A 48,148-nucleotide genomic window follows, 5' to 3' on the forward strand; every position below is an offset into this window, starting at 1 on the left:
GACACCCAGCCCATGCCCAGTCCTTCGGCACGGGACGCCAGCCACAAATTCTGGATCGCGCAGGACAGCGAGGCCATGTCCATTTCCGGCAGCGTACGACGACCGAAAATGTGTTTTTCGCGATCGTCCATCAGCGCTGCGACCAGCACTTCGGCGCAATCATTGATGCCTTCGACCTTGAGCTTCATGAACTCATCGCTGCGCTCGCCGAGGGCCTCGGCGGTGCGGATGCGCTCTTCTTCGACGAGGTGCTGAATCTGCCCGCGCAAGGTGCGATCGCTGATGCGGATGAAGCGCCACGGCTGCATCAGGCCGACGCTGGGCGCCTGATGTGCCGCTTCAAGCAGACGGCGCAGCAGCTCCGGTTCGACCGTGCCGCCGGTGAAGTGGCGCATGTCGCGGCGTTCGGCGATGGCTTTATAGATCGCTGTGCGCTCGGCCTCGGAATAGGCGTTGTCGGTCATGGCCTCTTCGCGAGCAAGCTCGCTCCCACAGGGGTTAGGTGATCCAATGTGGGAGCGAGCTTGCTCGCGAAGGCGGCCTCGAGATCTGGCGCTAACAATGCAGCAATCGCCGTCGGATTCGACGGAAAGTAGAAATGCACGTAAGACGCGGTCATCCGCCCTTCCCGATAAACCGCCTCCGCCCCGCGCCCGCCATTGGGGCTGATGCCCCGGGCAATCGGGGTCAGTTCGGTGCTGGTCAGGGAGTGGTGATAGGTGTGCCCACGCAGCGAACCCTCCGGCAGATCCACCGCTTGCAGTGCCAGTGCCGCCAGACGTTTTTGCATCACCGCCTCACCGCGCAGCAGGCCGACCAGTTCGGCGCGGGTGCCGTCGACATCGGTCAACGCGTCGAGCAGATAGAGCATGCCGCCGCACTCGGCGAGCAACGGTTTGCCGGCGGTGTGGTGCGCACGAATCGCATCGAGCATTGCGGTGTTTTGCGATAACGCGACGTGGTGCAATTCCGGATAACCACCGGGCAGATACAGGCTATCGGCGTCGGGCAGTTGCGTATCGCGGATCGGCGAAAAGAAGCTCAACTCGGCGCCCATCGCCCGCAACAGATCGAGGCTGGCGCCGTAGGTGAAGGCAAAGGCTTCGTCGCGAGCGACGGCGATGCGCACGCCGTCGAGCAACGGCTCGGCAGGGATCACTTCGGGCGCGGCGAATGCCACGGCCGGTGGCAGCGCTACCTCGCAACTGCTGGCCAGTGCTTCGGCGGCGGCGTCGAGGCGCAGGTCGAGGTCATTCAGTTCACTGGCCTGCACCAGACCGAGATGGCGGCTCGGCAACTCGATCCCGGTTTCCCGGGATAGCGCGCCGTACCAGCGCAGACCTTCGGTGAGGCTGCCTTCAAGCAGTTGCGCATGACGCAAGGTGCCGACGCGGTTGGCCAGCACGCCGGCAAACGGCAGGTCCGGCTGGTACTTCGCCAAACCCAGTGCCAGGGCGCCAAAGGTCTGGGCCATGGCGGTGCCGTCGATCACACCGAGCACCGGCACGCCGAAATGCCGCGCCAGATCAGCGCTCGATGGTGTGCCGTCGAAAAGGCCCATCACGCCTTCGATCAGGATCAGATCGGCTTCGGCGGCGGCTTCCCACAACAGCCGGCGGCTTTCCTGCTCGCCGACCATCCACATGTCCAGTTGATACACCGGCGCACCGCTGGCGCGCTCGAGAATCATCGGGTCGAGGAAGTCCGGGCCGCACTTGAACACGCGCACCTTGCGCCCCTGATTGCGGTGCAAGCGCGCGAGCGCGGCGGTGACGGTGGTCTTGCCCTGACCGGAGGCCGGCGCGGCGATCAGTACCGCCGGGCAGTGACGTGGTTGATTCAAAGTTCGACGCCTTTCTGCGCTTTGATGCCGGCCTGGAAGGCGTGTTTGAGCATGCCCATTTCGGTGACGGTATCGCCCATCTCGATCATTTCCGGCTTGGCCGCGCGACCGGTGACGATCACGTGCTGCATCGGCGGACGCGCCTGCAAATCGCTGAGCACCTGATCCAGATCGAGGTAGCCGTGTTTGAGGGCGATGTTCAGCTCATCCAGCACCACCAGGCCGATCGACGGATCACGCAGCAGCTCGCGGGATACGGCCCACGCGGCTTCGGCGGCGGCGATGTCACGCTGGCGATCCTGGGTTTCCCAGGTGAAGCCCTCGCCCATCACGTGAAAACGCACTTGCTCAGGGAAACGGCGGAAGAACAGCTCCTCGCCAGTGCTGTTGCGGCCCTTGATGAACTGCACCACGCCGCACTGCATGCCGTGGCCCATGGCGCGAGCAAGCATGCCGAACGCCGAGCTGCTTTTGCCTTTGCCATTGCCGGTCAACACCAGCACCAGGCCGCACTCGTCAGGGGAATTGGCGATGCGTTCGTCGATCACGGCTTTTTTGCGCTGCATACGCGCCAGATGGCGTTCGTCGCGCTCGGGGGAATCGGTCATGAGGGGAGCTCTCCGTTGAGGCTGGATAACGGCGGGCAGGCACAAGAATAGACGGCAAAAAGCCTGGCATCGCCCACCGTGATGCCGCTGGATGGATCAGGCCGGTCTCCGGGCTCATGAGCGGCGAATCGCCTGACTGCGCGCCTTCCCGCGTCGTTCGACACAGTGGCTCAATGCGCAGCTTTCACTCATTTACCGTTGCGGGGGCAGCGCCGGGATCGTGATCGTTCTTCACCTGAAAACAACCCTCACCGGCTTCCCTGTTTCACTCTGTCGACACGCGTCACAGAGCACCTGAAACAAGCCGCGAAGGTTAGAGGGTTGGGGGTGGAGCGTCAATTAAAGAGGGGGCCGTCGGGCGAATAACTGCCGTCGATCAATTATCTGGCGCCATTCTTGTGCCACACTGATACAAATGATATCAAAGAGCCATGCTTTTCTCGAAAAAGCCTATCACAACAATAAAGGATGATGACGATGCAAGGCATGATCATCAGCAACCCGCGCCTGGAATTCCTGCGCCCGATGCTTGAACGCTGGTTTGACTGTATCGACCGCTACAACGCCATTCGCGGCGACAACGACACCCCTTACTGGCATGACGAGAACGCCAATCTCGGCTTGCTCTCCGCGGCGGCATGGATGGCCGAGTTGGTGACCCTTTGTGATACCCCGACCCGAAAGCAGAACGAGGACGGCGAGCGCAATGCCCGCGCCGATCTGTTCATTGCCGGGCCTGAAGACCGCGCCTACCTTCAGGCGACCCAGCGCTGGCCGCGGGTCAACAATCTCAACCTGACCCAGGCCCTGCTGGACATCACCAGCGATGCCAAACGCATCAGTTTTGCCAGCGACCTCAAGCTCGGCTGCCTGTTCGTCGCCCCGCAAAAGGCCCAGCACAGCGCCAGCCCCGAAGAACTGCAGGACATGGTCGACGACCTGCAAAAGGAACATTGCTGCGCAGTGGCCTGGTATTTCCCCTACGCCTACCGCAAGTTGCGCAGCGAAGCGGGCAACTATCATCCGGGCATCGCCGTGCTGTTCAAAGAGGCCCGCGGTTGAGCGGTTGAACCATCGCACGCCTGTGCTTCTCTATGATTAGGTCAATGCATTCATAGGGAAGATCAGTAATGCGCAAGTCCCAGCTCGCTCTCGTCATCGCCCTCGCCGGAGGGCTCGCCGCCTGTGGCGAATCCTCCAGCCTGCAAGTTTCCGACGGCACCGGCCCGTCACCGAAACTGCCTGAACCGAACAAAACCCTGATCCCGACGGTGAACATCGCCCCGGCGATCGGCTGGCCTGCGGGTGGTAAACCGACCGCCGCGGCCGGCACGCAAGTGGCCGCATTCGCCGAAGGCCTCGATCACCCGCGCTGGCTCTACGTGCTGCCCAACGGTGATGTGCTGGTGGCGGAAACCAACGCGCCACCCAAGCCTGACGACAGCAGCGGCATTCGTGGCTGGGTGATGAAGAAAGTCATGGGCAAGGCCGGCGCTGGCGTGCCGAGCCCGAATCGCATCACCCTGCTGCGCGATGCCGACCACGACGGCGTGGCCGAGACCCGCACGGTGTTCTTGCAAAACCTCAACTCGCCGTTCGGCATGACCCTGGTCGGTAATGACCTGTATGTCGCCGACACCGATCGCCTGCTGCGCTTCCACTACGAACCCGGCGCGACCGAGATCAAGACCCAGCCGATTAAAGTCACCGACCTGCCGGGCGGCACGCTGAACCACCACTGGACGAAAAACGTTATCGCCAGCAAGGACGGCAGCAAGCTGTACGTCACCGTCGGCTCGAACAGCAACGTCGGCGAGAATGGTCTGGATAAAGAAGAAGGTCGCGCGGCGATCTGGGAAGTCGATCGCGCCACTGGCAATCACCGGATCTTCGCCTCGGGCATCCGCAACCCCAACGGCCTGGCGTGGGAGCCCACCAGTGGCGCGTTGTGGACAGCGGTCAACGAGCGTGACGAGATCGGCAGCGACCTGGTGCCGGATTACATCACCTCGGTCAAGGACGGCGGCTTCTACGGCTGGCCATTCAGCTATTACGGACAGCACGTGGACGTGCGGGTGAAGCCGCAGAATCTGGATCTAGTGGCCAAGGCTATCGCCCCGGACTACGCCGTCGGCCCACACACCGCCTCGCTGGGTCTGACCTTCGCCGAAGGCAACAGCCTGCCGGCGCAGTTCAAGGAAGGCGCGTTCATCGGCCAGCACGGCTCATGGAACCGCAAACCGCACAGTGGCTATAAAGTGATTTTCGTCCCGTTCGCCGCCGGCAAGCCGAACGGAGCACCGGTGGATGTGCTGACCGGTTTCCTCGACAAGGACGAAAACGCCTTGGGTCGCCCGGTGGGCGTGGTGATCGACCAGCAAGGTGGTTTGCTGGTAGCGGATGATGTGGGGAACAAGGTTTGGCGGGTGTCGTCCGCCAAGTAACTTTTGCCTGACCTGAAACAACTGTAGGAGTGAGCCTGCTCGCGATGACGGTGTCACATTCAACATCAGTGTTGATTGATCAACCGCTATCGCGAGCAGGCTCACTCCTACATTGGACTGTGAGCTCTTTGAATTACGGGTTACGCGCCAGATGCTCCGGCTGCAGCACCCGCTTGGCGCTCAGATACGCCTTCTGCCAGTAAGCCTTTGACAGGCTGTCCAGCTTCACCGTGCCGCCAGTTGCCGGCGCGTGCACGAAGCGCCCTTCGCCGACGTAAATTCCCGCATGGCTGACCTGCGAGCCACCGTTGGTGGCGAAGAAGATCAGGTCGCCGGTTTGCAAACCCTCTTTGCCGACGTTCGGCGCCTGCATCACGATCATCTCGCGCGTCGAGCGCGGCAAGGAAATACCAGCAGCATCGCGGTAGACGAAGCCGATCAGGCCACTGCAATCGAAACCGGAGTCTGGTGTGTTGCCGCCCCAGCGATAAGGCGTGCCAACCAGACCCAACGCGCGAAACAGCACGTCTTCAGCAGCCGGCGAAAAAGCTTGGGAAGGTCCGAACACGACCGGGGCACGTACCACGGGCGCAGGCGGCGGCGTGCGACTGGCGCAGGCGCTGAGCAGCGCTGCGAAGAAGATCAAAGCAAGGCGGGCCGACATCGTCATAAGCAGAACATCCTGATCTGGCTGCGGCTTTCTCTGCCGAATGGACAGAAACAAAACCGCCTGCGGAGCACGCAGGCGGTTTGCCATCAATATAGATACAGGATTCTAGCGGCTATACGACAAACTTCAAGTAAGACTTTAACTTCACCTTGTAAAGTTTAGGTCTACTCTTTGCCGGAGCCGTTTTTTTGTCGCCACGGACGTGGCGACAACGGGGGAATTACTTGCGAGCGGTGACCACGGTCGGGGCCATCGCGAGGGCGCGCTTGGCTTCGATGAAGGTCTTGCTCCAGTAGCTGTCACCCAGGCTGTCGATGCGAACACCGCCGCTGCGACGACTGCTGGAGTGAATAAACTGGTTGTCACCCAAGTAGATCCCGGCGTGGCTTACACGACCGCGACGACCATTGGTGGCGAAGAACAGCAGATCGCCCGGCTCAAGGTTGCCGCGCGAGACCAGAGGCGCATCCACGTTGATCATTTCGCGGGTGGAGCGCGGCAGATTCATACCGGCTTCTTCGCGGAACAGATAACCGATGAAACCGCTGCAGTCGAAACCGGCTTCAGAGGTACCGCCGAAACGGTAACGGGTACCGATCAGGGACATGCCGCGTTCGAGGATGCTGTCAGCCAGAACCGGGAGCTCGTACGGCTTCTTGTTGAAGTCCGAGAGTTCCTTTTCGGTGTCCAGCTCTTCCTGGTAAATAACGGAAGACTGGGCAGTGGCAGAATTTTTAACCTGTTGAGGCTGCTCTTGAACTGGAGAATGAGCAGCGCAACCGAACAACAGGGTGACGAGTGCGAGAGGCACGAGGGGTGCGAAGCGATTTAGCATGGGCACGACCGTGGCTGAAGTTGTAAAGAAGCCGAGACTATGCCCGCTATCGGCCTCATTTGCAAATTCAATCGATCTTTTTGTGACTTCCCGGTTTCTCGTTTACATCTAAGCGCTTAAGCCCATTTGAGTCGATACGCGGTCTGCACAGGGTGCGGAAAAGCGGATTTTCTGGCGCCTGAAATATGTCAAAACGTGGTCAAAGCCACGTATTTCAAGGGCTGGCTACCAGCCGAGGGTTTCTTTCAGGAACGGAATCGTCAACTTGCGCTGCGCCTGCAACGAGGCCTGATCCAGCTGTTCGAGCAGGTCGAACAATGCACTCATGCTGCGGGTGCCGCGGGTCAGGATAAAGTGTCCGACTTCATCGGTCAGGTGCAGACCGCGACGCGAAGCGCGTAATTGCAGGGCACGCAATTTGTCTTCATCGGAGAGCGGACGCATCTGGAAGATCAGCGCCAGGGTCAGGCGCGATTTGAGGTCGGCCAGTTTGACCGGCAATTCGCGTGGCGAAGTAGAGGCGGCGATCAGCAGACGCCGACCACTGTCACGCAGACGATTGAACAGATGAAACATTGCCTCTTCCCAGTCGGCCTTGCCGGCAATCACCTGCAAGTCATCCAGGCAGACCAGTTCGTACTGTTCAAGGTTGTCGAGGATTTCGATACCACGATCCATCAGCTCGGCCAGCGGCAGATACACCGCCGGTTCGCCCATCTGCTCGAAACGCAGGCAAGCCGCCTGCAACAGATGCGTACGCCCTACCCCATGCTTGCCCCACAGGTAGATCAGGCTTTCGGTCCAGCCGGCGTCGGCTTCGCATAGGCGCTCGACATAGCCGAGTGCAGCGGCATTGGCGCCTGGGTAGTAGTTGATGAAGGTGGCGTCGTCACGCAGACGCACACCTAGGGGCAGCTGAATCGGTTTCATGCTGACTGAACAGTTCTCAAGGAACCGTTAGTGGCCTCTGTGTAAAGTTTGCGAAGTTTATACCCGTGAAGCTGAGCGCACAATGCGACAGACTCCAAGCAAAATCAAAGGTTTGCGTTAACACGCTGGTTTTATGACAGTTTCTCTGACGCGCTATCGAACGAACTCACCGCAAAACACGGGCCAACCCGGCGCAATGCCGGGCCGCCCGTGATCGGATTACAACTCGGGTTCATCTGCCCCGCTGTAGATATCCGAGTCCTTGTACAAATCGTGTACGTGACGCACCAGCACCATGATCACCGCCGCCACCGGCAATGCCAGTAGCACACCTGTAAAGCCGAACAGCTCGCCACCCGCCAGGATCGCGAAGATCACCGCCACCGGATGCAGACCGATCCGGTCGCCCACCAGCAAAGGCGTCAGCACCATGCCTTCCAGCGCTTGCCCGACCATGAACACAGCCACAATGCCGATCATCGGGTACAGATCGCCACCAAACTGGAACAACCCGGCAATCAGCGCCGCACCAATGCCGATGACAAACCCCATGTACGGCACGATAGCCGCCAGGCCTGCAATCAGGCCGATCAACAGCCCCAGCTCCAGACCGACGATCATCAGACCCGCCGCGTAAATCACCCCCAGCGCCAGCATCACCAGCAACTGCCCGCGCACAAACGCGCCGAGCACCTCGTGGCACTCCCCCGCGAGCGAGACGATGGTTGCTTCGCGATCACGCGGCAACAGGCTGCGGATCTTGGCCATCATCACGTCCCAGTCGCGCAGCAGATAAAAACTCACCACCGGGATCAGCACCAGATTCGCCAGCCAGCCGATCAGCGCAAGGCTGGAGGCCGTCGCCTGACTCAACACCACACCAACGATGTCGGTGGTCTGCCCCATGTGTTCGCTGATCGCCGCCTTGACCTTGTCGAACTTCCAGAAACCGTCCGACAACCCCAGCTTCGATTGCGCCCACGGCAGCGCGGTGTGCTGCAGCCAGTCGAGCATCTGCGGTGCCAGCTCGTACAAGCGCACCAACTGCTTGGCGAGCATCGGCACCAGCACCAGCAGCAACGTGGTGACGATCAGGGTGAACAAGGCAAACACCGCAATCACGCCCCAGGTACGCGACAGACCGAGTCGCTCAAGGCGATCCACCAGCGGATCGAACAGATAAGCCAGCAGCAACGCCACCAGAAACGGCGTGAGGATCGGATGCAGCAACCAGACAAACGCGCAAAGCAGGACTACCCCACCGAGCCAGAACCAACGCCGCGAATCGGCCATGTACCACTCCTACTGCTTCTATATAAGGAAAGACTTACCAGCGAAACCGCAACGAAGGCGCTACCGGTACAGGCGCCGGTGCCGCAACAGGCGCCGCACCTGCAACGGCTGGCTGCGGCGCTGCCACTGGCGTCGGTGCTTCGGCCGGCAACTCCTGCAACTTCGCCAGCGACAATTGCGAACGCAACTGATCGGCACTGCCGTTGACCCGATACACGATACGATCACCATCAACACTCTGCAGACGCACACCGAACGGTTCGAGTAACCGCAGCAGCGCGGCGTAGTGCTCAAGATTCATGCCCTGCACTTCGAGGGTCTGTTGACCGGAAGCGCCGGGCTTGGCAACAAATCGCGGGGCCAGACGCTCAGCCACTGCCAGCATCACCGCATCGGCCACGGTAGCCTGATCGGCGCCCTGCACGCTGCCGGCTTCTTTCTGATCGCCCAGCCACAGATGCCACTTGGCCTGCCACTGCCCGCCCTCTTCGTGCGCATGCACCGCCAGCAACGCATCCGCGCCGTAACGCTCCGAAGCGCCGCGCAATGGCGCGGGATCGGTGCCGTCCAGCACCGGCGCGGTGGCCACCAGTTGCTCACTGAGATCCGCCAGCGGCAAACGCAGCGGCAAGCCGCGATGCTGAGCCGCAGAACGCAGCGGTGCAGCCGCTGCCTGACCGTCGCCGACCAGGCTCGAACCTTCAGTCGAATCGTTCAGCCACCAGCTCAGAATCGACGGCCGACTCGCCCCCCACAATGACAGACCGGCCCGGCGCAGCGCCTGCTCGGTGGTGGCCGGATCGAAATCGACCTTGAGCACCTCCGGAGGCCCGGCATCGAAACCGAACTGACTGATGATCTGCTGCGGATCCTTGCGAATCGCCGCCAGCCCCGGACTCTGCGGAGCCTTGGGGTCACCGGTCAGGCGCAACACCAGCGTATCGAGCGCTGCCTGCGTGGCGCGATCACGCTCTTCCGGCGCCTGACTGCTGACCGGTTGGCGTACTTGATAGAGACCTTTGAGGTTTTCGGCATGACTCGCCAGGCTGACCAACGACAAACAACCCACAACCAACAATTTACAAAAACGCATGGAAAATTCCCGTCGACAGGAGCGGCTGGAACAGGCCGCGTGAACCGGTTAAGCAAGGCTGTGACAATCTGCCATCGCAAAACATTCACACGGCAGCGGTAAGTTTTTGCACAGTGATAACGATAGACGGTTAATCGGCACACCTTATACAGGCAGCCACCCGGCACAATTGCAAAAAATTTCAGTCGATTATGCCCCTGCCCGTCGGCGCGAGGATGGCCGCTGCCCCTCAAGCCTGATAAAATCGCGCGCCTTCGCAGACCGGCAACAGCCGGGCACCCCGAAATTCGCGTGAGGCCATCGCCCCCTCGATTTCGATGTTCCCGCTGAACTCGGTCGTTACCCCTGAATCCCCTCCCCTAAAGGCCTGGATCATGAGCAAGCAACCCTCCCTGAGCTACAAGGACGCCGGTGTAGACATCGACGCCGGTGAAGCATTGGTCGAACGCATCAAGAGCGTCGCCAAGCGCACTGCGCGCCCGGAAGTCATGGGCGGTCTGGGCGGATTCGGCGCCCTCTGCGAAATCCCGGCCGGCTACAAGCAGCCAGTGCTGGTTTCCGGCACCGACGGCGTCGGCACCAAGCTGCGCCTGGCGCTGAACCTGAACAAGCACGACAGCATCGGCCAGGACCTGGTCGCCATGTGCGTCAACGATCTGGTGGTGTGCGGCGCTGAACCGCTGTTCTTCCTCGACTACTACGCCACCGGCAAGCTGAACGTTGACGTGGCCGCCACCGTCGTCACCGGTATCGGTGCAGGCTGCGAACTGGCTGGCTGCTCCCTGGTCGGAGGCGAAACCGCTGAAATGCCTGGCATGTACGAAGGCGAAGACTACGATCTGGCCGGCTTCTGCGTCGGCGTGGTGGAAAAAGCCGAAATCATCGACGGTTCGAAAGTCGCCACCGGTGACGCGCTGATCGCTCTGCCATCGTCCGGCCCGCACTCCAACGGTTACTCGCTGATCCGCAAGATCATCGAAGTGTCTGGTGCCGACATTGAAACCGTTCAGCTCGACGGCAAGCCGCTGACCGACCTGCTGATGGCCCCGACCCGCATCTACGTGAAGCCGCTGCTCAAGCTGATCAAGGACACCGGCGCGGTCAAGGCCATGGCCCACATCACCGGTGGCGGTCTGCTGGACAACATCCCGCGCGTTCTGCCAAAAGGCGCTCAGGCCGTGGTTGACGTGGCCAGCTGGACTCGCCCGGCAGTCTTCGACTGGCTGCAAGAGAAAGGCAACGTCGACGAGACCGAAATGCACCGCGTACTGAACTGCGGCGTCGGCATGGTCATCTGCGTGGCTCAGGAGCACGTTGAAGTGGCCCTGAACACCCTGCGTGATGCCGGCGAGCAGCCTTGGGTCATCGGCAAGATCGCTGCCGCTGCAGAAGGCGCTGCCCAGGTTGATCTGCAGAACCTTAAGGCTCATTAATGTCCGCAACCTGTGATGTCGTGGTGCTGTTGTCCGGCACCGGCAGTAACTTGCAGGCTCTGATCGACAGCACGCGGACCGGTGACAGCCCGGTCCGCATCGCTGCGGTGATTTCCAACCGCGCCGTCGCCTACGGCCTGCAACGCGCCAGTGACGCGGGTATCGCCACCCGCTCGCTGGATCACAAGGCTTTCGAAGGTCGCGAGGCCTTCGATGCTGCCCTGATCGAACTGATCGACGAATTCAAACCGAAACTCGTGGTACTGGCCGGCTTCATGCGCATTCTCAGCGCTGACTTCGTGCGTCATTACCAGGGTCGTCTGCTCAATATCCACCCGTCGCTGCTGCCCAAATACAAAGGGTTACACACTCATCAGCGCGCGCTGGAGGCCGGCGACGCGGAACACGGCTGCTCCGTGCACTTCGTCACCGAGGAACTCGATGGTGGACCACTGGTCGTACAGGCAGTAATACCGGTAGAGTTGCACGACACGCCGCAGACACTTGCGCAGCGAGTGCATGTCCAGGAACACCTGATCTACCCGATGGCTGTACGCTGGTTTGCCGAAGGCCGACTGGCACTCGGTGAACAAGGTGCTTTACTGGATGGCCAGTTACTCGCGGCCAGCGGCCACTTGATTCGACACTAGGAGATTTTATGCGTCGCGCCCTGCTCTTCGCTTGCGCTCTGCTCGCCCTGCCATTCGCGCAGGCGGCGGACCTTCAACCGTTCTCCGCCAGCTACACCGCCGACTGGAAACAGTTGCCCATGAGCGGCACCGCCGAACGCAGCCTGACCAAGGAAGCCAACGGCGTCTGGAAACTCAGCTTCAAGGCGTCGATGATGATCGCCAGCCTGACCGAAGAAAGCACCCTGACCCTGGACAAGGACACCCTGCTGCCACAGTCCTACCACTTCGAACGTGGTGGTCTGGGCAAAGCGAAAAAGGCTGATCTGGACTTCGACTGGAACAGCAAGATGGTCACCGGCACCGACCGTGGCGACGCGGTGAAGATCCCGCTGAACCGTGGCATGGTCGACAAGTCGACCTACCAACTGGCGCTGCAGCACGACGTCGCCGCCGGCAAGAAGACCATGAGCTATCAGGTGGTCGACGACGGTGAAGTTGATACCTATGACTTCCGTGTGCTCGGTGCCGAGAAAGTCGATACCAAGGCCGGCAAGATCGACGCGATCAAGGTCGAGCGCGTGCGCGACCCGACACAAAGCAAGCGCATCACTGTGCTGTGGTTCGCCAAGGACTGGGATTACCTGCTGGTCCGCCTGCAACAGGTTGAAACCGACGGCAAGGAGTACAACATCATGCTCCAGGACGGCACGGTCAACGGCAAAACCGTTAAAGGCAGCTGATCCGCCGCTACAACGAAAAGCCCCGCAGATGCGGGGCTTTTTTGTGCCTGCGATTTCCGCGACGACACATATCCCCTGTGGGAGCGAGCCTGCTCGCGAAGGCGTCAGTTCAGCCGACTTGTATATGGCTGATACACCGCTTTCGCGAGCAGGCTCGCTCCCACAGGGTTCAGCTCGATCTTCAAGGGTCAGATCAGACCGAGAATTTGGCCACCATATTGTTCAAATCCACCGCCAGCCGCGACAACTCCTGGCTGGCCGCACTGGTCTGATTCGCCCCCGCCGAGGTCTGCGTCGCCAGGTCACGGATATTCATCAGATTACGATCCACCTCCCGCGCCACCGCTGCCTGCTCCTCCGAGGCACTGGCGATCACCAGATTGCGCTCGTTGATCAAGGTGAACGCCGAAGCGATTTCCTCCAGCGCCACGCCTGCCGCCTTGGCCAGTTCCAGCGTCGAATGCGCACGGATGTTGCTCTGCTGCATTGAACTCACCGCCGAATCGGTACCCTGCTGAATGCCACCGATCATCTGCTCGATTTCCTGGGTCGACTGCTGCGTGCGATGAGCCAGCGCCCGTACTTCATCGGCCACCACCGCAAAGCCACGACCGGCATCCCCGGCCCGCGCTGCCTCGATCGCAGCGTTCAGTGCCAGCAGATTGGTCTGTTCGGCGATCGAGCGGATCACGTCCAGCACCTTGCTGATGCCGTGAACCTTTTGCGCCAGCTCCTCCACCTGCGCTGCATTGGAGGTGACATCCTGCGCCAGCGATTCGATTGAAACCACGGTCTGCTTGACCTGCTCACGGCCATGCTGGGCAATGCGGTCAGACTCGCGGGACGCCTCCGAGGTTGCCACGGCGTTGCTCGCAACCTCCTCCACGGCAGCGGTCATCTGGTTGACCGCTGTGGCGGCTTGTTCGATCTCCAGACTTTGCTGATGCAGCCCGCGAGTCGCGTCTTCGGTAACGCAACTGAGTTCTTCGGAAGCGGACGCCAACTGGCTGGATGAGTCGGATATCTGGCGGATGGTGTCGCGCAGGTTGTGCTGCATGCTTTTGAGTGCCTGCAGCAGCCGCGCCGGCTCGTCCTTGCCGGAAATACGGATATCGCCGGTCAGATCACCACCGGCCACCACCTCCGCAACGCCCAATGATTGCGCCAGCGGCAGGACGATGCTGCGGGTCAACAACAATGCCAGACCGATGGTGATCAGCGCCGTAATCCCGATCATCACCCCCACCCACACCCGCGAATTGATGAACACCAGTCGAGCGGCTTCGGTGGCAAGGTTGGCGTTGTGCTTGTTCAGTTCGACCAGTTCCTTGAGGGTGACGGCCATGTCATCGGCTAACGGGCTCATCTCACCATTGAGGATGGCGGCAGCCTCCTCCACCCGGTTCTGCGCCGACAACTGCATGACCTGCGCCTGAAACTCCAGATACTTGTGCTCGGCGACCTTGAAGCGGTCGAACAACCTGCGCTCTTCGGGCAGCACAATCAGCACGTCATAGCGTTGCTGCGCTTCACTGAGCACACCCCGCAATTCGTTGAGCTTGGCGACATTCTGCGCCAGCGCCTGCGGGTCGCGATTGAGCAGCAGGCGCATGGTCAGCGCACGCAGGCGCAGCATGTCCTGACTCATCTCGCCGACCGCCATCACGCTCGGCAGCCAGTTGTTGTCGACCTCATCAGACTGGGCGCGCATGTTCGACATTTGCAGCAGGGCGAACGCCCCCAGGGCAAACACCATCAACGCCAACACACCAAACCCCAGGCCGGCACGCGGCGCAATATTGAGACTGCGGATACTCATTACTCTGGCTCCTTCCAAAAGCGCTGCATCAACCCTGCAGCTGGTTGCTTTAGAAGGTATCGGCCCGCAGACAATTTGCGTAAGACGAAAAGGTGATATCAAAAGGCCTTGATACTCCGAACACCTCTGCCTTAACGATTTAGCGGGCTTTTCCCGGACTTGGACGCTGTTCGCGGCAATATCCCCAAGAAATTGTCCCGAGCAACTTTACGCGCGACATCCTCGGGCAAGGCATCGAGAAACGGCGTGAAACTGCGCATTTCCTCACCAAGCTTGTTGAATCGGCCTACAACATCCGACCCCACCATAAAGCGTTCAGGGTATTTCTCCACCAATGCCAGCCATTCCGCGCGCGGCTTGCCCTGTTCGTCCAGCAAATATGGCGTGAGCATGCTCCACGACAGATCGATGAACAGATTCGGATAAGCCTCAAGCATCCGGCTCACCGTCGGCAGAAGGAATTTCAGCTGCGTCTGGTGGCGATGAATCTCCGCACTGGTGCCAGCGTGCGCCCAGATGAACCGCGTGTGCGGATGATTACGCAGGGGTTCTTCGATTTCCTTCAGGTACAGCGGATTTTTCTCACGCTTGGAGGTGATGTTGGAATGCAGCATCACTGGCAGATCGTTTTCGGCGGCCAAGTGATATATCCGCTTCATCGCCTCGTTATTGGCCCGTGGCGTGTCGCCGGCGGTCAACGCCGTCAAGTCGTCATGGCGGGTGAACACCTCGCCAATGCCCTGCCACAGCCCTGGATACAGATCGAGCATGCGCTGGATGTGTGCGGCGGAGTTCTTGTCGTTGGGGTTGAAGCCCGAGAGAAATGGATGAAAGTGCAGACGCTGCTCCGGCGTCAGTTTCTGCACGGCATCGGCGACGATCACGTCGGTGGCGCTGTACCAGTAGGCATCAGCGTCATCACCGGCGTAATAACGCGGACGCTTGGGTTCGTCCTCGTGCCATTTCTTCGCCACGGGAATCCCGGAAATCATCACATGGTCGATGGAATTGTCCTGCATGGCCGTGAGCAATTTCGCCATGCCGGCGGTTTCCTGGAAAAAATCCACGTAATGCAGGTGCGCATCGCTGTAGGTGTAATCGCGGGCGCTGGCGCTACCGGCAAATGCCAGCAGGCAGGCAAGACTCAAACGAAACAAGGACACAAGTAATCTCCGGCGGGTAGGCATAGCCTAGACCCTGAGCCGATCATAAGGGTTCATCTGCAGGAAAGTGGAACGCGCCTCCGTAGGAATGCTCTATAACTGCAAGGTCTTTTTTGATCGCACGACTTTTCCTACTGCCAGTGAGGTTGCCATGACTGTTACCGTCAATACCGTCTCCGCCGAAGGTTTTCGTCACACCGTAAAGATCGATGACCACGAATTGTTTGCCGACGTACCGAAATCGGCTGGTGGCGAGGGCTCGGCCCCAGAGCCGCACGATTACTTCGACGCCGCGCTTGGCGCCTGCAAGGCCCTGACCCTCAAGATGTACGCGAAGAAGAAAGACATCCCGCTGACCGGCGTGGGGGTCGAGGTCAAACGCGACAACAGTGAAGAGCAGAAAGGCAAATACGTGCTGCACGTCACCCTGACGCTCAAAGGTGTGCTGACCGACGCGCAACGCGAAGAACTGCTGCGCGTGGCCGATCGCTGCCCGATCCATAAACTGATGACCACCACCGACGTCAGCATCGAAACTCACGCGCCACAAGGCTTCGATAGCCAGTAACCCCCTCGTGCCAGCGGCGGGTTATGCTTCTGGCATCACCCGCTCAGCCTGGAATGCACCATGGATACGCCACTCCTGATCATCCGCCCGCGCGCCGAAGACGTCGAAGGCCAGCCGATCCTGCGTCCGCTGCCGTCAGCCAAATGCCGCAGCGTCGGGCCTTTCGTGTTTTTCGACCACATGCTCGAAACGGTTTATCCGACGGGCAAAGGCATGAACATCCGACAGCATCCGCACATTGGTCTGTCGACCCTGACCTACCTGTTCGAAGGACAGATCCAGCACAAAGACAGCCTCGGCTCCGATCAGGTGGTCAGCGCCGGCGATGTCAGCTGGATGACCGCCGGCAGTGCGATTGCTCACGTCGAGCGCACGCCCGAGTCGCTATGGGAACAAAGCTTCACCATGCACGGGCTGCAGATCTGGCTGGCTTCGCCCAAGGATCACGAGCAAGGTCCGGGGCATTACAGTCATCACCCGGCGGCAACCTTGCCGGTCAGCGATAACCTTGGTGTGCAGATCCGGATGATCGCCGGGTCAGGCTTTTGCCTGGAATCACCGGTGCCGGTGCTTTCTCCTACGCTGTACGCCGAAGTGAAAATGCAGACCGCGACCACATTGCTGATCCCGACCGAGCACGCGGAACGCGCGGTTTATGTGTTGAGTGGCGATGCGCAGTTGAATGGCGAACCCCTCGAACCCCATGCGCTGGCGGTATTGCCGGCCGGGGAAGAGCTGAGCCTGTTTGCCGAAAGCGATGTGCACGCCGTGGTGTTTGGCGGCGCGCCGCTGGACGGGCCACGGCGGATCAACTGGAATTTTGTCGCGAGCGATCCAGCGGCGATCGATGAGGCACGGCGCAAATGGGCGGCCGGGGATTGGCCGACGGTGCCGGGGGAAGTCGAGCGGATTGAATTGCCGGCAGGCCGGTAAAGCAAAAGATCGCAGCCTGCGGCAGCTCCTACATGCGATCGATGTAGGAGCTGCCGCAGCTGCGATCTTTTGATTTTGAAACGATCAGCCTTTGAAAACTTCTTCCAGCAAATCATGCATCGACTTGAACGCACGCTTGGCGGTCTTCGCGTCGTACATCATCTTGCCCGGCACGTTGGCATGCGGATCGGTGAACGAATGCACCGCACCGCCGTAGCTGAGCAACTGCCAATCGACATTCGCCGCGTTCATCTCGTCTTCAAACGCCGGCAATTGCTCTTTCGGCACCAACGGATCGGAAGCGCCGTGCAATACCAGGACTGAACCCTTGATGTTCTTGGCATCCGCCGGGTTCGGCGAGTCCAGTGTGCCGTGGAACGACACCGCTGCCTTCACCGGTGCACCGGTACGCGCCAGATCCAGTGCACAGCAACCACCGAAGCAGAACCCGAACACCGCCAGCTTCGAGGTATCGACCGCTGCCTCGCCCTGCTTCTGCAATTGTTCGAACGCTGCCTGCATGCGCTTGCGCAGCAGTGCGCGGTCGTTCTTCAGCGGCATCATCGCCGCGCCGGCCTCGTCAGCGTTCTGCGGACGTACTGCCTGGCCATACACGTCAGCAATCAACACCACGTAGCCCTTGGCCGCGACCGATTTGGCGATTTCTTCCGCCCCGGCGCTGACGCCCATCCAGTTCGGCGCCATCAGCAGGCCCGGGCGCGCGCCCTTGTGCTCGGTGTCGAACGCCAGACGACCTTCATAGGGCTGGCCATCCAGCTGATAGACCACGGAACGTACAGTAACTTGGCTCATTTCTGACTCCTGATTAGTTAAACACCAGAATGAAAAAACCCGCCGAAGCGGGTTTTTCTACAACGTGATCAAGCTGACAGTTCAACCAGCAGCTTGTTCAGACGGGTCACGTAAGCGGCCGGGTCTTTCAAGCTTTCGCCAGCCGCCAGGGCGGCCTGATCGAAGAGGATGTGCGACAGGTCGCCAAAACGCCCTTCGTTCTGCTCGCCGTCGAGTTTCTCGATCAGCGGGTGGCTCGGGTTGAATTCGAAGATCGGCTTCGATTCCGGCACTTTCTGCCCGCTGGCTTCGAGGATCTGGCGCATTTGCAGGCCCAGGTCCTGTTCACCGATGGCCAGAATGGCTGGCGAGTCGGTCAGACGGTGAGAGACGCGAACCTCGGCAACGGAATCACCCAGCGCGGTTTTGAGGCGCTCGACCAGACCTTCTTTGGACTTGGCGACTTCTTCTGCGGCTTTCTTGTCCTCTTCTGAGTCTAGATTGCCCAGATCGAGATCACCGCGAGCCACGTCGACAAAGGTCTTGCCGTCGAATTCGCTGAGGTAGCTCATCAGCCACTCGTCGATGCGATCGGTCAGCAGCAACACTTCGATGCCTTTCTTGCGGAAGACTTCCAGGTGCGGGCTGTTCTTGACCTGCGCGTAGGTTTCGCCGGTGAGGTAGTAGATCTTGTCCTGACCTTCCTTGGCGCGCGCCAGGTAGTCGGCCAGACCAACGACCTGCTCGCCGTCGTCACCCTGGGTCGATGCGAAACGCAGCAGACCGGCAATTTTTTCCTTGTTGGCGAAATCTTCTGCCGGGCCTTCTTTCATGACCTGACCGAAGTTTTTCCAGAAACCCTTGTATTGCTCAGGTTCGTTTTTCGCCAGTTTTTCCAGCATGTCCAGCACGCGCTTGGTCAGCGCCGACTTCATCGAGTCGATGATCGGGTCTTTCTGCAGGATTTCCCGCGACACGTTCAGCGACAGGTCGTTGGAATCGACCACGCCCTTGATGAAGCGCAGGTACAGCGGCAGGAACGACTCGGCCTGATCCATCACGAACACGCGCTGCACGTAGAGCTTCAGGCCTTTCGGCGCTTCACGCTGATACAGATCGAACGGCGCACGGGCCGGCACGTACAGCAACGAGCTGTATTCGAGCTTGCCTTCGACCTTGTTGTGGCTCCAGGCCAGCGGGTTTTCGAAGTCGTGAGCGATGTGCTTGTAGAACTCCTGGTATTCCTCGTCCTTCACTTCAGTACGCGGACGGGTCCACAGGGCGCTGGCGCGGTTGACGGTTTCCCATTCAACGGCAGGCTTCTCTTCGCCTTCAGCGGCAGTGACTTCTTTCGGCAGCTCGATCGGCAACGCGATGTGGTCGGAGTATTTCTTGATGATGTTGCGCAGACGCCAGCCGTCGGCGAACTCGTCTTCAGCGGATTTCAGGTGCAGGACGATGCGGGTGCCGCGCTCTGGTTTGTCGATGGTGGCGACTTCGAACTCGCCCTCGCCTTTCGACGACCAGTGCACGCCTTCGCTGGCCGGAGTGCCGGCGCGACGGGAATACACATCAACCTGGTCGGCAACGATGAAGGCCGAGTAGAAGCCCACACCGAACTGGCCGATCAGGTGCGAATCTTTCTTCTGATCGCCGGAGAGATTCTTCATGAAATCGGCGGTGCCCGACTTGGCGATGGTCCCCAGGTGGGTGATCACATCGTCACGGTTCATGCCGATACCGTTGTCTTCGAGGGTGACGGTCTTGGCGTCCTTGTCGAAGCTCACACGGATTTTCAGTTCAGCGCCACCTTCGAGCAACTCAGGCTTGGCCAGGGCTTCGAAGCGCAGCTTGTCGACAGCGTCAGAGGCGTTCGAGATCAATTCGCGAAGGAAGATTTCCTTGTTGGAATACAGCGAATGGATCATGAGGTGCAGCAGCTGCTTTACCTCGGTCTGGAAGCCCAGGGTTTCCTTTTGAGTTTCCACACTCATGGTCATCAAACTCCAATCAGATGGCAATGGCCGCGACCCAAAGGGTCGGCGGCGGGTTGTTCACTGAGTTGGGGGCTGCGTTCAGGATTTCAAGGGCTCATCGATTTTGAAATGTGCACGGGCGGTGGCGATCGGTTCGCTTTCGGTGCTTTGCCAGGCCGTGACCGCAACGTTGGCCACGCGCCGGCCCTGGCGACAGACCTGACACTTGGCCCAAGTGTCGCGAAACTGTCCGGCGCGCAGATAATCCAGAGAAAAGTCGATGATTTTCGGCACCCCGGGCGAACCGGTGAAAATCAGCAAATGCAACGCGGCCGCCAGCTCCATGAACCCGGCAATCACCCCGCCATGGATCGCCGGCAATAAAGGGTTACCAATGTTGTCCTTGTTCGCCGGCAACTTGAACAGCAATTCATCGCCGACTCGCGAACATTCGACACCGATCAGCCCTGCATAAGGAATCAGTTGCAGCAGCGGCGCGTAATCACCCTGAGCGTGAGCCTGCAGCAGCTGTTGCTTCCAGTCATCGCTCATCGATTCTCTCCTTTGACCTTGCCGGCAAATCCCTGAGTGCCTTTCAGACCCTTGCCCATGCGCATGAATGTGCCGACGACATGGGCGATCGGCTGCTGCGGGTCGTCCTGATAGGCAAAGCCGCGAGCGAAGATCACATCGGTGGTGACCCGGTAACACTGGGCAAAGCCATAGACATCCTTGTTCGGCTCGGCGGCATGCATGTAGTCGATACGCAGGTCCAGGGTCGGGCAGACTTCGAATTCCGGTAGCACGCACAGCGTGGACATGCCGCACGCGGTGTCCATCAGCGAGGTAATGGCTCCGCCGTGGATGACCCCGGTCTGCGGATTGCCGACGATTTGCGCGCTGTACGGCAGCCTCACCGTCAGCCCTTCGCTGCTGGCGCTGTGCACCGTCAAACCGAGCACCTGACAATGACGCAGGGCCGAGAGAAAGCGTGTTGCGCGCTCAAAAACGGGGTTTTCAGCCATTTGATAATTACTCGCGTTAGAGCCTTTTGCCAGTAGTAGGAAATCCCGCAAAAGTTCCACTAAAAAACAAACTTATATATCTGAACGAAATGAGGAACTTAACCTTTGGGCCAGTGCTCTTAAGGCCAGTAGTTATTTTCCATAAGGAGAAACACCCCATGCGTAAGACTTTAGCTATTGCCTTGATGTTGACCGCTTCCCTCGGTCTCGCTGCCTGCGATAAAAAATCCGAGGACAAAGCTCAAGATGCCAACCAACATGCTGAGCAAGCTCAGCAAGACATGAACAAAGCTCAGGATAAAGTGAACGACGCAGCAAAAGAAAACGCCGAAGCTGCCAAAGCTCAGGCTGAATCGAATCAAGCTGCTCAGGAAGAAGCTGCCAAGAAGCAATAATTGCGACTTGATGCCGAAAAAGAAAACCCGCCAAGTGCGGGTTTTCTTTTGCCTGTTATTTTTTGTCAGCCTTGGTGTAGAGGTTGTGTTAGAGCAATACGGTTCTAAAAGTCGGACTAATCATCAGTAACAAACTGCAGATCAGGCCGACCAGCCACACCAGGCTGCGCAGGGATGGTTTATCCGCCAGGTACAACCACACGTAAAGAATTCGCGCGATTACAAAGATGATCGCCAGGGCATCGATCAACCAGCCTTGTGTTTGTGTGGTGTGCGCCATCAGCACGCCGACGGCAAACAGAATGAACGCTTCGATGCAGTTCTGGTGCGCCGCCAGCGCCCGCGCGCCGTAGCCAGTGAGTTGCGCCTGCTGTTGGCGCGGTAGATGGTTGTTGTAACCACCCTGCTCTTTCATGGCCTTGCCCACCGGCATACGCGCGATGTAAATCAACAATGCACTGATAAACACACACCAGAACGGAATACTCATCAAACGGCCTCTTTATTGGTTTCGGGCAATGGCGCCTCTGTAGGGGTATAGACCATCACATCAAGCACGTCGGAATGAAACTCGCGGCGGTACAACACGATGACCACACCGGCACTCATCAACATGAACAGCCATGGGCTGACAAACCATGCCAGCATGCTCATGCCGAAGTAATAAGAGCGTAGGCCGAAGTTGAACTGGTTGGCCGCCATCGAAATCACTCGCGCCGCCCGCAGGGCGAAGGCCTTGCGTTCCTGCTCGGAAACCTGTCGCTCACCAATCATCGGCGCCGAGCCGACCAGTACTGCGGCAAAGTTGTACTGACGCATGCACCAGCTGAACGTAAAGAACGCATAGACGAACACCAGCGCCAGGCACAGCAACTTGATCTCCGACATGCCCTGCGATGCCTGCTGCACCATCGGAATATCCGCCAGCAACGACACGGCGCGCTCGGACGCACCGAGCACCGTGAGAATGCCGGCGAGGATGATCAGGGTGCTGGAGGCGAAGAACGAGGCGTTACGCTCCAGGTTACCGATCACGCTGGCGTCGGCGATGCGGTTGTCGCGCAACAGCATGCGGCGCATCCAGTCTTCGCGGTACAGGTGCAGCACGCTGGCCAGGCACGCGGTATCGCGGGCCTTCCACGACGCATAACGGGTGTAGCCGCCCCAGCAGATGACAAACCAGAGCGCGGCCAGCAGGTGGATCAGGTTAGCTTGGATGAACGACATTCGTTTTCCTGTGAAATGTGAATGCATTACCTGTAGGAGTGAGCCTGCTCGCGATCCGGTGGCACATCCGGCATTGATCTGACAGACACGACGCCATCGCGAGCAGGCTCACTCCTACATAAAATCGATGCAGTGCTTCGACGCTGGTTCAAGGAAAAAGACACTGCCTGACATCCATAAAAAATGCCCCGTATCTATTGATACGGGGCATTTCTGTTTAAGCGCTGAAGACCCGCTTGTGGCGGGTCAGGCAACGTCAGGCAACGGCTTCGCTGCGCTTGCCCAGCAGGCGATCACAGACCACGGCGACCACCAGGGTCATCACGCATGGCACCAGCCACGCCAGACCCTGCTCGCTCAGCGGCAGGTGCGACAGCTGCGACGGCATCCAGTCAGCCAGACCAGCGCCCTTGAGCGCGTCGATGGTGCCGAACAGGAACGATACCAGCATCACCGGGCCGAGGATCCGAGCGTGTTCATGCCAGAAGTCCTTGCAGAAGCTCAGGGCCACCAGAACGATGCACGGCGGGTAGATCGCGGTCAGCACCGGGATCGAGAACGCGATCAGCTTGGTCAGGCCCAGATTGGACACCAGCAGCGAAAACGCGGCGAGGATGATCACCAGGGTCTTGTAGGACAGTGGCAGCACGCGGCTGAAGTATTCGGCGCAGGCGCAGGTCAGACCTACCGCCGTCACCAGGCACGCCAGCGAGATCAGCACCGCGAGGAAACCGCTGCCCAGCGAACCGAAGGTGTGTTGCACGTAAGCATGCAGCACCGCCGCGCCGTTGCTGGCACCGGCGGCAACTTCATGGCTGCCGGAGCCGAGGCGGAACAGGCTGATGTACACCAGCGCCAGACCGACACCGGCGATGAGTCCGGCAATGATCGCGTAGCGGGTGATCAGCGCAGGCGACTCGACGCCACGGGAGCGGATCGCGTTGACGATGACGATGCCGAATACCAGAGCGCCCAAGGTGTCCATGGTCAGGTAACCATTGATGAAACCTTGAGAAAACGGTGCGGCAACGTATTCCGGGGTGGCGACACCGATGTCACCGGCCGGCAGCGCGAATGCGGCAATGCCGAGGACGGCCAGGGCGATGATCTTCAGCGGTGCGAGGAAACGCCCGACGGTATCGAGCAGGCGACCCGGGTACAGCGAAATGAAGAACACCAGCAGGAAGTACACCGAGCTGTAGAGGAACAGTGCCAGCGGGCTTTCGCCGGTCAGCGGCGCCAGACCCACTTCGAACGACACGGTCGCTGTTCGCGGGGTGGCGAACAGCGGGCCGACTGCCAGGTAGCACGCCGCGGCGAGCACACCACCGGCAATCTTGCCGATCGGGCTGCTCAGCGCATCCATCGCACCACCGACCTTGGCCAGGGCGACGACGGTGATCACCGGCAGACCGACCGCCGTGATCAAGAAGCCCAGCGCCGCCATCCAGACGTTAGGTCCGGACTGCAGGCCGACGATAGGCGGGAAAATGATGTTGCCGGCCCCGACAAACAGGGCAAATGTCATGAAGCCCAGTGCCAGGATGTCCTGACCTTTCAAAACTTTCATTAAGGAAATACCACACTACTGAATCGGAATTTAGAGGGGGATTTCCCTGTGGGGTTAGGGAAATGCTGTCAGTCCGTATAAGACTGACCCGTTTAGCGCGTTGCATGCCTTGTGGGCGGCAGACGCAAAAATGGCTGCTAGCCTAACGAATTTGTCTGACAAACGCACTGTTTGAGGGCGAACTATCCGATACACGACGTGTCTGTGTCGCGTTTACGCATCTATTTTTCCTAACCACAACCCTGTGGCGAGGGAGCTTGCTCCCGCTCGACTGCGCAGCAAGCGCAAACCCAGTAAACCCTCATGAACCTGGAGATTGTATTCGGGCTGCTTCGCAGCCCAGCGGGAGCAAGCTCCCTCGCCACAAAAATCCACTCGAATACCCATATGCCAGAAACAACAAAGGCCACCCGAAGGTGGCCTTTGTCTGGTGAAGCGTCAGTCAAGCACGAGGCTTACTTGACAGCCCAACCGGTCAGCTCGGCCAGGGCCTTGCCGATGTCTGCCAGCGAACGCACGGTTTTCACGCCTGCGTCTTGCAGAGCAGCGAATTTCTCGTCTGCAGTGCCTTTGCCGCCAGAGATGATTGCGCCAGCATGGCCCATGCGCTTGCCCGGAGGAGCAGTCACACCAGCGATGTAGGAAACAACCGGCTTGGTCACGTGTGCCTTGATGTAGGCAGCCGCTTCTTCTTCAGCCGAACCGCCGATCTCGCCGATCATCACGATCGCTTCGGTCTTCGGGTCTTCCTGGAACAGCTTCAGGATGTCGATGAAGTTCGAACCCGGGATCGGGTCACCACCGATGCCGACGCAAGTCGACTGACCGAAACCGGCGTCAGTGGTCTGCTTCACAGCTTCGTAGGTCAGGGTGCCGGAACGCGAAACGATACCGACCTTGCCTGGCAAGTGAATGTGACCTGGCATGATGCCGATCTTGCATTCGCCTGGGGTGATCACGCCTGGGCAGTTAGGGCCGATCAGGGTAACACCCAGCTCGTCGCACTTAACTTTGGCGTCCAGCATGTCCAGGGTAGGAATGCCTTCGGTGATGCAGACGATCAGCTTGATGCCGCCGAAAGCAGCTTCCAGGATCGAGTCCTTGCAGAAAGGAGCCGGAACGTAGATCACGCTGGCGGTAGCGCCAGTGGCAGCTACTGCATCCTTGACGGTGTTGAACACTGGCAGACCCAGGTGCTCGGTGCCGCCTTTGCCCGGCGTTACGCCACCAACCATCTTGGTGCCGTATTCGATGGCTTGCTGGGTGTGGAAACTACCTTGCGAACCGGTAATACCCTGGCAGATAACTTTGGTGTCTTTATTGATCAGGACGCTCATTATTTGCCCTCCGCAGCTTTGACAACTTGTTGAGCAGCGTCGGTCAGGCTGGTAGCAGCGATGATGTTCAAACCGCTTTCTGCCAGTACTTTAGCGCCCAGCTCAGCGTTGTTGCCTTCAAGGCGAACAACAACCGGGATTTTCACGCCGACTTCTTTCACAGCGCCGATGATGCCTTCGGCAATCATGTCGCAGCGAACGATGCCGCCGAAGATGTTGACCAGTACTGCAGCGACGTTGGTGTCGGACAGGATGATCTTGAAGGCTTCGGTCACGCGCTCTTTGGTAGCACCACCACCTACGTCGAGGAAGTTGGCTGGCTTGCCGCCGTGCAGGTTGACGATGTCCATGGTACCCATGGCCAGGCCGGCACCGTTGACCATGCAGCCGATGTTACCTTCCAGGGCTACGTAGTTCAGTTCGAACTTGGCAGCGTGCGCTTCGCGCGGATCGTCTTGCGACGGATCGTGGAAAGTCTTCAGCTTAGGCTGACGGTACATGGCGTTGGCGTCGATGTTGATTTTGGCGTCCAGGCAGTGCAGATCGCCGTCAGCCTTGATCACCAGCGGGTTCACTTCCAGCAGGGCCAGATCGTGATCCTGGAACAGTTTGGCCAGACCCACGAAGATCTTGGCGAACTGGGCAACTTGCTTGCCTTCCAGACCCAGTTGGAACGCCAGCTCGCGGCCCTGGAATGGCTGAGCGCCAACCAGTGGATCGATAGTGGCCTTCAGAATCTTTTCTGGAGTGTCGTGAGCGATTTTCTCGATGTCCACGCCACCTTCGGTGGAAGCCATGAACACGATGCGACGGCTCGAACGGTCAACGACAGCGCCCAGGTACAGCTCTTTAGCGATATCAGTGCACGATTCAACCAGGATCTTGGTGACTGGCTGACCATTGGCGTCAGTCTGGTAAGTCACCAGACGCTTGCCCAGCCACTGCTGTGCGAAGGCCTTGGCGTCTTCTTTGTTGCGAACCAGCTTGACGCCGCCCGCTTTACCGCGACCACCGGCGTGGACCTGGGCTTTGACAACCCACTCGCTGCCGCCGATTTTGTCGCAAGCTTCTGCTGCTGCTTCCGGGGTGTCTACTGCGTAACCAGTGGAAACTGGCAGGCCGTATTCAGCGAACAGCTGCTTACCCTGATACTCGTGAAGATTCATGCTTTTTACCGTCTTCGTTAGGTACTGCGCATTCGGCGCTGCGCTCTTGATGAGTGCCGCGCCACCTGTGACTGCTGCTTGCGTAGCCTTTCCGGATACCCGGTGCAGCTACGCAAGACTGCGTCCAGCGGACATTCCGCGGTGAGACTTGCTCGCAAGGCTCACGACGGGCCGTTACCGCCGTGGTTTCTTATTGTGTGTCTTAACGCTTCTTGCGGTTGGCAATGTGGATGGCGCCGCCATTCACAGCCAGAGCAGCTTCGTGCAAGGCTTCAGACAGGGTCGGATGGGAGAAAACCATCATGCCCAGGTCTTCAGCGCTGGTGCCGAATTCCATACCGATCGCGCCCTGCTGAACCAGTTCTGCAGCGCTCGGGCCAATCACGTGCACGCCCAATACGCGGTCGGTCTTGGCATCAGCGATGACCTTGACGAAACCACCGGTATCGTTGGCGGCCATGGCACGGCCGGAAGCGGCGAACGGGAAGGTGCCGACGTTAACTTCAACGCCTTCGGCTTTCAAGGCCTGCTCGGTTTTGCCTACCCACGCGATTTCCGGGTGAGTATAAATAACCGAAGGGATCAGGTCATAGTTCATCTGAGCCTTGTGGCCCTTGATGCGCTCGACAACCATGATGCCCTCTTCCGAGGCCTTGTGCGCCAGCATCATGCCGCGCACCACGTCACCGATGGCGTAAACGCCCGGTACGGTGGTGGCGCAGTGATCGTCAACGTGCACGAAACCGCGCTCGTCCAGGGTCACGCCGCTGTCGGCAGCCAGCAGATCAGTGGTCACCGGACGGCGACCAACGGCTACGATCAGCTTGTCGAAAGTGATGGACTGTTCGCCGTTGGCATCGGTGTAGTTAACAACGACTTCGTCGCCGTTCACTTTCGAACCGGTTACGCGAGCACCCAGCTTGATGTCCAGACCTTGCTTGGTCAGGGTTTTCAGCGCTTCCTTGGAAACAGCGGTGTCCGCTGCCATCAGGAAGGTGTCCAGTGCTTCGAGGACAACCACTTCGGAACCCAGACGCGACCACACCGAACCCAGTTCCAGACCGATCACGCCAGCGCCGATCACGCCCAGACGTTTAGGTACGGACTGGAATTCCAGAGCGCCAGTCGAATCGACGATGACTTTCTGATCGACCGGAGCCGGCGGAATGTCGATCGGACGCGAACCTGGAGCCAGGATGACGTTTTCGGCTTCGATGACTTCAACCGAACCGTCCGGCTTGGTGACTTCGACTTTCTTGCCAGCCAGCAGCTTGCCGTGGCCCTGGATCGAAGTAACGCCGTTGGCCTTGAACAGGGTGGCAACGCCGCCAGTCAGGTTCTTGACGATGCCAGCCTTGCGGCCAACCATCGCAGCGACGTCCATTTTGACTTCGCCGGTCGAGATACCGTGAACGTTGAAGCTCTCTTTGGCTTCCTTGTACTTCCAGGAGCTGTCCAGCAGCGCCTTGGACGGAATGCAGCCGACGTTCAGGCAAGTACCGCCGAGGGCTTGCTTGCCTTCAGCGTCGGTGTACTTCTCGATGCAGGCAGTGGTGAGACCCAGCTGCGCGGCCTTGATGGCAGCTACATAGCCGCCAGGGCCGGCACCGATCACTACTACGTCAAATTTCTGCGACATTCAAAAAATCCTCTTTAGCGAAAAGCTTCAAGCCGCGCGCTGCGGGCCGTACCGCCGTTGCCGACGGTACGCCTCCCGCAGCGCATGGCTGCTTCTATCAGATATCCAGCAACAGACGAGCCGGATCTTCCAGCAGGTTCTTGATGGTCACCAGGAAGGTTACAGCTTCTTTGCCATCGATCAGACGGTGATCGTAGGACAGTGCCAGGTACATCATCGGACGGATCACGACCTGACCGTTGATGGCCATAGGACGCTGGATGATGTTGTGCATGCCCAGAATCGCTGCCTGCGGCGGGTTGACGATCGGGGTCGACATCATCGAACCGAAGGTACCACCGTTGGTGATGGTGAAGGTACCGCCGGTCATCTCTTCCATCGACAGTTTGCCGTCACGGGCCTTCTTGCCGAACGTGGCGATGCCGCCTTCGATTTCCGCCAGGCTCATCAGCTCGGCGTTACGCAGAACCGGTACAACCAGGCCACGGTCGCTGGAAACCGCAACACCGATGTCGGCGTAGCCGTGGTAGACGATGTCCGCGCCGTCGATCGAAGCGTTGACTGCCGGGAAGCGTTTCAGCGCTTCGGTGGCAGCCTTGACGAAGAACGACATGAAGCCCAGGCGTACGCCGTTGTGGGACTTCTCGAACAGGTCCTTGTACTTCGAACGCAGGGCCATGACTTCGGTCATGTCGACTTCGTTGAAGGTGGTCAGCATTGCCATGTTCGACTGGGCTTCAACCAGACGCTCGGCAACCTTGGCACGCAGACGGGTCATCGGCACGCGTTTTTCAACGCGGTCGCCAGCGGCGAACACAGGAGCAGCAGCGGCTGGAGCAGCAGCCTTGGCAGGTGCAGCAGCTGGAGCGGCTTTCTTCGCGGCAACCGCAGCCACCACGTCTTCCTTGGTCACACGACCGCCTTTGCCGGTGCCGGCAACGGAAGCGATGTTGATGCCGTTCTCTTCAGCCAGCTTGCGCGCAGCCGGAGCAGCAACAGGATCGTCTTCGCCTTCGGCAGCAGCCGGGGCAGCGGCAGCAGCGGCCGGAGCAGCAGCGGCGGCGGCTGGAGCAGCCGCAGCAGCACCACCTTCAGTGATGGAGCCCAGGACTTCGTCGGACAGAACGGTGTCGCCTTCGTTCTTGACGATTGCGCCCAGCACGCCGTCGGCGGTAGCCAGCACTTCCAGTACGACCTTGTCAGTTTCGATGTCGACGATCAGTTCGTCACGTTTGACGGCGTCGCCCGGTTTTTTGTGCCAGGTGGCAACGGTGCCATCGGCAACCGATTCCGGGAAAGTGGGGGCTTTGATCTCGATAGCCATTATCTGTGGTTCCTTAAATTCGGTTTCAGGTGCGCGAAGGCGTTAAACGGTAAACGCGTCTTGCAGCAGTTTTTCCTGCTGCTCGGCGTGCATCGATGCGTAACCACATGCTGGGGCAGCAGAAGCCTCACGGCCCGCGTACTCGAGTACGAGAGACTTGTTGAGGTTACCGATGCTGCGACGCAGGTGATGCTGGCTGCAGTACCAGGCGCCCTGGTTCATCGGCTCTTCCTGACACCAAACGGCATGCTTGACGTTGGTATAAGGCGCCAGGACTTCTTTCAAGTCGTCCTCAGGGAATGGATACAGCTGCTCGATACGTACGATGGCGATATCGTCACGGCCTTCGGCACGACGTTTTTCCAGCAGGTCGTAGTAGACCTTGCCGCTGCACAGAACAACGCGCTCGACCTTTTTCGGGTCCAGGGCATCGATTTCCGGGATCACGGTCTGGAACGAACCTTCAGCCAGATCTTCCAGGGTCGAGACGGCCAACTTGTGGCGCAGCAGCGACTTCGGCGTCAGCACTACCAGAGGTTTGCGCAGCGGGCGAATCACCTGACGGCGCAGCAAGTGGTAGATCTGGGCCGGGGTGGTCGGCATGCACACCTGAATGTTGTGCTCGGCGCACAGCTGCAGGTAACGCTCAAGACGTGCCGAGCTGTGCTCAGGACCCTGACCTTCGTAGCCGTGCGGCAACAGCATGGTCAGACCGCAGAGACGGCCCCACTTGTGTTCGCCGCTGGTGATGAACTGGTCGATAACGACCTGTGCACCGTTGGCGAAGTCGCCGAACTGGGCTTCCCAGATCACCAGCGCGTTTGGCGTGGTGGTCGAGTAACCGTATTCGAAGGCCAGTACCGCTTCTTCCGAGAGGAACGAGTCGTACAGGTCAAAACGTGGCTGACCGTCGTACAGGTTCTGCAGCGGAATGTAGGTGCCCGCGTCTTTCTGGTTGTGCAGCACAGCGTGACGGTGCGAGAACGTACCGCGGCCGATGTCCTGACCGGTCATGCGGATCGGGTGACCTTCGAACGCCAGGGTTGCGTACGCCATGGTTTCGGCATAACCCCAGTTGATCGGCAGGCCGCCGGCTTGCATCTTCTGACGGTCTTCGTAGATCTTCGCGACCTGACGCTGAACCACGAAGCCTTCCGGAATTTCCAGCAGCTTGGCGGACAGTTCCTGCAGGGTCTTCAGGTCGAAACGGGTGTCGTGACGCGCAGTCCAGGCGTGGCCCAGATACGGACGCCAGTCCACGAACAACTCTTTGTTCGGCTCTTTGACCAGCGATTTCACTACGTGCAGACCGTTGTCCAGCGCGTTGCGGTATTCGTCGACTTTCGCCTGAACACGCTCTGCGTCGACTACACCGGCCTGGGTCAGACGATCAGCGTACAGCTCACGGGTGGTGCGCTGCTTGGTGATCTGCTGATACATCAGCGGCTGGGTGCCGCTTGGCTCGTCGGCCTCGTTGTGGCCGCGACGACGGTAGCAGACCAGGTCGATCACCACGTCACGCTTGAACTGCATGCGGTAGTCGATGGCCAGCTGGGTCACGAACAGCACGGCTTCCGGATCATCACCATTCACATGGAGGATCGGCGCCTGGATCATCTTCGCAACGTCGGTGGCGTACTCGGTGGAACGCGAGTCCAGCGGGTTGCTGATGGTGAAACCGACCTGGTTGTTGATCACGATGTGCACGGTACCGCCGGTCTTGAAACCGCGGGTCTGCGACATCTGGAAGGTTTCCATGACCACGCCCTGACCTGCGAATGCAGCGTCACCGTGGATGGAGATCGGCAGAACCTTCTCACCGGTCGGGTCGTTACGACGATCCTGACGGGCACGAACCGAACCTTCGACCACCGGGGAAACGATTTCCAGGTGGGACGGGTTGAACGCCATGGCCAGGTGAACTTCACCGCCGGCGGTCATCACGTTGGACGAGAAGCCCTGGTGGTATTTGACGTCACCGGAACCCAGCTCGACCTTCTTCTTGCCTTCGAACTCGTCGAACAGCTCACGCGGGTTCTTGCCGAAGGTGTTGACCAGCACGTTCAGACGGCCACGGTGGGCCATGCCGATGACGACTTCCTTGGTACCGTAGGAACCGGAACGCTGGATCAGTTCGTCGAGCATCGGAATCAGGCTTTCGCCGCCTTCCAGACCGAAACGCTTGGTGCCCGGGTATTTGGTGCCCAGGTATTTTTCCAGGCCTTCACCGGCAGTGACGCGCTCGAGCAGGTGGCTCTTGATGTCGGCCGAGTACGTCGGACGACCGCGCACGCTTTCCAGACGCTGCTGGAACCACTGGCGCTGCTCGGAATCGGTGATGTGCGTGAATTCAGCGCCGATGGTGCGGCAATATGTCTGCTGCAACGCTTCGTGAATTTCGCGTAGGCTCGCTTCCTCTTTGCCGATGAACAGGTCGCCGGCACGGAAGGTCGTATCAAGATCGGCATTGGTCAAGCCGTAATGATTGATCGACAGGTCTGCAGGTGCAGGACGCTGCCACAGCCCCAGCGGGTCCAGCTGGGCTGCCTGGTGGCCACGCATACGGTAGGCCTGGATCAATCGCAGCACTTCAACTTGCTTCTTCTCGTGCTCACTGCTCACGCTGCCGGCGGAAACCGGTTGGGCGCGGCGCTGGTTCTTTGCCAGCAGCACGAAATGATCGCGAATTGTGGAGTGCGAAACATCAGTGGCAGAGCTGCCATCGGCAGGCAGCTTCTGAAAGTAGGTGCGCCACTCTTCTGGCACAGCGTTAGGGTCGTGCAGGTAGAGCTCATAAAGCTCTTCCACATAGGCAGCGTTTCCACCTGAAAGGTAGGCGCTGTTCCACATGCGCTGCATCACGCTTTCTTGCATGCTTGGTCACCCTCGGTTAGGGGAACACCATCGGCGTCAATACCGAGCAAACTTGCAGAAGTCCGAATGCAGCGACCAAAACAAGCCACTTAGGATCACGCTGATAGTCCGGGTACCAGCCCGGATGCCCCTGCTTGTCTCATTTCTTCAAAATAAGAGCTGCAGCTTGTGGCTACTGCTCTGGTTATAGCCATGACGCGGGTTGAAGCCCGCGCCACAGCCTCTTCGGTACAGCGGTTCTACGGTTACAGCAGCTGAATCACACGCCGCTCGAAAGCAGCATGTTACGGATGTGACCGATGGCCTTAGTCGGGTTCAGGCCTTTCGGACATACGTTGACGCAGTTCATGATGCCCCGGCAGCGGAAGACGCTGAACGGGTCATCGAGCGAAGCCAGACGCTCGGACGTCTTGGTGTCACGGCTGTCTGCCAGGAAGCGGTACGCTTGCAGCAGGGCAGCTGGACCCAGGAACTTGTCCGGGTTCCACCAGAAGGACGGGCACGAGGTCGAGCAGCAGGCGCACAGGATGCACTCGTACAGACCGTCGAGCTTTTCACGCTCTTCAGGGGACTGCAGACGCTCGATGGCCGGAGCCGGCGTGTCATTCTGCAGGTAAGGCTTAACCTTCTCGTATTGCTTGTAGAAGATGCTCATATCGACAACCAGGTCACGGATAACCGGCAAACCTGGCAGCGGACGAACGATCAACTTGTTGCCTTTTACGACAGCGGACAGCGGCGTGATGCACGCCAGGCCGTTCTTGCCGTTGATGTTCATGCCGTCGGAGCCGCAGACGCCTTCACGGCAAGAGCGACGATAGGAGAAACCCTCGTCCTGCTCTTTGATCAGGGCCAGCACGTCCAGCACCATCAGGTCTTTACCACCGGTATCGACCTGGAATTCCTGCATGAACGGCGCAGCGTCCTGATCAGGGTTGTAGCGATAAACACTGACTTGCAACATGGCGGTCACCCTTAATAAGTCCGGACTTTAGGTTCGAAAGTCGGAACAGTCTTCGGCGAGAAGTTCACGGCACGCTTGGCGACACGTTTCTCACCCGGGAAGTACAGGGTGTGGCACAGCCAGTTTTCGTCGTCACGGTCTTCGAAGTCTTCACGGGCGTGGGCGCCGCGGGACTCTTTACGTACTTCGGCCGCAATGGCGGTAGCTTCAGCCACTTCCAGCAGGTTTTGCAGTTCCAGAGCTTCGATACGCGCGGTGTTGAACGCCTGCGACTTATCGTTGATCTTCACGTTGGCGATGCGCTTGCGCAGATCGGCCAGCTGAGCGATACCCTTCTGCATGTATTCGCCAGTACGGAATACACCGAAGTAGTTCTGCATGCAGCTTTGCAGCTCGCGACGCAGGGTCGCCACGTCTTCGCCATCGGTACGGCCGTTCAGCGCGTTCAGACGCGACAGGGCAGCTTCGATGTCGGCTTCGGTAGCGTCGTCATATTCGATGCCGTCGGTCAGCGCCTTTTCCAGGTGCAGGCCGGCAGCGCGGCCGAATACCACCAGGTCTAGCAGCGAGTTGCCGCCCAGACGGTTGGCACCGTGTACCGATACGCAAGCCACTTCGCCTACCGCGAACAGACCAGGAATGATCTGATCCACGCCTTCGGCGTTCTGGGTGATCGCCTGACCATGAATGTTGGTGGCAACGCCGCCCATCATGTAGTGGCAGGTCGGAACAACCGGAACCGGCGCAACCACCGGGTCAACGTGGGCGAAAGTCTTCGACAGTTCGCAGATACCTGGCAGACGGCTGTGCAGCACTTCCTCGCCCAGGTGGTCGAGTTTGAGCATTACGTGGTCGCCATTCGGACCGCAACCGTTGCCGGCGATGATTTCTTTAACCATCGAGCGGGCAACCACGTCACGACCAGCGAGGTCTTTCGCGTTCGGAGCATAACGCTCCATGAAACGCTCGCCGTGCTTGTTGATCAGGTAACCACCTTCACCACGGCAACCTTCGGTCACCAGTACACCGGCGCCGGCGATGCCGGTCGGGTGGAACTGCCACATTTCAATGTCTTGTACCGGTACGCCAGCACGCAGCGCCATGCCAACGCCGTCGCCGGTGTTGATCAGGGCGTTGGTGGTGGAGGCGTAGATACGGCCAGCACCGCCAGTGGCCAGTACGGTGGCCTTGGCGCGGATGTACGAAGTTTCGCCGGTTTCGATGCAGATCGCGATCACACCGACAAATTCGCCTTCCTGGTTTTTCACCAGGTCGACAGCGTAGTACTCGTTCAGGAACGTGGTACCGGCTTTCAGGTTGCCCTGATAAAGGGTGTGCAGCAGCGCGTGACCGGTACGGTCGGAGGCTGCGCAGGTACGGGCAGCCTGGCCACCTTTACCGTAGTCCTTGGACTGACCACCGAACGGACGCTGGTAGATACGGCCTTGCTCGGTACGCGAGAACGGCAGACCCATGTGGTCCAGCTCGAAAACGGCAGCCGGGCCTTCCTGACACATGTATTCGATAGCGTCCTGGTCACCGATGTAGTCGGAACCCTTGACGGTATCGTACATGTGCCAGCGCCAGTCATCGTTCGGGTCGGCGGACGCGATTGCGCAGGTGATGCCGCCCTGGGCGGATACAGTGTGCGAACGGGTCGGGAAAACCTTGGTGATCACGGCAGTCTTGTGACCGCCCTGTGCCAGCTGCAGCGCAGCGCGCATGCCGGCACCGCCACCACCAATAATGATGGCGTCGAAAGAAATCGTTGGAATGTTAGCCATGACTCAGATACCCCAGAGAATCTGCACACCCCAGACGAAGTAAGCGAACATCGCAACGCCGCATACTGCCTGGAAAAGGAAACGTATAGCCGTCGCGGACTTGCCGAACGCCATTGGCGTCAGATAGTCGGTCGCGATGGTCCACATGCCGACCCAGGCGTGAGCGCCGAGAGCAACAAGGGCCAGGAGGCTGAAAATACGCATCCCGTTGTGGGCGAACAGTTCATGCCACTGGGCGTACTCGAGGCCAGGGTGGGCCACGACGTATCCGATCAGAAAAATGAAGTAAGCCGCGAGAACGACCGCCGACACACGTTGCGCCATCCAGTCATAGAGGCCCGAACGCGAGAGGTTCGTGACGTTAGTTACCATATCCAGACTCCTGCCAGAACGATTACCACCACGGAAACGGCGATAACGATTTTCGAGCCCAGCTTGCCGCCTTCCAGCGTCTCACCGATGCCCATGTCCATGATCAAATGGCGCACACCGGCAACCAGGTGATACAGCAGAGCGGACAGGATGCCCCAAATCACTAGCTTGGCTAGCGGACTGGTCAGACACGCTTTCACCTGACCGAAGCCTTCCTCGGAGCTCAGCGACTTGTCCAATGCGTAAAGCATGATGGCAAGGCACACGAAGAGGATGACACCGGAGATACGGTGAAGAATGGACGTGTAAGCAGTGACTGGGAGTTTGATGGTCCTTAGGTCTAGGTTTACAGGTCGTTGGCTTTTCACGGCTTTTTTTTCACACTGAAGAGCCCCTAACAATCAGGGCAAAGTTGTTGGGGAGTGCACTGGTCAGGTAACCACCACCCAGGGATGCGACCCCCAATGAAAGCAAGCCCAAAAGCCCTTGGCGGTCGGTGGCCGAGTATAGACAGTTAGGCTACTAATGACAACGCAATCACCTACCCCCAATAGCTGATTGCACAAGTCGCATAAAAGGCGTAAATGGCAGTCAATTTCGAGGAAAAAGTGCGCTTAAAGCCTTCTGGAGCAAGACTTTAGGCAAATTGACATTCGAATTTATCTCACTATAGTGGTGCGGGCCCTGCGTGGGGGGTCTGTCTGATGGTTCAAGCATAAATAGGAGGCCACATGGCTGACAAAAAAGCGCAGTTGATCATCGAGGGCGCAGCCCCCGTCGAGCTGCCCATTTTAACCGGCACCGTTGGTCCCGATGTAATCGATGTTCGGGGCCTGACGGCCACGGGCCGCTTCACTTTCGACCCGGGTTTCATGTCGACCGCCTCGTGCGAATCGAAGATCACCTATATCGACGGCGACAACGGCATTCTGTTGCACCGCGGCTACCCGATCGAACAGCTGGCTGAAAAGTCGGACTACCTGGAAACCTGCTACCTGCTGCTCAATGGCGAATTGCCGACTGCAGAACAGAAGGCCCAGTTCGTCAGCACCGTGAAAAACCACACCATGGTTCACGAGCAGCTGAAAACCTTCTTCAACGGCTTCCGTCGCGACGCCCACCCGATGGCCGTCATGTGCGGCGTAGTCGGCGCCCTCTCGGCCTTCTACCACGACTCCCTGGACATCAATAACCCGCAGCATCGCGAAATCTCCGCGATCCGTCTGGTTGCCAAGATGCCAACCCTGGCAGCGATGGTTTACAAGTACTCCATGGGTCAACCCATGATGTACCCGCGCAACGACCTGACGTACGCGGAAAACTTCCTGCACATGATGTTCAACACCCCGTGCGAGATCAAACCGATCAGCCCGGTACTCGCCAAGGCCATGGACCGGATTTTCATCCTCCACGCCGACCACGAGCAGAACGCATCGACCTCCACCGTGCGTCTGGCAGGTTCTTCGGGTGCCAACCCGTTCGCCTGTATCGCCGCCGGTATCGCCGCACTGTGGGGCCCTGCCCACGGCGGTGCGAACGAAGCCGTTCTGACCATGCTTGACGAAATTGGCGATGTGTCCAACATCGACAAGTTCATCGCCAAGGCCAAGGACAAGAACGATCCGTTCAAGCTGATGGGCTTCGGTCACCGCGTTTACAAGAACCGCGACCCGCGTGCGACTGTAATGAAGCAGACCTGCGACGAGGTACTGAAGGAACTGGGCATCAACAACGATCCGCAACTCGAACTGGCCATGCGCCTGGAAGAGATCGCGCTGACCGACCCGTACTTCATCGAACGCTCGCTGTACCCGAACGTCGACTTCTACTCGGGGATCATCCTCAAGGCGATCGGCATTCCGACCAGCATGTTCACCGTGATCTTCGCGCTGGCTCGTACTGTCGGCTGGATTTCGCACTGGAAAGAAATGCTCTCCAGCCCGTACAAGATTGGCCGTCCGCGCCAGTTGTACACTGGCTACGAGTCGCGTGATATCACCAAGCTGGAAGACCGCAAATAAGGCTTGTCTTGCGATAACGTCTTGAAGTTGTATCGGGAACGGCCTCTTATATAGAGGCCGTTTTTGTTTGTCTGGTCGCAGCGGCCTGTGGGCCGACTGGGTTTTGGGGCTTTTGTGGGCATATCCGTTTCTGCGGGTGCTGCCGCTGGCGGTTTCGCTCTTACAGCGAGTCACCTTTTCCAGACGCCGAAAAGGTAACCCAAAAGGCTTCCCCCGGCGTACGGCACTTCGCTTAGGCTCAGTGTTCCCTCGCTACGGTGCCCATCAGGGGGCATCGCCTACGGTTTGCTTCGCTGCACCTCCTCTCGATGTATGCGGCTTCGCCGCATGGCGCTGCGCGCCTTCCCCCTGATGGACACCTACGCTCGGCCTGCCGAAGGGGCTGAAGATCAAAAGCCAGGTCAAAAGCCAGAGCCAGAGCCAAAGCAGATCAAAAGATCGCAGCCTTCGGCAGCTCCTACAGGGGATTGGGTGTATTCAGATAGAGATTGGTCGGCTGTCAGGCCGCCATCGCTGGCAAGCCAGCTCCCACATTTGGATTGAGTGCATTCAGCGGCTCGTAGGCCGCCATCGCCGGCAGGTACAGTTCGGATTTCGTGCTGTCCCCGCGGCAAAGCCGCCCCACTCAACACAATGAGCGTTAGCTCGAGTACCGCTTTTGATCTGAGGGCCCGTCGGCAGGCTGAGTGGAGGGATTTACCCGGGGGTGGGAGCGCAGCGACCGTTTGGCGCAGCCAAACACAGCGAGAGGAGGTGCAGCGAAGCAAACCGTAGGCGCTGCCCCCCGGATGAATCCCGGAGCGAAGGAACCGGAGCCTAGGCGAGGGCCGAACGTCAGGGCACAGACCTTTTGGTTACTTTTGGGGCGTTTGCCAAAAGTGACCCGCCGTAAGGGCGGAACCCTAAGCAGCCGTTACCGCAGCAACGGATATGTACTCATAAACACCAACCACGAAGGCCCAAGTCCGATAACCGCCCACAAAAAAACGCCCCGATCTCTCAACCAGGGCATTTCACTCAAACCATGCAACCAACGCTTAGTGCGAAACCGCCCCACTCGCCCCCAACCCAGTCTGCGAACGCACAAACTGCGGGAAGAACAGCGCCCGCTCGTTCTCGGCCGCCGCCGACTTGTCAGTAATCGAGAAGAACCAGATCCCGATGAACGCAATGATCATCGAAAACAGCGCCGGGTACTCGTAAGGGAAGATCGCCTTCTCGTGATGCAGAATCTGCACCCAGATGGTCGGGCCAAGAATCATCAGGCCCACCGCACTCACCAGCCCCAGCCAGCCACCCACCATCGCACCGCGGGTGGTCAGCTTCTTCCAGTACATCGAAAGCAACAGCACCGGGAAGTTGCAGCTTGCTGCGATGGAGAACGCCAGGCCCACCATGAACGCAATGTTCTGGCTTTCGAACAGAATGCCCAAGCCGATCGCCAGCACGCCCAGCGCGATGGTGGTGATCTTCGACACGCGAATTTCATCCTTGTCGTTGGCCTTGCCCTTCTTGATCACGCTGGCATACAGGTCGTGCGACACCGCCGACGCACCGGCAAGGGTCAAACCGGCCACCACCGCCAGGATGGTCGCGAACGCCACCGCCGAGATGAAACCAAGGAACACACTGCCACCCACCGCGTCGGCCAGGTGCACCGCCGCCATGTTGTTGCCGCCGAGCAGCGCGCCCGCCGCATCCTTGAAGTCAGGATTGGTGCTGACCAGCAGGATCGCGCCGAAGCCGATGATGAAGGTCAGGATGTAGAAGTAGCCAATGAAACCGGTAGCGTACAGCACACTCTTGCGCGCTTCCTTGGCGTCGCTCACGGTGAAGAAGCGCATCAGGATGTGCGGCAGACCGGCGGTACCGAACATCAGTGCCAGACCGAGGGAGAACGCCGAAATCGGATCTTTCACCAGACCGCCCGGGCTCATGATCGCTTCACCTTTGGGGTGAACCTTGATCGCTTCGGAGAACAGTGTGTTGAAGTCGAAGTTGACGTGCTTCATCACCATCAGCGCCATGAACGAGGCGCCCGACAGCAACAGCACCGCCTTGATGATCTGCACCCAGGTGGTCGCCAGCATGCCGCCGAACAGCACGTAGAGGCACATCAGGATGCCCACCAGAATCACCGCAACGTAGTAGTCGAGACCGAACAGCAGCTGGATCAGCTTGCCGGCGCCAACCATTTGCGCGATCAGGTAGAACGCCACCACCACCAGCGAACCGCAGGCCGACAGGGTGCGGATCTGGGTTTGCCCGAGACGGTAGGACGCCACGTCGGCAAAGGTGTATTTGCCCAGGTTACGCAGACGCTCGGCGATCAGGAACAGAATGATCGGCCAGCCCACCAGAAAGCCGATCGAATAGATCAGGCCATCGTAGCCGGAGGTGAACACCAGCGCGGAAATTCCCAGGAAGGACGCCGCCGACATGTAGTCGCCGGCAATCGCCAGACCGTTCTGGAACCCGGTGATCTTGCCGCCCGCCGCATAGTAGTCGGCGGCCGATTTGTTGCGTTTGGAGGCCCAGTAAGTGATGCACAGGGTGGCACCGACGAACACCACGAACATGGCGATCGCGGAAACGTTGAGCGGTTGTTTGTGGACTTCGCCGGTCAGGGCGTCAGCGGCCCAGACGGCCGGGGCGAACGCTGCGATGCTCAAAAGAGCCAGTAGACGCCGGATCATTGCTGAGCCTCCTTGAGAATCGCATTGTTCAGGTCGTCAAACTCGCCGTTGGCGCGTCGTACGTAGATTGCGGTCAGAATGAAGGCCGAGACAATCAGGCCGACACCGATCGGAATGCCCCAGGTAATCGACGACCCGGGACTGAGTTTGGCCCCGAGCACTTGCGGCCCGTAAGCGATCAACAGGATGAAAGCGGAGTAAAGCCCTAGCATGATCGCCGAGAGTATCCAGGCGAATCGTTCCCTTTTTCTCACCAGCTCCTTGAAGCGCGGGCTGTTTTGAATCGAGAGGTAAATGCTGTCGTTCATTGTTTTTATCCTCGCAGCACAGATTATTGTTGGAACATATCCACTGTATGCGGCTGCGGAACGGGTTCCAGACGACCTTAGTATTAGAACGACATGACGTTTTCGCCAATTTTTGGACGCTAATTAGCCGAAAGAATTGGAAAGAGGCTTTGAAACAGCCGTAAACCCTCCCAGACGGGACTTGTTGCTGGAAACAAATGTGGGAGCGAGCTTGCTCGCGAAGGCGTCGTGTCAGCCAACATTTCTGTCAACTGTTACACCGCTTTCGCGAGCAAGCTCGCTCCCACAGGGGTCAGGCGTTGTTGGTACTTTTATTTGGTCCAGTCAGCCACGCGATCCGGGTGCTTGGCGACCCAATCCTTGGCCGCCGCTTCAGGCTTGGCGCCGTCCTGGATGGCCAGCATGACTTCGCCGATTTCGTCTTTCGATGCCCACTGGAAGTTCTTCAGGAACTTGGCCACTTCCGGAGCTTTGGCGTCCAGCTCTTTGCTGCCGATGCTGTTCACGGTTTCAGCCGCGCCGTACACGCCTTTCGGATCGTCGAGGAAGCGCAGTTTCCATTTGGCGAACATCCAGTGCGGCACCCAACCGGTGACGGCAATCGACTCGTTCTTTTTCTCGGCTCGGGTCAGCTCGGCAATCATGCCGGCGCCGGAACTGGCCTTGAGCGTGTATTTGTCCAGGCCGTAATCCTTGATCGCCTGATCGGTTTTGAGCATCACGCCTGAACCGGCGTCGATGCCGACGATGCGGTTCTTGAAGCTGTCATCGGTCTTGAGGTCTTCGATCGATTTCGCTTTGACGTACTCCGGCACGATCAGGCCGATTTTTGCATCCTTGAAGTTCGGGCCGTAATCGACGACCAGATCCTTGTTCTTCGCCCAGTATTCGCCGTGGGTAACCGGCAGCCAGGCCGAGAGCATCGCGTCGAGTTTGCCGGTGGCCACGCCCTGCCACATGATCCCGGTGGCGACGGCCTGCAGTTTCACGTCGTAGCCGAGTTTCTGCTTGATCACCTCGGCCGCCACGTGGGTGGTCGCGACGCTGTCGGACCAGCCGTCAACGTAACCGATATTCAGGGTCTGTTTTTCAGCGCTGGCGAAAGTGGAGCTCATCGCAAGCACCAGAGCGGCACCTGCGCCTAAAAGTCGTCGCATCTTCATCGTTTACTTCCCCGAAATGCTGCGCCCGACGGATGCCGGGCATCGTCAACGTATTGTTATGGTGCACAGCGCCCCCATCACGCCTGACCGCAAACTCGCTCGAATGCCAGTGGAGTACTGACGCTTTCGATCATCGGCCTGACGCCCGTAGCGACCTGCTCTGTCAGCGACCTCAATACAGCGAGAAACGACATCAGAAGGCCATTAATCGCCTCTGAATAATTGGCGCCAGACAATCCGCCCGAACTTTGCATGTGCAAATCATGCAGGCCACCAACCCGCGGATAAATGCAGGTAACATGCGTCGCTTTGCAGCCACTCGGCCTGACCATGTCCGCGACTTCCCGCTTCCCGTTTGTTCCTTATCTCTTCGCCTGCCTGCTCGGCCTGTTTGCCCTTGGCGGCTTCTGGTACGGCCTCGGCAAACCGGTGATCCTGCCGGACGCCGCGACCCCGACGCACAAGTTGCAATGCGCCTCCTACACGCCATTCGACAAGGATCAGTCGCCGTTCGACGTGCCGTTCAAGCTGCGCCCGGAGCGCATGGACGCCGACCTCGCCCTGCTGGCGACGCGCTTCGAATGCATCCGCACCTACTCGATGACCGGCCTCGAAGCCCTGCCGCAACTGGCGCGCAAGCACGGTTTGAAGTTGATGATCGGCGCCTGGGTCAACAGCAACCCGGTGGACACCGAGAAAGAAGTCGAACTGCTGATTGCTTCGGCCAACGCCAACCCGGATGTGGTCAGCGCGGTGATCGTCGGCAACGAAGCGTTGCTGCGCAAGGAAGTCACCGGCGCGCAACTGGCGAAGCTGATCAACAAGGTCAAAAGCCAGGTCAAGCAACCGGTCACTTATGCCGATGTCTGGGAGTTCTGGCTCAAGCACCCGGAAGTCGCGCCGGCGGTAGATTTCTTGACCATTCATTTGCTGCCGTACTGGGAAGATGATCCGTCGAATATCGATGTCGCCCTGCAACATGTGGCGGATGTGCGTCAGGTGTTCGGCAACAAATTCGCGCCCAAAGACGTGATGATCGGCGAGACCGGCTGGCCCAGCGAAGGCCGCCAGCGTGAGACCGCCCTGCCGAGTCGGGTCAACGAGGCCAAGTTCATTCGCGGTTTTGTCGCGATGGCCGAGAAGGAAGGCTGGCATTACAACCTGATCGAAGCGTTCGACCAGCCATGGAAACGTGGCAGCGAAGGTGCAGTTGGCGGTTACTGGGGCCTGTTCGACGCCGATCGTCAGGACAAGGGCGTGCTCGCCGGGCCAGTGACCAACGTGCCGTACTGGAAGGAATGGCTGGCAGTTGGCGGGCTGATCTTCCTCGGCACGCTGATGCTCGGCGGTCGGGTGCGCACGACGCAATCGGCGTTGGTTCTGCCCCTGCTTGCGGCAGTTGCAGCCTGCTCGATCGGCGCCTGGGGTGACTTGGCGCGGGTGACTACACGGTTTGCCAGCGAATGGTTGTGGGTCGGCTTGCTGACGGCGTTGAATCTGTTGGTGCTGGCGCATGCCGCGCTGACCATGAGCAACCGTCAGGGATGGCGTGAAAGGGCGTTCAATCTGCTGGAGCGCCGTGCCGGCTGGCTGGTTGCGCTGGCAGGGTTTGCGGCGGCGGTGATGATGCTGGAAATGGTCTTCGATGCGCGTTATCGCAGTTTTGCCAGCATGGCATTCATTCTGCCGGGGCTGGTGTACGTGTGCCGTCCGGTCAGCGTGCCGCGTCGGGAAATCGCCCTGCTGACCTTCATCATCGGCGCCGGCATTGCGCCGCAGCTGTATGTAGAAGGCTTGTTCAATCAGCAGGCATGGGGTTGGGCGTTGGTCAGCGGGTTGATGGTCGCTGCGTTGTGGCGCAGCTTGCGGGTTCGCAATCGCTGATTTTCATTAGCCGAACGGCCTCATCGCGAGCAGGCTCACTCCTACAGTTTGGAATGCGTTCCCTTGTAGGAGTGAGCCTGCTCGCGATAGCTGAGGATCAGGCGCTACGAGACGCTCTGACCAACCGCAATCCGCCAATCACCACCGCAAACACCGCCAGAGTCGTGTTGTACAACGCCAGCGCCGGCAACCCGAACACCAGCGCCAGCACCGCCAGCCACCACCCTGCCCGCCCCGGCAGGACAAAACCGAGTAGCGCCGCGCCCAGCGCAGTCCAGCCCAACACTTTGAAGTGAATCATCAGCCCCAGGTTCGAGCGCACCGCGCATTCCCAGCGGCTCGCCTCATCGACGCAGATGCCAACCCACTGTCCGTCCTCCATGAAGCCATAACGCGCGCCATAACTGGCGGCCAGCCACAGCGGCAACAGCACGAGCAACAGAATCACGGGCAAGCGGCGGGACATGAAACTCTCCAATCAACGAAATCGGCGGCCAGCTTAATCTGCCCGTACGCGTTGGCAAGCACTAACAACTGTTAACTGGTCATCCGCGCCTTGCAAAGTGTATCGTCCAGCTACTATTACTCCGAATTCTGCCTGTTTGGTGCCGAGGCATGGCACTTTGGCGCAAGCCCGGTGGTCATAGCCTGCGAACTTCATTCGGCACCTTCCTTTAAGGGATCCAGTCATGCTCCGTTCCTTGCGCTTCGCCGCGCTGTTCAGCGGCCTTATTCTGAGTGCGTCCGCACTGGCGGTGGATATCGATGCCGCCAGTTATGGCTATCCCCTGACCAACCCGTTCGAGGCGACCATCGCCACCACGCCACCGGACCTGCGTCCGGAATTGCCGTCGAACGACGAGATCAATCAGTCCGACCACAGCATCACCCTGCGCCCGGAACGGGCCTTCATCCTCCCGGACAATTTCTGGGCGGTGAAGAAACTCACCTACCGCATCGCCGAGCAGGACAAACCGGCGCCGCTGATCTTCCTGATCGCCGGCACCGGTGCGCGCTTTGACAGCACGCTCAACGAATACCTGAAGAAGCTCTACTACAAGGCCGGCTACCACGTGGTGCAGTTGTCGTCGCCAACCAGCTTCGACTTCATCAGCGCCGCTTCACGCTTCGCCACCCCGGGCATCACCAAGGAAGACGCCGAAGACATGTACCGGGTGATGCAGGCCGTGCGCGCGCAGCATCCGAAACTGCCGGTCACCGAGTACTACCTCAGCGGCTACAGTCTCGGCGCGCTGGATGCCGCGTTCGTCGCGCATCTGGACGAGACCCGGCGCAGTTTCAACTTCAAGAAAGTCCTGCTGCTCAACCCGCCGGTCAATCTCTACACCTCGATCACCAACCTCGACAAGCTGGTGCAGACCGAGGTGAAAGGCATCAACAACAGCACCACGTTCTACGAATTGGTGCTGAACAAGCTGACCCGCTATTTCCAGCAGAAAGGCTACATCGACCTCAATGACGCCCTGCTCTACGACTTCCAGCAGTCGAAACAGCACCTGACCAACGAGCAGATGGCGATGCTGATCGGCACCTCGTTCCGCTTCTCGGCGGCCGACATCGCCTTCACCTCCGACCTGATCAACCGTCGTGGCCTGATCACTCCGCCGAAATTCCCGATCACCGAAGGCACCAGCCTCACACCATTCCTCAAGCGTGCACTGCAATGCGACTTCGACTGCTACCTGACCGAACAGGTGATCCCGATGTGGCGCGCGCGCACTGATGGCGGCAGCCTGCTGCAACTGATCGATCAGGTCAGCCTGTACGCACTCAAGGATTACCTGCACGACAGCCCGAAAATCGCCGTCATGCACAACGCCGACGACGTGATTCTTGGCCCGGGCGACCTCGGTTTCCTGCGCAAGACCTTCGGTGATCGCCTGACCGTTTACCCACTGGGCGGCCATTGCGGCAACCTTAACTACCGCGTCAACAGCGACGCCATGCTGGAGTTCTTCCGTGGCTAAATATCTCCTGCTGATTGCAGCGCTCCTCAGTGCAGGCGTGGCCCAGGCCGACAACAGCAAAGCCAACGCGCCGGTGGTGGTCGACAGCGATGGCTTCAAGGAGCCGCTGTCCAAACTCAAGTTCAACCCGGGGCTGGACCAGCGCGAGTTCGAGCGCTCGACGCTCAACGCGCTCAACGTCTATGACCCGCTTGAATCGTGGAACCGCCGCGTCTACCACTTCAACTACCGCTTCGATCAATGGGTTTTCCTGCCGGTGGTCGACGGTTATCGCTACGTGACGCCGAGTTTCCTGCGCACCGGGGTGAGCAACTTCTTCAACAACCTTGGCGACGTGCCGAACCTGGTCAACAGCCTGCTGCAGTTCAAGGGCAAGCGCTCGATGGAAACCACCGCGCGGCTGCTGCTCAACACCACTATCGGCATTGCCGGTCTGTGGGACCCGGCCACCGCCATGGGCCTGCCGCGCCAGAGCGAAGACTTCGGCCAGACCCTGGGCTTCTACGGCGTACCGGGCGGTGCCTACTTCGTCTTGCCGATCCTCGGCCCGTCGAACATTCGCGACACCGCCGGCCTGGCCGTGGACTACACCGCCGAATCGGCGATCAACTACCTGAACGTATCGGAAGTCAGCTCCAACCACCCGGAAATCTGGGCCCTGCGCGCGGTCGACAAGCGCTACCAGACCAACTTCCGCTACGGCCAGATGAACTCGCCGTTCGAGTACGAGAAAGTGCGTTACGTGTACACCGAGTCGCGCAAGCTGCAGATTGCCGAGTAACTTCGGCGGCAACAAAAAAGGGCCATTCGATGCGAGTCGAATGGCCCTTTTTCATGGCACAACCTAGATCAAACTGTAGGAGTGAGCCTGCTCGCGATAGCGGTGTATCAGACACATGAAAGGTGACTGACACGACCTCATCGCGAGCAGGCTCACTCCTACAAAGAACTGTGTTCAGCCTTTGATCGCGCGCCAGATTTTACCGACCACCGAAACCACCGCCAGCACCACCGCGCCAGCGATAATCCCCGCTACGCCATTGAGCAGCACAGGGACTGCGAACCCTGCGCTACCGGCCGCCACACCGACACTTTCAATCCAGTGATGCACCACAGGAACGCCGTGGGTGAGGATGCCGCCACCGACGAGGAACATTGCCGCCGTGCCGATCACCGACAGGCCTTTCATCATGTACGGCGCGGCACGCAGGATCGCGTTGCCGATGCTTTTTGCTGCCGAGCCGGATTTCTGCGTCAGCCACAGACCGAGGTCGTCGAGTTTGACGATACCGGCCACCAGGCCATAAACACCGACGGTCATGACAATGGCGATGCCGGACATCACGATCACTTGCTGGGTCAGCGAAGCGTCGGCGACGGTGCCGAGGGTGATGGCGATGATTTCCGCCGAGAGGATGAAGTCGGTGCGGATCGCGCCTTTGATCTTGTCCTTCTCGTAGGCCACCAGATCGGTGCTCGGCTCAGCCACCGCCGCGCTCAGTTGCGCGTGGTCGGCATCATCTTCGGCCTTGCTGTGCAGGAACTTGTGCGCGAGTTTCTCGAAGCCTTCGAAGCACAGGTACGCGCCGCCGACCATCAGCAGCGGCGTCACCAGCCACGGCACGAACGCACTGATCGCCAGCGCCGAGGGCACCAGAATCAGTTTGTTGAGAAACGAGCCCTTGGCCACCGCCCAGACCACGGGAATTTCCCGCTCGGCGCGCACCCCGGAGACTTGCTGGGCATTGAGCGCCAAGTCATCGCCGAGTACGCCGGCGGTCTTCTTCGCGGCCATTTTGCTCATCAACGCCACATCGTCCAGAACGGTGGCAATATCGTCGATCAGCACCAGCAAACTGCTTCCTGCCATGAATCATGTTTCCTTATGTGAATAATGCCGCGCAGCATACCGCGACTGCGGGCCACACGGGGCATTCTTGAGCCATGCGCGAGGCCGGTGCTACCATGCGCAACCGCCAGAACAGGCAAGGAACCACCGGGTTTATGAGCACAATCCGCGAGCGCAACAAAGAACTGATCCTGCGTGCCGCCAGTGAGGAGTTTGCCGACAAGGGCTTCGCTGCGACCAAAACCAGCGACATCGCCGCCAAGGCAGGATTGCCCAAGCCCAACGTCTACTACTACTTCAAGTCCAAGGAAAACCTCTACCGCGAGGTCCTGGAAAGCATCATCGTGCCGATCCTGCAGGCCTCGACCCCGTTCAACCCGGACGGCGTGCCGAGCGAAGTGCTCAGCGGCTACATCCGCTCCAAGATCCGCATCTCCCGCGACCTGCCCTTCGCCTCCAAGGTGTTCGCCAGCGAAATCATGCACGGCGCCCCGCACCTGAGCGCCGATCTGGTGGAGCAGCTCAACAGCCAGGCCAAGCACAACATCGACTGCATCCAGAGCTGGATCGACCGCGGCCAGATCGCCCCGATCGACCCCAACCACCTGATGTTCAGCATCTGGGCCGCGACCCAGACCTATGCCGACTTCGACTGGCAGATTTCTGCGGTCACCGGCAAGGACAAGCTCGACGAGGCGGATTACGAGGCGGCGGCGCAGACGATTATCCGGTTGGTGTTGAAAGGGTGTGAGCCGGACTGATAGACCGCGTTGAACGCTTCGCGAGCAGG

General features: G+C 59.4%; 44 protein-coding genes and 1 riboswitch (1 of these 45 only partly in view). Of the genes, 13 read left to right on the forward strand and 31 right to left on the reverse strand.

The annotated features are described in order from the left end of the window. The 3 genes in view from bluB to cobO are tightly spaced (each overlapping or abutting the next) and all read right to left on the reverse strand, a layout consistent with a single transcriptional unit that may run on beyond the window. Nucleotides 1-464: the 5' portion of a 5,6-dimethylbenzimidazole synthase gene (gene bluB / locus PMI25_RS10900; RefSeq protein ID WP_007962890.1), read on the reverse strand. The gene continues 187 nt to the left of window position 1, outside the view; only the first 464 of its 651 coding nucleotides appear in the window; its start codon is at nucleotides 462-464; the stop codon falls past the left edge of the window. After that, a complete protein-coding gene (locus PMI25_RS10905; RefSeq protein WP_007962889.1) occupies nucleotides 461-1,843 on the reverse strand; it encodes a cobyrinate a,c-diamide synthase in 1,383 nt (460 codons plus the stop codon). The genes bluB and PMI25_RS10905 overlap by 4 nt, the downstream gene beginning before the upstream one ends. Then, nucleotides 1,840-2,451 (reverse strand): cob(I)yrinic acid a,c-diamide adenosyltransferase, encoded by a 612-nt coding sequence (cobO, locus tag PMI25_RS10910; RefSeq protein ID WP_003223053.1) that lies wholly within the window; start codon nucleotides 2,449-2,451, stop codon nucleotides 1,840-1,842. The genes PMI25_RS10905 and cobO overlap by 4 nt, the downstream gene beginning before the upstream one ends. A gap of 82 nt (nucleotides 2,452-2,533) precedes the next feature. Continuing rightward, nucleotides 2,534-2,764, reverse strand: a riboswitch (cobalamin riboswitch). A gap of 164 nt (nucleotides 2,765-2,928) precedes the next feature. On the opposite strand from cobO, the gene PMI25_RS10915 reads away from it, so the two are divergent. Together PMI25_RS10915 and PMI25_RS10920 are read left to right on the forward strand one after the other, a co-directional pair. After that, nucleotides 2,929-3,513: a hypothetical protein gene (locus PMI25_RS10915; RefSeq protein WP_007962888.1), complete on the forward strand. Its 585-nt coding sequence runs from the start codon at nucleotides 2,929-2,931 to the stop codon at nucleotides 3,511-3,513. A 68-nt stretch (nucleotides 3,514-3,581) separates the two neighbouring features. After that, nucleotides 3,582-4,895, forward strand: coding sequence for a PQQ-dependent sugar dehydrogenase (locus tag PMI25_RS10920; protein WP_007962887.1), 1,314 nt, complete (start codon nucleotides 3,582-3,584; stop codon nucleotides 4,893-4,895). 133 nt (nucleotides 4,896-5,028) lie between these two features. Here the strand turns inward: PMI25_RS10920 and PMI25_RS10925 are convergent, their stop codons facing one another. The 5 genes from PMI25_RS10925 to PMI25_RS10945 all read right to left on the reverse strand — a co-directional run bounded on the left by PMI25_RS10925 (nucleotide 5,029) and on the right by PMI25_RS10945 (nucleotide 9,716). Beyond that, nucleotides 5,029-5,565, reverse strand: coding sequence for a C40 family peptidase (locus PMI25_RS10925; RefSeq protein WP_007962886.1), 537 nt, complete (start codon nucleotides 5,563-5,565; stop codon nucleotides 5,029-5,031). A gap of 220 nt (nucleotides 5,566-5,785) precedes the next feature. Then, on the reverse strand, nucleotides 5,786-6,400 hold the full coding sequence (locus PMI25_RS10930; RefSeq protein ID WP_007962885.1) for a C40 family peptidase: 615 nt from the start codon (nucleotides 6,398-6,400) through the stop codon (nucleotides 5,786-5,788). A 225-nt stretch (nucleotides 6,401-6,625) separates the two neighbouring features. After that, a complete protein-coding gene (gene hda, locus PMI25_RS10935) occupies nucleotides 6,626-7,330 on the reverse strand; it encodes a DnaA regulatory inactivator Hda (protein ID WP_003223042.1) in 705 nt (234 codons plus the stop codon). A 219-nt stretch (nucleotides 7,331-7,549) separates the two neighbouring features. Then, nucleotides 7,550-8,623: an AI-2E family transporter gene (locus PMI25_RS10940; RefSeq protein ID WP_007962884.1), complete on the reverse strand. Its 1,074-nt coding sequence runs from the start codon at nucleotides 8,621-8,623 to the stop codon at nucleotides 7,550-7,552. Nucleotides 8,624-8,657: 34 nt separating this feature from the next. Then, nucleotides 8,658-9,716 carry a DUF2066 domain-containing protein gene (locus tag PMI25_RS10945; RefSeq protein WP_007962883.1) on the reverse strand — a complete coding sequence of 353 codons (1,059 nt, stop codon included), beginning with the start codon at nucleotides 9,714-9,716 and terminating at the stop codon, nucleotides 8,658-8,660. A gap of 374 nt (nucleotides 9,717-10,090) precedes the next feature. On the opposite strand from PMI25_RS10945, the gene purM reads away from it, so the two are divergent. From purM to PMI25_RS10960, 3 genes are read left to right on the forward strand one after another with little or no spacing between them, the layout of a single operon-like run. Next, nucleotides 10,091-11,149: a phosphoribosylformylglycinamidine cyclo-ligase gene (gene purM, locus PMI25_RS10950; protein ID WP_007962882.1), complete on the forward strand. Its 1,059-nt coding sequence runs from the start codon at nucleotides 10,091-10,093 to the stop codon at nucleotides 11,147-11,149. After that, nucleotides 11,149-11,799, forward strand: coding sequence for a phosphoribosylglycinamide formyltransferase (gene purN / locus PMI25_RS10955; protein ID WP_007962881.1), 651 nt, complete (start codon nucleotides 11,149-11,151; stop codon nucleotides 11,797-11,799). Before purM ends, purN begins: the two co-directional genes overlap by 1 nt. Nucleotides 11,800-11,807: 8 nt before the next feature. Next, nucleotides 11,808-12,521, forward strand: a complete 714-nt coding sequence (locus PMI25_RS10960) for a DUF3108 domain-containing protein (RefSeq protein ID WP_007962880.1) — start codon at nucleotides 11,808-11,810, stop codon at nucleotides 12,519-12,521. Nucleotides 12,522-12,714: 193 nt separating this feature from the next. Here PMI25_RS10960 and PMI25_RS10965 read toward each other — a convergent pair whose 3' ends face one another. Together PMI25_RS10965 and PMI25_RS10970 are read right to left on the reverse strand one after the other, a co-directional pair. After that, nucleotides 12,715-14,340, reverse strand: coding sequence for a methyl-accepting chemotaxis protein (locus tag PMI25_RS10965; protein WP_007962878.1), 1,626 nt, complete (start codon nucleotides 14,338-14,340; stop codon nucleotides 12,715-12,717). Between the two features lie 131 nt (nucleotides 14,341-14,471). Beyond that, on the reverse strand, nucleotides 14,472-15,527 hold the full coding sequence (locus tag PMI25_RS10970; protein ID WP_007962877.1) for an amidohydrolase family protein: 1,056 nt from the start codon (nucleotides 15,525-15,527) through the stop codon (nucleotides 14,472-14,474). A gap of 127 nt (nucleotides 15,528-15,654) precedes the next feature. Between PMI25_RS10970 and PMI25_RS10975 the strand changes: the two genes are divergently transcribed. After that, nucleotides 15,655-16,071 (forward strand): OsmC family protein, encoded by a 417-nt coding sequence (locus PMI25_RS10975; protein WP_003223035.1) that lies wholly within the window; start codon nucleotides 15,655-15,657, stop codon nucleotides 16,069-16,071. Between the two features lie 60 nt (nucleotides 16,072-16,131). Beyond that, the gene (locus PMI25_RS10980) at nucleotides 16,132-17,004 is read left to right on the forward strand and encodes a pirin family protein (RefSeq protein WP_007962875.1); all 873 of its coding nucleotides are present in this window, start codon (nucleotides 16,132-16,134) and stop codon (nucleotides 17,002-17,004) included. An 84-nt stretch (nucleotides 17,005-17,088) separates the two neighbouring features. Here the strand turns inward: PMI25_RS10980 and PMI25_RS10985 are convergent, their stop codons facing one another. The 4 genes from PMI25_RS10985 to PMI25_RS11000 all read right to left on the reverse strand — a co-directional run bounded on the left by PMI25_RS10985 (nucleotide 17,089) and on the right by PMI25_RS11000 (nucleotide 20,797). Beyond that, nucleotides 17,089-17,817, reverse strand: coding sequence for a dienelactone hydrolase family protein (locus tag PMI25_RS10985; protein ID WP_007962873.1), 729 nt, complete (start codon nucleotides 17,815-17,817; stop codon nucleotides 17,089-17,091). Nucleotides 17,818-17,885: 68 nt separating this feature from the next. Further along, entirely contained in the window at nucleotides 17,886-19,790 is a 1,905-nt protein-coding gene (htpG, locus tag PMI25_RS10990) for a molecular chaperone HtpG (RefSeq protein WP_007962872.1), read from the reverse strand. Nucleotides 19,791-19,871: 81 nt separating this feature from the next. After that, entirely contained in the window at nucleotides 19,872-20,324 is a 453-nt protein-coding gene (locus tag PMI25_RS10995; RefSeq protein ID WP_007962870.1) for a PaaI family thioesterase, read from the reverse strand. Next, a complete protein-coding gene (locus PMI25_RS11000) occupies nucleotides 20,321-20,797 on the reverse strand; it encodes a PaaI family thioesterase (RefSeq protein ID WP_007962868.1) in 477 nt (158 codons plus the stop codon). Before PMI25_RS11000 ends, PMI25_RS10995 begins: the two co-directional genes overlap by 4 nt. A 158-nt stretch (nucleotides 20,798-20,955) precedes the next feature. On the opposite strand from PMI25_RS11000, the gene PMI25_RS11005 reads away from it, so the two are divergent. Continuing rightward, the gene (locus PMI25_RS11005; protein ID WP_007962865.1) at nucleotides 20,956-21,192 is read left to right on the forward strand and encodes a hypothetical protein; all 237 of its coding nucleotides are present in this window, start codon (nucleotides 20,956-20,958) and stop codon (nucleotides 21,190-21,192) included. A gap of 88 nt (nucleotides 21,193-21,280) precedes the next feature. Here PMI25_RS11005 and PMI25_RS11010 read toward each other — a convergent pair whose 3' ends face one another. The 12 genes from PMI25_RS11010 to sdhC form a co-directional block, all read right to left on the reverse strand. Next, nucleotides 21,281-21,682 (reverse strand): MAPEG family protein, encoded by a 402-nt coding sequence (locus tag PMI25_RS11010; RefSeq protein WP_007962864.1) that lies wholly within the window; start codon nucleotides 21,680-21,682, stop codon nucleotides 21,281-21,283. Then, nucleotides 21,682-22,419, reverse strand: a complete 738-nt coding sequence (locus PMI25_RS11015) for a DUF599 domain-containing protein (RefSeq protein WP_007962863.1) — start codon at nucleotides 22,417-22,419, stop codon at nucleotides 21,682-21,684. The genes PMI25_RS11010 and PMI25_RS11015 overlap by 1 nt, the downstream gene beginning before the upstream one ends. A 256-nt stretch (nucleotides 22,420-22,675) precedes the next feature. Beyond that, on the reverse strand, nucleotides 22,676-23,989 hold the full coding sequence (gene brnQ / locus PMI25_RS11020; protein ID WP_007962861.1) for a branched-chain amino acid transport system II carrier protein: 1,314 nt from the start codon (nucleotides 23,987-23,989) through the stop codon (nucleotides 22,676-22,678). Between the two features lie 455 nt (nucleotides 23,990-24,444). Then, complete coding sequence (sucD, locus tag PMI25_RS11025; RefSeq protein WP_003223019.1) at nucleotides 24,445-25,326, reverse strand: succinate--CoA ligase subunit alpha; 882 nt, start codon at nucleotides 25,324-25,326, stop codon at nucleotides 24,445-24,447. Next, nucleotides 25,326-26,492 carry an ADP-forming succinate--CoA ligase subunit beta gene (sucC, locus tag PMI25_RS11030; RefSeq protein WP_003223015.1) on the reverse strand — a complete coding sequence of 389 codons (1,167 nt, stop codon included), beginning with the start codon at nucleotides 26,490-26,492 and terminating at the stop codon, nucleotides 25,326-25,328. The genes sucD and sucC overlap by 1 nt, the downstream gene beginning before the upstream one ends. A 202-nt stretch (nucleotides 26,493-26,694) precedes the next feature. After that, on the reverse strand, nucleotides 26,695-28,131 hold the full coding sequence (gene lpdA, locus PMI25_RS11035) for a dihydrolipoyl dehydrogenase (RefSeq protein ID WP_007962860.1): 1,437 nt from the start codon (nucleotides 28,129-28,131) through the stop codon (nucleotides 26,695-26,697). A gap of 97 nt (nucleotides 28,132-28,228) precedes the next feature. Beyond that, nucleotides 28,229-29,455, reverse strand: coding sequence for a 2-oxoglutarate dehydrogenase complex dihydrolipoyllysine-residue succinyltransferase (gene odhB / locus PMI25_RS11040; RefSeq protein ID WP_007962859.1), 1,227 nt, complete (start codon nucleotides 29,453-29,455; stop codon nucleotides 28,229-28,231). A 42-nt stretch (nucleotides 29,456-29,497) separates the two neighbouring features. Further along, the gene (locus PMI25_RS11045; protein WP_007962858.1) at nucleotides 29,498-32,329 is read right to left on the reverse strand and encodes a 2-oxoglutarate dehydrogenase E1 component; all 2,832 of its coding nucleotides are present in this window, start codon (nucleotides 32,327-32,329) and stop codon (nucleotides 29,498-29,500) included. A 259-nt stretch (nucleotides 32,330-32,588) separates the two neighbouring features. Continuing rightward, nucleotides 32,589-33,293, reverse strand: a complete 705-nt coding sequence (locus PMI25_RS11050) for a succinate dehydrogenase iron-sulfur subunit (protein ID WP_003223007.1) — start codon at nucleotides 33,291-33,293, stop codon at nucleotides 32,589-32,591. An 11-nt stretch (nucleotides 33,294-33,304) separates the two neighbouring features. Next, nucleotides 33,305-35,077 carry a succinate dehydrogenase flavoprotein subunit gene (gene sdhA / locus PMI25_RS11055; RefSeq protein WP_007962857.1) on the reverse strand — a complete coding sequence of 591 codons (1,773 nt, stop codon included), beginning with the start codon at nucleotides 35,075-35,077 and terminating at the stop codon, nucleotides 33,305-33,307. Between the two features lie 3 nt (nucleotides 35,078-35,080). Next, the gene (gene sdhD, locus PMI25_RS11060; protein ID WP_003222999.1) at nucleotides 35,081-35,449 is read right to left on the reverse strand and encodes a succinate dehydrogenase, hydrophobic membrane anchor protein; all 369 of its coding nucleotides are present in this window, start codon (nucleotides 35,447-35,449) and stop codon (nucleotides 35,081-35,083) included. Next, nucleotides 35,443-35,817 carry a succinate dehydrogenase, cytochrome b556 subunit gene (gene sdhC / locus PMI25_RS11065; RefSeq protein ID WP_016773673.1) on the reverse strand — a complete coding sequence of 125 codons (375 nt, stop codon included), beginning with the start codon at nucleotides 35,815-35,817 and terminating at the stop codon, nucleotides 35,443-35,445. Before sdhC ends, sdhD begins: the two co-directional genes overlap by 7 nt. Nucleotides 35,818-36,180: 363 nt before the next feature. Here sdhC and gltA point away from each other — a divergent pair, with 363 nt between their 5' ends. Beyond that, on the forward strand, nucleotides 36,181-37,470 hold the full coding sequence (gene gltA, locus PMI25_RS11070; RefSeq protein ID WP_003222994.1) for a citrate synthase: 1,290 nt from the start codon (nucleotides 36,181-36,183) through the stop codon (nucleotides 37,468-37,470). A gap of 1,037 nt (nucleotides 37,471-38,507) precedes the next feature. On the opposite strand, the gene PMI25_RS11075 is transcribed toward gltA, so the two are convergent. The 3 genes from PMI25_RS11075 to PMI25_RS11085 form a co-directional block, all read right to left on the reverse strand. Beyond that, a complete protein-coding gene (locus PMI25_RS11075; RefSeq protein WP_007969644.1) occupies nucleotides 38,508-40,166 on the reverse strand; it encodes a cation acetate symporter in 1,659 nt (552 codons plus the stop codon). Further along, nucleotides 40,163-40,474, reverse strand: coding sequence for a DUF485 domain-containing protein (locus PMI25_RS11080; protein WP_003222991.1), 312 nt, complete (start codon nucleotides 40,472-40,474; stop codon nucleotides 40,163-40,165). Before PMI25_RS11080 ends, PMI25_RS11075 begins: the two co-directional genes overlap by 4 nt. 311 nt (nucleotides 40,475-40,785) lie before the next feature. After that, nucleotides 40,786-41,637, reverse strand: a complete 852-nt coding sequence (locus tag PMI25_RS11085) for a glycine betaine ABC transporter substrate-binding protein (RefSeq protein WP_003222989.1) — start codon at nucleotides 41,635-41,637, stop codon at nucleotides 40,786-40,788. 288 nt (nucleotides 41,638-41,925) lie between these two features. Between PMI25_RS11085 and PMI25_RS11095 the strand changes: the two genes are divergently transcribed. Next, nucleotides 41,926-43,521, forward strand: coding sequence for a glycoside hydrolase family 17 protein (locus PMI25_RS11095; protein ID WP_007969643.1), 1,596 nt, complete (start codon nucleotides 41,926-41,928; stop codon nucleotides 43,519-43,521). A gap of 97 nt (nucleotides 43,522-43,618) precedes the next feature. Here the strand turns inward: PMI25_RS11095 and PMI25_RS11100 are convergent, their stop codons facing one another. Then, on the reverse strand, nucleotides 43,619-43,987 hold the full coding sequence (locus PMI25_RS11100) for a hypothetical protein (RefSeq protein WP_007969642.1): 369 nt from the start codon (nucleotides 43,985-43,987) through the stop codon (nucleotides 43,619-43,621). 223 nt (nucleotides 43,988-44,210) lie between these two features. Between PMI25_RS11100 and PMI25_RS11105 the strand changes: the two genes are divergently transcribed. Together PMI25_RS11105 and PMI25_RS11110 are read left to right on the forward strand one after the other, a co-directional pair. Continuing rightward, nucleotides 44,211-45,509: a serine protein kinase PrkA gene (locus PMI25_RS11105; protein ID WP_007969641.1), complete on the forward strand. Its 1,299-nt coding sequence runs from the start codon at nucleotides 44,211-44,213 to the stop codon at nucleotides 45,507-45,509. Then, nucleotides 45,502-46,290 carry an MlaA family lipoprotein gene (locus tag PMI25_RS11110; RefSeq protein ID WP_007969640.1) on the forward strand — a complete coding sequence of 263 codons (789 nt, stop codon included), beginning with the start codon at nucleotides 45,502-45,504 and terminating at the stop codon, nucleotides 46,288-46,290. Before PMI25_RS11105 ends, PMI25_RS11110 begins: the two co-directional genes overlap by 8 nt. Before the next feature lie 174 nt (nucleotides 46,291-46,464). Here PMI25_RS11110 and PMI25_RS11115 read toward each other — a convergent pair whose 3' ends face one another. Further along, entirely contained in the window at nucleotides 46,465-47,379 is a 915-nt protein-coding gene (locus tag PMI25_RS11115) for a DUF808 domain-containing protein (protein WP_007969639.1), read from the reverse strand. A gap of 134 nt (nucleotides 47,380-47,513) precedes the next feature. Between PMI25_RS11115 and PMI25_RS11120 the strand changes: the two genes are divergently transcribed. Further along, the gene (locus PMI25_RS11120) at nucleotides 47,514-48,119 is read left to right on the forward strand and encodes a TetR/AcrR family transcriptional regulator (RefSeq protein ID WP_007969638.1); all 606 of its coding nucleotides are present in this window, start codon (nucleotides 47,514-47,516) and stop codon (nucleotides 48,117-48,119) included. Nucleotides 48,120-48,148: the final 29 nt, after the last annotated feature.

It is taken from the genome of Pseudomonas sp. GM30, from assembly GCF_000282275.2.
In the GTDB taxonomy this organism is placed as follows: Bacteria; Pseudomonadota; Gammaproteobacteria; order Pseudomonadales; family Pseudomonadaceae; genus Aquipseudomonas.

What these genes read in the sequence shown, in the direction of transcription:
- cobO (WP_003223053.1), bottom strand. Translation starts at nt 2,451, where the DNA reads ATGACCGATTCCCCCGAGCGCGACGAACGCCATCTGGCGCGTATGCAG.
- PMI25_RS10915 (WP_007962888.1), top strand. Translation starts at nt 2,929, where the DNA reads ATGCAAGGCATGATCATCAGCAACCCGCGCCTGGAATTCCTGCGCCCG.
- PMI25_RS10920 (WP_007962887.1), top strand. Translation starts at nt 3,582, where the DNA reads ATGCGCAAGTCCCAGCTCGCTCTCGTCATCGCCCTCGCCGGAGGGCTC.
- PMI25_RS10925 (WP_007962886.1), bottom strand. Translation starts at nt 5,565, where the DNA reads ATGACGATGTCGGCCCGCCTTGCTTTGATCTTCTTCGCAGCGCTGCTC.
- PMI25_RS10930 (WP_007962885.1), bottom strand. Translation starts at nt 6,400, where the DNA reads ATGCTAAATCGCTTCGCACCCCTCGTGCCTCTCGCACTCGTCACCCTG.
- hda (WP_003223042.1), bottom strand. Translation starts at nt 7,330, where the DNA reads ATGAAACCGATTCAGCTGCCCCTAGGTGTGCGTCTGCGTGACGACGCC.
- PMI25_RS10940 (WP_007962884.1), bottom strand. Translation starts at nt 8,623, where the DNA reads ATGGCCGATTCGCGGCGTTGGTTCTGGCTCGGTGGGGTAGTCCTGCTT.
- PMI25_RS10945 (WP_007962883.1), bottom strand. Translation starts at nt 9,716, where the DNA reads ATGCGTTTTTGTAAATTGTTGGTTGTGGGTTGTTTGTCGTTGGTCAGC.
- purM (WP_007962882.1), top strand. Translation starts at nt 10,091, where the DNA reads ATGAGCAAGCAACCCTCCCTGAGCTACAAGGACGCCGGTGTAGACATC.
- purN (WP_007962881.1), top strand. Translation starts at nt 11,149, where the DNA reads ATGTCCGCAACCTGTGATGTCGTGGTGCTGTTGTCCGGCACCGGCAGT.
- PMI25_RS10960 (WP_007962880.1), top strand. Translation starts at nt 11,808, where the DNA reads ATGCGTCGCGCCCTGCTCTTCGCTTGCGCTCTGCTCGCCCTGCCATTC.
- PMI25_RS10965 (WP_007962878.1), bottom strand. Translation starts at nt 14,340, where the DNA reads ATGAGTATCCGCAGTCTCAATATTGCGCCGCGTGCCGGCCTGGGGTTT.
- PMI25_RS10970 (WP_007962877.1), bottom strand. Translation starts at nt 15,527, where the DNA reads ATGCCTACCCGCCGGAGATTACTTGTGTCCTTGTTTCGTTTGAGTCTT.
- PMI25_RS10975 (WP_003223035.1), top strand. Translation starts at nt 15,655, where the DNA reads ATGACTGTTACCGTCAATACCGTCTCCGCCGAAGGTTTTCGTCACACC.
- PMI25_RS10980 (WP_007962875.1), top strand. Translation starts at nt 16,132, where the DNA reads ATGGATACGCCACTCCTGATCATCCGCCCGCGCGCCGAAGACGTCGAA.
- PMI25_RS10985 (WP_007962873.1), bottom strand. Translation starts at nt 17,817, where the DNA reads ATGAGCCAAGTTACTGTACGTTCCGTGGTCTATCAGCTGGATGGCCAG.
- htpG (WP_007962872.1), bottom strand. Translation starts at nt 19,790, where the DNA reads ATGAGTGTGGAAACTCAAAAGGAAACCCTGGGCTTCCAGACCGAGGTA.
- PMI25_RS10995 (WP_007962870.1), bottom strand. Translation starts at nt 20,324, where the DNA reads ATGAGCGATGACTGGAAGCAACAGCTGCTGCAGGCTCACGCTCAGGGT.
- PMI25_RS11000 (WP_007962868.1), bottom strand. Translation starts at nt 20,797, where the DNA reads ATGGCTGAAAACCCCGTTTTTGAGCGCGCAACACGCTTTCTCTCGGCC.
- PMI25_RS11005 (WP_007962865.1), top strand. Translation starts at nt 20,956, where the DNA reads ATGCGTAAGACTTTAGCTATTGCCTTGATGTTGACCGCTTCCCTCGGT.
- PMI25_RS11010 (WP_007962864.1), bottom strand. Translation starts at nt 21,682, where the DNA reads ATGAGTATTCCGTTCTGGTGTGTGTTTATCAGTGCATTGTTGATTTAC.
- PMI25_RS11015 (WP_007962863.1), bottom strand. Translation starts at nt 22,419, where the DNA reads ATGTCGTTCATCCAAGCTAACCTGATCCACCTGCTGGCCGCGCTCTGG.
- brnQ (WP_007962861.1), bottom strand. Translation starts at nt 23,989, where the DNA reads ATGAAAGTTTTGAAAGGTCAGGACATCCTGGCACTGGGCTTCATGACA.
- sucD (WP_003223019.1), bottom strand. Translation starts at nt 25,326, where the DNA reads ATGAGCGTCCTGATCAATAAAGACACCAAAGTTATCTGCCAGGGTATT.
- sucC (WP_003223015.1), bottom strand. Translation starts at nt 26,492, where the DNA reads ATGAATCTTCACGAGTATCAGGGTAAGCAGCTGTTCGCTGAATACGGC.
- lpdA (WP_007962860.1), bottom strand. Translation starts at nt 28,131, where the DNA reads ATGTCGCAGAAATTTGACGTAGTAGTGATCGGTGCCGGCCCTGGCGGC.
- odhB (WP_007962859.1), bottom strand. Translation starts at nt 29,455, where the DNA reads ATGGCTATCGAGATCAAAGCCCCCACTTTCCCGGAATCGGTTGCCGAT.
- PMI25_RS11045 (WP_007962858.1), bottom strand. Translation starts at nt 32,329, where the DNA reads ATGCAAGAAAGCGTGATGCAGCGCATGTGGAACAGCGCCTACCTTTCA.
- PMI25_RS11050 (WP_003223007.1), bottom strand. Translation starts at nt 33,293, where the DNA reads ATGTTGCAAGTCAGTGTTTATCGCTACAACCCTGATCAGGACGCTGCG.
- sdhA (WP_007962857.1), bottom strand. Translation starts at nt 35,077, where the DNA reads ATGGCTAACATTCCAACGATTTCTTTCGACGCCATCATTATTGGTGGT.
- sdhD (WP_003222999.1), bottom strand. Translation starts at nt 35,449, where the DNA reads ATGGTAACTAACGTCACGAACCTCTCGCGTTCGGGCCTCTATGACTGG.
- gltA (WP_003222994.1), top strand. Translation starts at nt 36,181, where the DNA reads ATGGCTGACAAAAAAGCGCAGTTGATCATCGAGGGCGCAGCCCCCGTC.
- PMI25_RS11075 (WP_007969644.1), bottom strand. Translation starts at nt 40,166, where the DNA reads ATGATCCGGCGTCTACTGGCTCTTTTGAGCATCGCAGCGTTCGCCCCG.
- PMI25_RS11080 (WP_003222991.1), bottom strand. Translation starts at nt 40,474, where the DNA reads ATGAACGACAGCATTTACCTCTCGATTCAAAACAGCCCGCGCTTCAAG.
- PMI25_RS11085 (WP_003222989.1), bottom strand. Translation starts at nt 41,637, where the DNA reads ATGAAGATGCGACGACTTTTAGGCGCAGGTGCCGCTCTGGTGCTTGCG.
- PMI25_RS11095 (WP_007969643.1), top strand. Translation starts at nt 41,926, where the DNA reads ATGCAGGTAACATGCGTCGCTTTGCAGCCACTCGGCCTGACCATGTCC.
- PMI25_RS11100 (WP_007969642.1), bottom strand. Translation starts at nt 43,987, where the DNA reads ATGTCCCGCCGCTTGCCCGTGATTCTGTTGCTCGTGCTGTTGCCGCTG.
- PMI25_RS11105 (WP_007969641.1), top strand. Translation starts at nt 44,211, where the DNA reads ATGCTCCGTTCCTTGCGCTTCGCCGCGCTGTTCAGCGGCCTTATTCTG.
- PMI25_RS11115 (WP_007969639.1), bottom strand. Translation starts at nt 47,379, where the DNA reads ATGGCAGGAAGCAGTTTGCTGGTGCTGATCGACGATATTGCCACCGTT.
- PMI25_RS11120 (WP_007969638.1), top strand. Translation starts at nt 47,514, where the DNA reads ATGAGCACAATCCGCGAGCGCAACAAAGAACTGATCCTGCGTGCCGCC.